A 56130-nucleotide genomic window follows, 5' to 3' on the forward strand; every position below is an offset into this window, starting at 1 on the left:
CTCCAGACCTCAGATCATAGGGTGAAGACGTCCACTTTTTCGAGCTTACCTCAGTTTTCCTCGCGCAAGAAGATGGACGTGGTGCTGCGCCTGTTGCGGGGTGACGATCTCGATATGGTCTCGCGGGAAGCCGGGATCACCGCCGCGACGGTGTCGGCGTGGCGGGACCAGTTCCTGGCGAGTGGCCAAGCCGGGTTGAAGAGTCGGGCCGGTGATGGCCGCGAAGACGAACTCGCTCGGTTGAAAGCCTTGGTTGGAGACTTGACGATGCGGCTGGAACTGTCGCGGGAAGCGGTTCAGCGGCTGCGGGGTGGCACCCCTTTGGCCACCGGGAGGTCGACGCGATGAGCCACACCCCGTCGCCTTCCACGCATCGTCCGTATGGTGTGGTCCGGGTCTGTCAGGAATGGGGCCTGAGTCGATCCTCGTTTTTGCCCAGCCGGGCCGTCGGGTGTCACTGCCCCGTGAGCCGACGAAACGGGGCCCGAAGACCGCGTACACGGATGAAGTGCTCACCGTGCATATTCGCCACGTGCTGGCCACCTCGCCATTTCTTGGGGAGGGGCATCGCAAAGTGTGGGCACGACTACGGGCGCAGGGGATTCGCACGTCCAAACCCCGCGTGCTCCGACTCATGCGGCAGGCCGACCTCTTGGCTCCCAGCCGGGTACCGCGCGTCGTGGGGCCGCGAGTTCACGATGGCACGATTATCACCGAGCGCCCAAATCAGATGTGGGGCACCGATGCAACCAGCACGGTGACGGTAGCGGACGGCGCCGTCACGGTCTTCATCGGGGTGGATCATTGTACGCTCGAAGGGATCGGCATCCATGCGGCGAAGCGGGCCACCCGCTTCGAGGCCTTAGAACCGATTCGCCAAGGGGTGCGCCAGCAGTTCGGGGCCGTCTCTGCCGGCATCGCGGCGGGTCTGCAGGTGCGACATGATCATGGCAGTCAATATATGAGTGACGACTTTCAGGCTGAACTCCGATTCCTGGGCATCACATCCAGTCCGGCGTTTGTCCGTGCCCCAGAAGGCAACGGCGTGGCAGAGCGGTTCATTCGGACGCTGAAAGAGCAACTCTTATGGGTGCACACGTTCCAGACGGTGGAGGAGCTCCGCCAGGCGCTCCTCAACTGGTTGCCGCTATATAATGAGCAGTGGTTGGTCGAGCGGCATGGGTTCCGCTCACCACGCCAGGTCCGTCGGGACCTGCTGGTTACCTCGGAGGCCGCGTGACAAGGTCGATCATCGAGGAGTGGGGGCATCTTGTGAAGTGGCCCTCAAAACACGACGCCCACAGTGGGCTCAGGATCGCCGATCACCGAACACTGAGACCCACAGGTCGGGGCGAATACGGCTATAACCGTGTCCAAGAAATCGAGAGCGGTACAAGTCCCCCGTTCAATACTGTCAATGTGGTGATGAGGTTCGCAGTAGAGGAACGTCGATGGCGTTTATCCGTTGCCAACAATTTCGAAAAGAATTTGAATGGGCGGCTGGACTTGCAAGAACAGGGAGATCACCGAAGGAGTTTATCCGTGCGCAATAGTACGATAAAACGATAAAGAGCGCACGGGTCAACCGAAGGTTGGTATGGTGGCGGTGACCCGGATTGAACGGGTGACCCGCGGCTTATGAGTCCGCTGCTCTACCAACTGAGCTACACCGCCACGTCAGAGCCGAACAGAGCCCCTGATGATAGCCGAAGTCGGTTGTTGGTGTCCACCGCTGGGATGACAGAATGTTTCATTCCGTCTGGATGCTGTGATCTCAAACCTGATATGGTCCCGTGTGAAGAGGAGACGAGAGATAGTATGTCGATTGGAAATGCCCGTGCTGTGGTTATCACTGGGGCGTCGACTGGTATCGGGGCGGCCTGTGCGTTCCATCTTGATCGATCAGGATTCACTGTTTATGCCGGGGTGCGGAAGCCGGAGGATGGAGCGAGACTGCAACAGTCTGGCTCCGATCGACTTATCCCGATCTTGCTTGATGTGACCGATCAGCCATCCATTCAGCGCGCTCTCACGATTGTTGCAGAGCAATGTGGGGCGAAGGGTTTGTATGGGCTTGTGAATAATGCCGGGATTGCAGTGCCGGCGCCGCTCGAAGCCATTCCGCTTCCTGATTTTCGGCGGCAACTTGACGTGAATGTGATTGGACAGCTCGCCGTCACGCAAGCGTTTCTTCCGCTGATCCGTCAGGCCCGTGGTCGCATTGTCAACATGGGCTCGATCGCAGGCCGTTCCACGATTCCGATGATGGGAGCCTATTCTGCCTCGAAGTTCGCCCTGGAGGCGATGACGGATGCCTTGAGACTGGAGGTGCAACCATGGGGCATCCACGTGTCGATTATCGAGCCTGGTGCGATCACAACCCCGATCTGGACAAAGTCTGCCGACGATGCCGCCGGGCGAGAAGCGAGTATGGAGGCGGAGCTGAAAAGACTCTATGAACCGACGGTGGCGGCAGTCCGAAAGGTGGTGGACGAGGCGGCGACGCGAGCGATTCCGGCGGACGTTGTCGCGAAGATAGTTGAGGAGGCCCTGACGGCTCCTGTACCCAAGACCCGCTACTTGGTCGGCACGGATGCAAAGATTCGTGCGTTCCTCGGGCAAATTCTTCCGGACCGGATCATGGACCGCCTTCTCACGGCCGTCCTCAAGCTCCCTCACTGACTCCCTGGCGTTGGTTTCGCGAGTCGAATCCCAAGATCTTGCTTTGAGATGTCGAATGAAAAGCGGAGCTGGAGCGCGAGATATTTTTGCACAAGTCCCGCTCGATCGAGGGGCTGATCTTGTTCGTGATAGACGGCGAATTCCATGTTGCGCCAGCGTACGGCGAGGCCGATGATCCAATCCAATTCGGTCGGGCTGGCCTGGTTTCCCGCATCTCGATCCGTAAACATATTCACGTCGCCATAGAGCACGAGCTTGTTCTTGTAGAGATCGAGGTCGGCATGGGCGACATACCGGAAGAGTGCTCGGCCGGTATTGTCGGGTCTGGCGAAATAATTCCTGTTATGAAAGAGCCAGCCGGCTCCGGCGTAGACCGTCAGATTTTGATTGGGGAACATCCGGCTCCAGCCTGACATATCCTGAACCGCCTGGAATTTGGCGGTGACCAGACCATCGGCATATTCTTGTGTGAGGCCTTTCCGATCGATCGGGATATCGCGTTCGTATTGGAGACGCCAATTGACGTGGCCGAGCACGCCGGTGAGGGCATAGGTCCCGTCCCATTCGCTGAGTTCGATCCAACCGTTTGTCCGGTCGGAGAAAAAATTCTGGTCCGTATAGAACGTCAGGTATTGCTTGTAGAGATCGGTCTCCAGGTGGAGCATATGGCGCATTCCCACCAAACCGGTATTGTCGGGCCTAGCGGTGAACGTACGATTCGACGCGAAGGCACTGGCGAGAAGATATCCGGCAAAGATCGACTCTTCGGCCTCTCGACCATTGGGATCATCCATGGAGGGGAGCGGACGTCCGTACTTTTCAAGGGCCAATGCCTGTGGGGGATTGAGCAAGAGGAGGAGGCTAAGTCCGAGGCTCATGCCGAGGGTTGTCGCTGTACGGAAAATGAGCGAGGTCATGGGCACCACGATGATACGGGATCAGTCGAAATCTTCCGCTACTGACAGGAATCAAAAATGTCTTCACAGTCGTTGGAGGCATCAAATGTTGGAGGGACAAAACGGTAGTGAACATCCACGACACGATCATCAATCAGGATGACGGTGGCCCAACAGCCATGGCGAATGGTTGCAAAGCTCCCTTTCCCAACCGGCCGAGACTCTTCCAGTATCGGGGCTTCTCGGTAGTATCGCAGAAAAGTTCGTTCACCGTCTGAGGTTTCCTTGTGGGGCGTCCCGGCACAGGCAAGGATCGATGACTTAGATTTTCCCACCATACGCTGTTGATTGGGGTATTCGCCAACATGGGCAGGGGTGCTGCAACCTGCCAGCCATATCTGCACGAAGCCCAGGAGCATCAATGCGAGAAGATTCTGCCGCATCATGGCAGCCATTGTTGTTGGGGGATAACAATGGAAAAGCAACCACGTTGAAGGTGCATTCGAAACAACGCACGAACGGTGTGAAAAGCCACTGAGTCGATCAACCGACCAGGTCTGGATTGAGGCGGGTCATCGGTTTCACTGAGATGGCCTTGATCTCGTTGTAGACAATGGTGCGGCCAACTTGGCGGAGGCGATTGAAGACACCTTCCACGATCACTTGATCCCCTTCATGCACTTCGAGCTGGCCAAGGCTGACGACCTTGAGGGTGCCGGCTTGATCTTGGAGGAGGAATCCGTAGGCTGGCTGTCCCTGGCGATTGGTTGCCAGCTGGACATTCATGACTTTGCCGGTGACGACGACGTCCTGATGATCGTATTGCTCCGGGTGCGCCAATAGTTCCGCAATCTCAATCAGACCGCTTGCGAGAGCCGTCGTTGTGCCTGGTGACCCAGGTGTAAGCACACACAACATGAAGAGGAAAAGAAACCCGGCCAGAGAGGTTACAAACGGTTGTCGACTAATGCCTTGTGTCTTCATGGCTGGGGGTAATTATACCGAACCGCCGGTGATTGGCAAGATCGAAAGTTCACCATTTGTCGGATGACCGGCCGCTCACATCCTCTCCGATAAAGTTATGGAGAATATGCCGTTGAAAGTCGGTGAGTTCCCCCTGACCGGACTCTGGTGCCGGAGTGGGAAGTTCGCCGGCCTTGGGTGTGGGCATCGATCGTTTCAGTAACTCCTCGTCCAACGCGGCGTTGCTGGTATCCAGATCCTTTTGAATTGAGACCAGCCGTTGGAGACCGAATAAGGTTCGGGTCGTTTCTGTATGAATCGCGTTGGAACTGGCGCCATACACGAGCGAATTCCAGAACTTGGTCTCCGTCGCTTCCGATATTCCCATCATCGCATAGAGTTCAAGTTTTTCAATCAGTGCGGATTCTGTACCTTCCAGTCCGTCGTACGTGGCAATCGACCGCTCAATCGGAGTCTGGGAGAGGGTACGCAGGGTGGCTTGCCACATCTCGGGTGACGGAACGGGCGATCCGCTTACCGAGGTGTCTGAACACCTGGCTTGAGTGGCCAGCAGATATTGGGAGAGGAATTTGACCTTGCGTGCGGCAAGAGTTCCGGCCGGAATACCCCAGATGTGGCCGATCTCGTGGTCTTGCAGTGTGGTCGAGTCGGAGGTCCGACGTTCGCGTTCTGCCAAGGCCAGGCGCTTTCTGAATCGTTCAGCAAAACGAAGCTGCATCTGCATTTCGACGACCAAACGATGCTTTTGGTACTCCTCAGCGCCAATTTCGTTCTTCTCCCACTGTTGTTCCAGGATCCGTAACGTCGTGGACGGGACTGCGGAACGAGCCTGTGCGCTGAGCGCCGCGATCGTTTCCGATGAGACGCCTCGATCGGTGAGGAGAACGGAGGCCCGGGCGGCGAATGCGGAGGCCGTCTTGATGAGATGTTCGAGGGCGACACATTGCAACCAGGTTCGCTCTCGTCGGAGTCTGGCTCGTCGGCGGTATTCGTTCCGGCGGTCGACCATGGCCATGATGGATTCCTGGGTCATGGTCGTGACGGGTTTCTTGCCGGAGACACAGCGAGGGTCCGGTCGATCTGCCACCATAAACAGGATTTCGTCCTGCGTGACATCGAGATATTGCAACAGCAGCAGTCGGAGGATAATCCGTCCCTGAATCGGCAGGTTGGCGATCGCCTCCTCAATGATATCAACCGTAAGGGGAGAAGATGCGAGTGTTGGTGTCATGGTGTTCCGGTTAGCTGATACAGAAAAAAGATGATGACCTTTTAGTGCGGTGTTCTGTTGTGGTCCGTTGATCCGGCAGCGATGTCGCTATGCCGTACCGGCTTTCTGTTGAGAAGCCTGCTCCAGCTGACGTGCGACATATTCCCGAACATCCTGGATCGTCCCGCTGATGAACATCTCACGTGGAATTTCCACCTGGACAAGGCGGGAAGGATCGATCCCCTTGTCCCGGGCATACTGCTCATCGATATACAGACTGACCGAGCCATCGGGAAAACGCAGAGCATAGAGGGAAGTCGTGTCAGCCATGGCCACTCACTTTCTTGAGCCTGCTGTCTGTACAGGTACCATAGGGTTCGTCGAACTGTCAAAACTACGGGCTGACGTCTATTCATGCTGGGTGAGCGGGGGTACTTTCCTTAGGGTAATGAGATCGTCGCTGAAAAACAAAGGGCCTTCGGTCGGGTGACCGAAGGCCCTCGTCCATACGGATATTCCTGGCACTTAGCCGCCGAGCGTATCGAGCGTTTCCTTAAGACTTCTGCGGACGCAGGTGAAGATCGGGGTATCCCGCAAGGTATATCGTGATCCTTCCGTCTCCCGTAGGGCCATCACCAAGTCAAGGAAATCTTCCGGCTTGTCGCTTTCAAACGCGACGACCCATTCCTGATCATCCAATCCAAACGAATAGGTGGTGTTCAGCTTCACTGAGGGAAAGCGATGACCCACTTCGATATGCTCGTCCATCATACCCTGGCGAGCCGCTTTGGTCAGAAGGAACCACTCACGTGTTTTGAGAAAGGGATACACAAAGATGTATTTGCTTTTCCCTGGCACGACCGTCAGCCGCTTCCCTTCCTGTCCCGCATGTGAATGGTTGTCGACATAGATGGATCGCTTGGTCATGGCCAAATACGAGTAGGGAGTCGAGAGATACTGCCCAAGGCCGGAGGCCAGCATCTTGGCGCTCATATCCTGAAACAGATCGAGATCGTAGCTGATGCGCCACAGCATAAAGTCACAATCCCCTCGGATCCCGACGGTGGAATAGGGGACGACCAACACTTTGCCGTTAAAATCTTCGACCGCACGCAAGAACTCCTGTTTGCCCTGAGTGCGCACATCCTCTGGGAGCCGTCGCCATGCCGGGTCCACTTTGTAGAACGCAAAATTGACGAACTGACGCCGAGGTGGTGTTGGCGTAGAAGGGGGGGTCTCCGGAGTCGACATTACAAAGCTCCTTTAGTAAATTGAGAGGCAGTACTCTTTGTAGTTTTCTTTCGTTTAGCATTTCCCCTTCCGTGTTGTCAACCGGAGGACCAGGCGTGAGGCATCGATTGACAAGGCCAAATCGTTCTGTGCCCCGCTGGCAGATGGGGGTTTTGGCTTCTGCGGTACTTGGACAGACTGTCACAGGCCTGCTGAGTTTCATCGGCCTTGCGGCTGCGATCGAGGTGAGTCCGACGCCGACCCCCATTCAACTCGCATTGGATCGGGGAAAACAAGCCGCGGCGCAGCAACGCTCGCCCGAAACCTTGTATGCTCGCTTCGGGAATGCCGATCCCGCACAGCCTGAAGGCTTTCTCCTGACGAAGCTCGGAGGGTTGTCGGTGTTGGCCGCTCATATGGCGTTACGAGGACTTGAACCGAGCACGGCCGATGTCGCCCACGTAATCGAGGCCTCCACCATGCTTGTCAGCGCGACGATCGTCGGAGAGCGTCCGGATTTTGCCGTGAACAGTTACATGGTTCTTGATCAAGAGGGGAGAACGATCAAGCCGTTCACGGTGCGAGCCGACAGCCAAGCCGAGCGCCGGGCAACGTGGCCTGAGTCGCAGAAATTTCTCGCCAAAATTGTAGCGACATTCCGCTACAATGATTTCGACTCAAACGCCAGGACGACGATCACGATCTTTCCGGCCGGTGGAGGAGAGGTCCGTGTCGTGGTTGATTTTGCTCACATTGAATAGGGACTCCTCACGGCCTATGCCCACGGTTACTTCATCCGCTCGTACGTGTATAGCCGAAACCATTGCCATTGGTTCGGAGTTGCTGGTCGGGGGGCGGGCCGATAGTAACTCATTATTCATCGCGGAGGCTCTTGCCGCGATCGGTGTGGAAGTCCGGTCTAAATCCATTGTTGGTGATGATGAGGGTGATATTGGGCATGCACTCATGATCGCCCGGCAACGGGCCGGCATTGTGATCATGACGGGAGGGCTTGGCCCTACGGTTGATGATTGTACTCGAGAGGCCGTTGCAGCGGTGACGGGCTCCCGTCTGGCTCGCCGCAAAGAAGCGTTTGAGGGCATGAAGGCGCGATTGGCGCAGTGGGGAAGAGTGCCGAATCGGGGGCAGTTGCGACAAGCGCTGATTCCCGCCAACGCCATGGTCTTGCCCAATCCGGTCGGGTCTGCACCAGGATTTGCCCTTCCCTGGAAGGGGACGTACATCGTGACACTGCCGGGTGTACCGAGTGAAATGCGGGCCATGATGCAGGAGACGGTCATCCCCTTGATCGTGGACCGACTGAAACAATCGAAGCACGCACGGCCTCACCCCATCAGCCGGGTGATCTTTCAGACCTGGGGATTGCCGGAGGCTGAAGTGGATACCAAATTACAGGGAGTGGTTTCCAAGCGGGAACCGATCGCATTGGGGCTGCTGGCTTCGCCAAATGGGGTACTCGTGTCGTTGACGACGAGCGCCCGGCGTTCGGTCAAGGCGCACGTGCTCACGTCGAAAATCGAAGAGGTGCGTCGGCGCTTGGCGGAGTGGATCTATGCTGTAGGACAGGACACGATGGAAGAGGTCGTCGGGCGATTATTGGTTGAACAGCACCGCACGATCGCGGTTGCCGAGTCCTGCACCGGCGGGTTGATCGGCCATCGGCTCACCATGGTGCCGGGATCCTCTGTCTATGTCGATCGGGGCGCGATTTGTTATAGCAACCAAGCCAAAACGGAGATGCTCGGGGTACCGGCAAACCTCATCGCCCAACATGGAGCCGTCAGTCGAGAAGTGGCGCAAGCCATGGCGACGGGGATGCGAGAACGGGCTGGGGTGTCGGTGGCTTTGTCGGTCACGGGCATTGCCGGACCAGGAGGAGCCACGGAGACCAAGCCGGTCGGCTTGGTCTATATCGGACTCGACGGAGGAGCGGGCGAGCCGCTCACGAAAGAATTCCGGTTCCATGGCGATCGTTCGGTCATTAAACAACGCGCTGCGCAAGCGGCACTGGATATGCTGCGTCGGTGGTTGATCCAGAGAGGGTAGCCCGCATTATTCATAAACGCTTCTGCTATAACAACATTCGTCGCTCGTCGTTCGTGAAGCGTCTCGGTCAAGGGTTTCAAGTTTGAGGTTTCATGTTTCAGGTTGTCCGGAAACGTGGAGCCTGAAACTTGGAACTTGAAACTCCCCGAGGCAATTTCACTACGAACCGTTATGAATAATGAGGGTAAGCATGATTCGCACTTTTCTCGCCGTCGAACTCAGTGAGGACCTTCGCAAGCAGATCGCATTGGTGCAACAAGATTTGCAAGTACGGCTCGGCGGCGAGTCGTCAAAATCAGTCCGGATCGCCTGGGTACAGCCATCGTCCATTCATCTCACCTTGAGGTTTCTCGGCGATACGGATGAACAGGTACTCGAGCCGATGCGAGAAGCCATGGCGACCATCCGGAGATCCCATCCGACCATTCAGGTTCCCATCGATCGGCTCCAGGCCTTCCCCAATCTTCGGCAGCCACGGGTGCTGTGGGGCGGCCCATCTGAGCCATGGCTGAAGGGTGATGTAGCCAAACAGTTGACGGCATTGCATCGGGAGATCGAATCCTGTTGCCGGTCTCTCGGTTTTGTGACGGAGGACAAACCCTTTACACCACACCTCACCGTGGCACGGATCAAGACCGGCGATCGAGAGGTCGGGCAGAGGCTCGTTCAAAGCGGTGCCTGTGATCGTGCACTCTCTGTCGGTGTCATCACCGTCGGGCCGCTGGTCTTGATGAAGAGCAAACTTCGTCCGACCGGACCGGTCTATACGAAGCTGTGGGAAGTAGCGTGAGGGAGCTGAACCTTCTGCTTGTCTGATTTGGAAGCCACAGGTGCACGTTAAGGCTCAAGGAGCGGAATCAGCGTCTGGTGGCCTTGTTGCTGAGCCAAGTCGACCGGGCGTTCTCCCGAGGTCATTCTGGCCTGCTTATCTGCACCATGTCGAAGGAGAAGGCTGACGATCTCCTGATCGCCTCGATAGGCTGCGACGTGCAAGAGTGTTGCGCCACCGATCTGCACTTGTTCATTCACCTGCGCACCTTTCTCTAAGAGCAACGCCACCATCTCTCGCTGTCCCTCTTGGACTGCAATGGAAAGCGGCGTGATGCCGTCCTGGCTTCTGGGATTCGCCGCTGCACCCCGTTCGAGCAGCAGCGCTACCACGGGTCTCCGTCCATACTTGGCGGCGAGGTGGAGCGGGGTGATCCCACGCGCATCGGCTGATTCTGTATTGATGCCTTGTCCAAGAAAGGTCTCCACTCGGAGCAGATTCCCATCCGCCGCGGCTCGGCGGAGTTGCTCTTCCGGTGATGTGGTGCAGCCACTGATCAACAGCAGTGCAAGAGACCAGAGGACTCGTTTCCAATTCAGTGTATCCGACGTCATTTCATTCGCTCTTGGTTTCTAGAGGTGCGATTACAGAGAGTTCCGAGCCTCTTCACACGGTTTCAGCGTATGGCAGCCGCATGCCGGGGATTGCAGTCGACGCATTCATGAATACTGTGGGCTACAGTTTCAGGATCGCATAGAGTGTGCGATGGCCTTGTTGACGAGCAAGATCGAGCGGGTGTTCACCCGATTGTGTCTTCGCACGTTTGTTTCCTCCATGCTTGAGCAGGAGCGTCACGAGCTCTCGATTGCCATGATAGGCACCCAGATGCAAGGGGGTTTTCCCGTCCGCGGTCTGCGCGTTGATCGCCGCGCCTTTTTTCAAGAGGAGGGCGGCCATCTCGCGATAGCCTGCTGCGGTTGCGATGTGGAGGGGGGTCGCGCCGTCAGGCGTGGATTGGTTGACCAAGGCGCCTTTTTCTAAAAGGAGTGTCGCGACGTCCCGGTGGTTGTTTTGCACGGCAAGGAAGAGCGGCGTCGCTCGGTTTCGTGCCTGTTGATTGATGGCGGCTTTCTTTTTCAGCAGCAGCGTCACCACCTCCCGATGGCCGTTTTGCGCGGCAACGTGGAGTGGGGTCACACCGTTCTGGACCGATTGATTCACAAGCGCACCACGTTCGAGCAAAAGTTCCACGATGGCGCGATGTCCGTTTTGTGCCGCGACTAACAGTGGTGTCGCCCCATCCGTCATGGCCTGGTTCACGGCGGCGCCTTGTTCGAGGAGCAGTGACACGGTTGGGAGATGGCCATTCTGGGCAGCGACGAACAGCGGCGTTGACCCGTCAGCCAAGCTCAGCTTCGCGTTGGTCCCATGTTGAAGCAGTAGCTCCACGACCGTGTGCTGGCCTCGTTGTGCCGCGATGAAGAGTGGCGTCACACCGTCTTCCGCAGCTTGATTTGCGTCGGCCTTATGGCGGAGCAAGAGGGCCACGATGTCTCGATAGCCGTTCTGCGCGGCGATGAAAAGCGGCGTCACACCTGTGGTGGTAGCAAGATTCGCGGTGGCTCCGTTATTGAGTAACAAGGCGGCCACCTCCGGATGGCCATTCTGTGCCGCAATGTAAAGCGGGGTGGCTCCGTCGCTGGTCACGTGATTGACCGGTGCGGCTTTGCGCAGCAAGTATGTCACCACGTCGCGATGCCCGTTCCAGGCGGCCGCATGCAGGGCGGTCGTCCCCTGCGCATTGGCCGCGCTGACATCTGCTCCGTCCTCGACGAGTTTCTTGATCTGGGGAAGCTGCCCATCCATGGCGGCTGTTAGTAGGGTTTCATCCACTGGTCGCATGGCCAGGAGCAGCGGCAGCAGGGCACAGAGGGTGCAGAGTGTGATCTGTCGCGAGGTCATGTCAGTCTCCAAATTGGTGAGAGTAGAGGAAGGGGATTATGAACTAACTGGATTGCTTCCTTCCAGTCCTCTCTGCCATCGCGGAGCGTCAGGCGAGTCGATGTACAAACCAGGCTCAATGGGACGGGCTGGATGTCAGGAGGCCAAGGGGGGATAGTCGCTGTAGCCGTCTGGTCCACCTCCATACAGGCGATCGTAGTTTACCGCATTGAGTGGAGCCTGTTGTGCAAAGTGCTCGACGAGGTCCGGATTGGCGATGTAGGGACGTCCGTAGACGATGGCGTCAGCGGCTCCTCGTGCAAGTGTCGATTCGCCACTCTCGCGGGTGTAACTCCCGTTGCTCATGAGGACGCCCTGGAACTGTCGTCGGGCGATTTCCAAGATGGCTTGTTCCGCAGGCAGCGCATGATTCTCGTGTCGGATTTCAAGGAAGGCGATCTTTCTCCGGCTCAATTCCTGCGCCACATAGGTCACGAGAGCTTCGGGTTGGCTGTCGACCATGTCATTAAACGGGACGAGCGGTGAAATTCGCACCGCGACACATTCTGCACCCCAGACACTGATCGCACTGTCGGTTATCTCCAATAGAAACCGAGCCCGGTTGGGTATTGAGCCGCCATAGGCATCCGTGCGTGCGTTGACGCCATCGCGGAGAAAGTTATCGATCAAATACCCGTGGGCACCATGGATCTGTATCCCGTCGAAGCCAGCCTGTTTGGCGTTCTGTGCAGCAAGTGTGAACATCGCCACATAGCGTGGGATCTCCTCGGTGCGGAGAGCGCGAGGGATTTCATAGGGCTGGTCACCCTGAGGGGTGTGGGTCGTCTCATTGCGGATGGCTTTGGCGCTGCTCGAAACCGGCTGCTCGCCCTCGTTCAACAACGAGTGCGCGGCACGCCCAGGATGCCAGATCTGCAGGAAGATCCGGCCGCCTTTGGCATGGACCGCCTCCGTCACCCGTTTCCAGCCGGCTACATGTGCAGGGCTGTATATGCCACCTTCACCCATGAAGGCACAAGCATGGGCATCGACCATCGTACATTCCGTCATGATGAGGCCGCTCGACGCACGTTGTGAGTAGTAGTCCACCATCATGTCGTTGGGGATGTGTGTCGCGCCGGCTCGTGCACGGGTGAGGGGAGCCATGACGATCCGGTTGGGTAAGAGGAGTTCTCCAACTTGGAGCGGGGTGAACAATGTCGGCATGGGTGGTCCTTTGCTTGATGGGTCAATCGTTCGCGGGAGAACTTATAAGTGAGCCAGCCGGAGAGTCAAGCTAATAGAGAGAACCGCGCGGACGAGTGGTGAGCGGGCGGTGCGGCTTTTCTGACCAGTGTCTGCTTCGATGTGCAGCGGTGGGTCACGTAGCGAGGCAAAGCTGAAGCGGTAGGTTACATGATGTGGGACGGTAGATGCTGCTGTTGAGACAGCATGGCCATAGTACTTTCAGGCGGAAATCAAAAAGAATCGTGCAGCGGCCGCTGGTCGGCCTAATAACCTGCCGTCATCAGAGCGAACACCACAATGGCGACAATGACGATTCCGATGGCGATCAGCATGAGCGGCGGATCTTTGCCAAACATTCCAGGCATGGGCTTCCTCTTGTAGGCGTATGACTCACCCTAATCCTTCTTGTTGTTGGGTGTCCAGCCGTAATCAGAAAAGACTCCCGGTCTCTTCATATGTATTCATTGCATCGTGACGACAGGGACGATCAGGGCGTCGCTACGGGCTTTCCTTTAGCGGGTAGTTGGAAATGGCTTTCTGCCGGGTCTGTTCTTTCTTGTTGGCCAAGTAGAGATGCCGGATATACCAGGTGTAGAGCAACACCAGCAGCACAAAGTTGGGAATGAGGACGGCAGGTGTCGTCCATTGCCACCCGTCGAATTTCCAGTTGGAGAAGGGCCACAGCACCGGGGTCGGGAAAAAGGCATACGTATGCAAGGGCACGTCGGCCAAGATGTGCAGTCCCCATGCTCCGAGTTCCCAGACCGGTCGTTTCAAGAAGAGCCACACGAAGACAAAGACGACGAGAAAGACGACGAAACTATGGGTGCAATTGTAGAGTTGATGGACATAGTGCGGAATCGTCGATTCCGGAGGAGTGCCGTGACTAAAGTCGGGCTTCAGCGAGAAGCCGAACGCGGCTGCGATGTACAGGACTCCGAATGAAAAAAGATCGGGCGCCATGCCGATGGCGAATGCCAGCCCGAAACTCCATCGGCTCTTGCGGCCAAACGTAATCGAACCCCAGAGGCCATGAGAGATGAAGTCCATCAAATCCTTTCACGGAAGCGTTACGGCGATATTCTATCTGGTCGAGTCTCTTCTGGTCCATTGGGGCCGTGGCTCGACGGATCTGGTTTCACGGTGCCGGAGGCAATATCAACGAGCGTATGTTCGGGGTGCAGTTGAAGTACAGGCCGGTCCCACCTGAGATGTAACACAATAGGGTCAGGCAGCTGTTCCTACGGGCTTGAATGTGACGCGGTTCAGGAATTGCCATCCGTGAGAGTGCTCACTTTGTGAGAAATGCGAGGTGCTCCCTATCAAGATGTATCGTTAGCGGGGGGCAGTCGCCTATTAGGCCTGATGGACCGGTTCGCGGAAGAAGTTGGCGGCTTTCAGGAATGTGCGCATGGAGGCGGGGAGCTGCGCGGCCGTGGCCAGGACGACGCCGAGGAGGTCTTTTGCCGCACGGCGATTGGCGGATTGGCGTTCGCGTCGACGATCAAAGGCCTCTGCTCCGCGGAGAATATACTCTTCCGTGAGATAGCCGGTTCGTAACGTCAAGAACGCGCTGCCCATTCCCTGCAACAGCGCATGGACGATCAGATGCATGCCGGGAATGGCCGACATGACCCCGCCGCCGACCGATGCACTTAACGGTGGGAACACATCCTCGAGTTGCATGTCCTCGACACGTTCGGCGATCAGAGCTGCGGCGAGGATTTGTCCGTACATCGTGATCAAAGCAGGAAACGACGGACGAAAGCCGTAATGGATGACGAGCGCACGTACCAGTTTGAGATTGGCATAGGCCAGCATCAGCGCATCAAGACTCCCGTTTTGGATGACGGCGGTGCTCAGGAACGCCAACCGCGCATGATTTTTTACGATCTGGCCTGAACAGGCACGTTTCTCGTCAAGTGCGGCTTTGACTTCCTGCTGCAACCCAACACCGGACCACATCGACTCCTGTAATCGCCTCGTGACTTCTGCGGATAGGCCGCCACTGAGGAGAAAGCGTTTGGCAACGGCTTTGTATTCCTTCTGGGTCACGCTGGCATCGGACACCAGCACGCGCTGAAGCGGGTGCGAGTGCGTTCCGATGACGGACAGCACGGGTTTGATAAGCAGACCATAGATGGCACAGAGGACCAGTGTATAGAACGAGTACTCCAGACTCCAATGGAGGCGGCTGAGGCGTTCTCCGATGTCCAGCACGTTCGAAAGGGCGATCAGGCTTAGGAAGAGCAGGATACCGAGTCCGAGGAACGCCCAGAACGAAGGTTTCCAGTGAGGAATGGGGGTAAGAGGCTGGTCTATTGGATGTGGCATGCAGGCAATTCCCTTGGTCTGCCTTGAGCAGTGGGACAGGCTGATGTAAGACCGTCCAGTGGAGCGTGCATGGACAAGGTCATCCTACCGAATAGAGGTATTCCATTCAAGGCCGAGAGGTGGTGCCACGGGATGGACTCAGGCCAGGTTCTTTTTTGATCAGAACCCCAAAGAGCTGTGGCTGTGGAGTTTCCCGGTGAGCGACTTCTCCTGACGCGGGAGAGAGGAAAGAGGGGTTACCGGATTCTGACTTTCTCAACCAGCTGGCGCAGGCGTTTCCGCTGGACCGGCCGCAGATTCAGGAATTCCACTCCGAAGACCTGCCCACGGACCCACCGAACGACAGCATGGTCAATGTGGATGCGCCAGCTATAGCTTGGCGAGAAGATCCACAGTTCGAGACTCATGTCGGTCCGGACAGTGGTTTCAGACTCGGCTGCACATCCTATTTTGGAAAGATCCAGGAGTGTCGCCTCCGCCTCTCCCACTTCATGATGTGAAAAGAAGAGACGGCAGTCCAATGGAATGCGAGGGGAGGTCCGTAACTCTCTTTTGTCGGTTTGGTCATCGCCGTGCATGAGCCGTCCCTGCAGCACATACCTCCGCATAAATGAATCACCTCAAGCGGTTTCCCGCTATTGATTTCGCCTTTCTTGCGCATCGGCGTGGGCTGGCCCATCACTCTCTTGTCGACGAGATCGGGCTAGGTTTCCCCTGCCTGCTTCGGTATAATCGCCCGACATATCCTGTTCACCCTGGGAGGAGATTCGAATGTCCGAAAAAGACGACAAGAAGCGCGCACTGGACTTGGCCCTGTCCCAGATCGAGAAGCAATATGGGAAGGGAGCCATTATGAAGCTGGGCGCCGAGGAGAAGGTCGATGTCCCGGCCATTTCCACCGGTTCGCTCGGTCTCGACATTGCCCTTGGGGTCGGCGGGCTTCCGCGCGGACGGGTGATTGAAATCTTCGGCCCGGAGGCGTCGGGAAAGACAACGATGACGCTGCATTGTATCGCCGAGGTGCAGAAGATTGGCGGAGTTGCCGCATTTATTGATGCCGAACACGCGTTGGACTTGACCTATGCCAAGAAGTTGGGAGTGCAGGCCGATGATCTCCTGGTGTCACAGCCCGATACAGGGGAGCAGGCACTGGAGATCGCCGAAACGTTGGTCAGAAGCGGGGCGATCGATCTGATCGTCATCGACTCGGTGGCGGCACTGACACCACGTGCCGAGATCGAGGGTGAGATGGGTGACGCCCATATGGGGCTTCAGGCACGGCTGATGTCGCAGGCCCTGAGAAAGCTTACGGGGGCGATCTCGAAATCGTTGACGACGGTCATCTTCATCAATCAAATTCGCATGAAGCTCGGTGTGATGTTCGGCAATCCCGAGACGACGACCGGCGGGAACGCGCTCAAGTTTTACTCCTCCGTCCGCTTGGATATTCGACGGGTTGAATCCATCAAGGAAGGGCAGGAGGTGATGGGGAGCCGGGTCCGCGTGAAGGTGGTCAAGAACAAAATGGCACCGCCGTTTCGTCAGGCGGAGTTCGACATCATGTTTGCCGAGGGGATTTCCAAAACCGGCGAGCTCGTGGATATGGGGGTCGACAAAAAGATCATTGATAAGTCCGGTGCCTGGTATTCCTATAACGGCGAACGAATCGGTCAGGGACGCGACGCGGCTCGAGAGTTTCTCAAGACCAATGTCGCCGCCGCTCGCGAGGTGGAACAAAAACTGCGGGAGGTGGCTGGCGTTCCCGCACGAGGTGAGAAGAAGGCCGAGACCAAAGCTGAGACTAAAGAGGACAAACCGGTTGCGCGAAGTGAGGAAAAGCGGGCGCATCGGTGACGGGCGAAAGGCGCCGGCTCGCCTTCGTGCTTCACCCACAAGCCAGGATGAGGGGTTCCGGCTCGCAGTTCGTTTTTTGGCGCAGCGAGATCGGACTGCTGCTCAAGTCGAACGGTTTCTCCTGTCACGAGGGGTGACCTCTCCCCACATTGAACAGGCCATTTGCAGCCTGACGGACCTCCGGTACCTTGACGACCTTGCCTATGCCCAGCGATGGGTGGAGAAGCGCCTGGCTACCAAGCCGATGGGCCAAGAACGGCTCAAGGCGGAATTACAGGCCAAGGGAATTTCGGATGGCTTAGCTGAGCGGGTTCTCACCGAAGTCTTTCAGCGGAACGGCGAGGAGGTCGTGGCGCGCCTGGCCTTACGGGCCATGTCCCACCAGGGGAAGCAATTGGCCTCAGGGCACATGGCGCGATTCCTCCATCAGCGGGGTTTCAGTGACGAGGTGATCGATCGTATGATGACAGAGTTCAAGAGAAGTGAGGATGTTGTCCATGAAGACGAATAGTGCAACCGAGCTGCGGCGGGCCTTTATCCGGTATTTTGAAGAGCACGGACATCAGGCGGTGCCGAGCGCCTCGCTTTTGCCGCAAGCCGATCCGACCTTGCTGTTTACCAATGCCGGGATGAATCAGTTCAAGCGGGTGTTCCTTGGGGAAGACACACGCGTCTATACGCGGGCGGTGTCGGTGCAGAAGTGTTTGCGTGCGGGGGGGAAGCATAACGATCTTGAGAATGTCGGGTATACCAGGCGCCATCACACCTTCTTTGAGATGTTGGGGAACTTCTCGTTCGGAGATTATTTCAAAGAAGACGCGATTGTGTTTGGGTGGGAGTTTCTGACGCACACAGTCGGACTCACCAAAGATCGGCTTTGGGTGACGATTTTTCGAGAAGACGATGCAGCGGATCGGCTGTGGAGAAAGATCGGCGTGCCAGCCTCCCGCATTGCGCGATGCGATGAGAAGGATAACTTCTGGCAGATGGCGGACACCGGTCCCTGCGGCCCCTGTTCCGAGATCCATTTCGATCAAGGCGCGGTTGTTCCAGGCGATGATCGGCCGAACGGCGAGGGCGACCGAGTCATTGAGATCTGGAATCTGGTCTTCATGCAGTACAACCGTGATGTGTCAGGCGCCCTCCATCCGCTCCCTAAGCCAAGTATCGATACCGGGATGGGGCTGGAACGGCTGGCCGCGGTGGCTCAGGGAGTCCATAGCAATTATGACAGCGATCTCTTTACCCCGTTGCTGACGGCGATTGCCGAACGGGCCGGCATGGAGTACGGCAAGAAAGACGTTTCAGATCGTTCCATGCGAGTGATCGCCGATCATTTGCGCGCCGTGACATTTTTGATGACCGATGGGGTGTTGCCGTCGAATGAGGGGCGTGGGTATGTGTTGCGAAGAATCCTGCGTCGGGCGGCCAGGCATGGCCGGCTGCTCGGGATCGTGGAACCGTTTCTCCATGAGTTGACCGCATCGGTGGTGAGCCAGATGGGCGGTGCCTATACGGAAATTACCCGTGCGGCCGACACGATTACCGAAGCCACCCGCGGGGAAGAGGAGCGGTTTATTGCGACGCTGGACCAGGGGTTGCCGATCTTGAATGAAATGATCGAGAAGACGCAAGCCGCAGGGCAATCGGTTTTGACTGGTGGGGATGTCTTCAAACTCTACGATACCTACGGGTTCCCGATGGATCTCATGGCCGAGGCCTGTCGCGAACAGGGCATGACCATCGATGAGCCGGGGTTTGATGCGGCGATAGAGGAACAGCGGACTCGCGCGCGGAAAACCGGCGGGTTTGAGCAAGATACGGCTCGTCCGGCCGTTGCGGAGTTAGCGCAGCGGATCGGTGCCACACAATTTATCGGCTATGATCGACTGGAAAGTGATGCACTGCTCCGCGCGATTCTCAAGGGCGAGCAGTTGGTGAAGGAAGCGAGGGAAGGGGACGAGGTTGAGGTGGCGCTTGATGCCACACCATTTTATCCCGAAGGCGGAGGGCAAGTCGGAGACCGGGGAACTTTGTCTGGGCCGGAAGGGTTGATGGACATCACGGAGACCACGAGGCCTGCGCCGATGCTGATCCTTCACAAAGGGACCGTTCGCCAAGGGCGCATCCGTGAAGGCGAGCGTCTGCATCTGACGGTGAATGCCTCCACGCGCCAGGATGCGGCGCGCAATCACACAGCGACACATCTGGTCCATGCAGCCCTTCGCGATCTGCTCGGCCCCCATGTGAAACAGTACGGGTCATTAGTCGGGCCGAATCGGCTTCGGTTTGATTTCGCCCATTTCCGGCCCTTGTCCTCTCGTGATATCGATGAGATTGAATCGACGGTGAACGAGGAAATCAGAAAGAACGAGGCGGTGTCTACCGAGGTGATGAGTATTCAGGATGCCGTGGCCAAAGGCGCATTGGCATTCTTCGGTGACAAGTATGGCGAGCAGGTTCGTGTGGTATCGGTTGAGTCCTTCAGTAAAGAGCTCTGTGGCGGGACGCATTGCCGGCAGACCGGTGAGATCGGACTCTTTCGGATTCTCTCCGAGACCGGCGTGGCGGCCGGTGTGCGACGACTTGAGGCCCAAACCGGGAGCGGCGCGTACAACCAGATCAAGACATTGGAGTCTGAGGTTCGACAGTTATCTGATCTTCTGAAAGTGGGGCAGTCGGAGATTGTCGTACGAACGAGGAAGCTGCTGACACAGCTCAAAGACAAGGAGCGTGAACTGGAAGACGTGAAGCTCAAGATGGCCGGGGGTGCAGCTGCTGCCTCTACGCTCAAGACCATTGCCGGTGTGTCGGTTCATGTGCAACGGACTGATGGATTGGACGGGACGGCGATGCGGACACTGGCCGACCAGTTGCGGGATAAGATGAAGAGCGGTGTGATCGCGCTTGGTGCGGAAGTCGAAGCCGGGAAAGTCTCATTGCTCGTGGTCGTGACCAAAGATCTGATCGGTCGCCTCAAGGCGGGTGAACTTATTAAGCCGATGGCGGTCGAGGTCGGCGGGACGGGCGGTGGCCGTCCGGAGATGGCTCAAGCGGGAGGAAAAGATGCCTCACGTCTTGATGCGGCGCTTGAAAAGGTTTTTAGCCTGGTCGAAACTGTGCTCCAGCGGTAAACTGTCATGGCAACCAGGATCCTAGCCCTCGATTACGGGACCAAGCGGATCGGAGTAGCGCTCAGCGATGAGCTTGGGTGGACGGCTCAACCGCTTGAAACGCTCGAACGGAGGACGCTGGATCGAGATTTCGCACATATTCAACAGCTGGTGAACGCGCACGATGTCCGAGAAGTTGTGATCGGACTTCCGTTACGACTCAATGGTGAAGAAGGACCGGCGGTTCAGGCCGTTCATCTGTTCGTCGACCGGCTCGGTGAGGTGTTGTCGGTTCCCATCGTCATGTGGGACGAGCGGATGACGACTCGATCGGCGGAAGAGCTCTTGATCGCCGCCGATGTCAGTCGAAAAAAGCGAAAGGGAGTCGTCGATCGTGTCGCCGCGGCAATTCTTTTGCAGAGCTATCTCGAAGCCAACACGGCTTCCACGAGCTCTGGCGAGGAACATCGCTCGGCACAAGAGACAGAGGAAGCGTGGGTAGAGTCGTCGTTGATCGACCAATCGCATGATGGTTCGTGGGATCCTCATCACCGCCGTCACTCTCGTCGTGCTCGTCGGGGTGGTCGGCTATCTAATGATCCGATGGGCTGAAGCGCCCGTCCTGTCCGAGGCCGATCATCCTCCTGAGAAGATTGTGGTCATCCCTGATGGGGCCACATTCAACCAAGCTGCGACCCTCCTTGAACGGGAGCAATTGATCAGGAGTCGACTGGCGTTTCTCCTGTTGGGGAAATTCCAGGAGGCGGACCGTAAGATTCATCCGGGAGAATATGCGCTCCATGCCGCGATGCCGCCGGCAGAGATTCTGTCGAGGTTCTTGGCCGGTCGCGTGGTCTTGCATCCCATCACAATTCCTGAAGGCTATGCAATGAGTCAGATTGCGGATGTCCTTGAGGAGCAGCACATCACCGCTCGCGAGGAGTTTCTCAGACTGGCATCGGACAAGTCATTTATGAAGACGTTGGGCATTGAGGCAGGCTCGGTAGAGGGCTACCTCTACCCCGACACCTACCGGTTTGCGAAGCCGACGGCGGCGAAAGACGTGATCAGGGCGATGGTGGAACAGTTCGATCATATCATGACGCAAGAGTTGAAAGTGCGAGCCAAAGAGATCAACCTCACGGTCCATCAAGTCTTGACTCTCGCTTCGGTGATTGAAAAAGAAACTGGGGCAGGCAATGAACGCCCACAGATTTCAGCTGTGTTTCACAATCGATTGAAGAAAAATATTCCGCTCCAGAGTGATCCGACGGTCATTTATGGACTGCCGAATTTCGACGGGAATCTGCATAAGAAGGACCTTTCCCATCCCAGTCCCTACAATACCTATCGGTGGGCGGGATTGCCGCCTGGTCCGATTGCCAGTCCTGGGGCGGACGCGATCCGTGCGGCCCTGTATCCTGTCCCATCCGCGTACCTGTATTTCGTATCTCGAAACGATGGGACCCATCAATTTTCCGCCACCTTGGTTGAACACAACAAGGCGGTGGAACGGTACCAAAAACGTCCGTTTCGAAAAGAACGGCATTCGCAGACATTCATGGTCCCGAAGAGCCATGCGATCCATCATGAAGAAGGAGTCTCGTAGCGTATGTCACGTTGGAATCTTCCTGCATTGATTGATCATACTGTCTTGAGGCCGGAGGCGACGAAGCACGATGTGCTTCGGCTGTGCGAAGAGGCGAAGGCCCATGGGTTTACCGTTATATTTGTCCCGCCTTGTTACGTCGATGAAGCAGCCGCGGCAATCGTGGGTACAAACATTCAGCTTGGGATCCCGATCGGATTTCCGCTGGGCGGGCATACGACAAGAACCAAAGTCGCTGAAGCAGTCGATGCAGTCTCTCGTGGAGCCCGGGTGTTGGATATGGTGCTGAACGTCAGCCGACTGAAATCCGGTGACCATGACGCTGTACGGACGGATATTGCTGAAGTAGTGAAGGCGACACCCGGGGTCGAGCACAAGGTCATTCTTGAAACCTGCTATCTGACTCAGGATGAAAAGCGAGCCGCTTGTCATCTTGCCGTGGAGGCTGGAGCAGAGTATGTGAAGACCTCGACGGGGTTCGGTGCTGCCGGAGCGACTGTGGCAGATGTGCGTTTACTGAAAGAGACGGTGGCGGGAATGGCCAAGGTCAAGGCCTCAGGCGGGATCCGGGATTGGAAGACGACGCTCGCGATGCTCGAGGCCGGCGCGGATCGGATCGGCACGAGTGCTGGCCTGACGATTCTTGAGCAATGGCGCGCATCGGGAGACCAGAGGTGATAGGGTTACCGCAAACTGGTACAACGGTCTCTCGTGGTGGATCGCACGGTCTGGCAGACTGCTGAAAAAGTCCTCCAGCGGCGTTCTCACATCACTCAGAGGTTCGACGTACCGAAGCGTACGCCTCGCCCCTTCGCTCGCTGAGGCTTTGCTGGACGGCCTTTTTGAGCAGTCTGAGCTGTAGAGTGCCACAGTTCTTTTTATCATCGTGCTACGGTGGGCGAAGCTGAAACCAAGTTTTTCAGCAAACTGCTTGTTGTCTAGACCCTCTTCTCCTACGTCCTCTTGGATCTTCTTAATGGTTCCATACGTCTCTATGTCGACTCACGGTGATTTGATAGAGTGAGTCGAGGATCACGCGCGTCATCTTCCTTGTACTGGGTTGGCATGGGATCGGAGCCCTGCCGGATGCGGTAGACTACGGCGATGCTGAGGCGAGCACCCTTGTTCATCTGGCTGCGATGGATTGTGCGGTCCAGTTGCCAGAATCTTCTTCCGCTATGTGCTCTTGGCTCGTTCCAGACGTCTCTATGTTGATTCTTGGTGAAATTGGTAGAGTCAGCCGATGATCAAGCGCGTCATCCTCCTCGTCATGGATGGATGTGGGGTCGGAGCCTTGCCGGATGCGGCAGACTACGGCGATGCTGAGGCGAACACCCTTGTCCATCTGGCTGAGTCCGTTGGGGGACTCAGTCTCCCCAACTTAGAAATGCTTGGACTGGGCCATATCGCTCAGATCAAGGGTGTGCGGGCCATGGGACAACCCAACGGATGCTTCGGGCGTCTGGCCTTCGCATCGGCGGGGAAAGATTCCGTGGTGGGATATTGGGAAATGAGCGGGGTGGTTCAGCATGAGGGCGCGGCTGTTTGCCGTTCCGGTGTGCCAACGTCGATCGTGGATTTGATCGAGCAAGTATTTGGAAGAAAGTCGATCGGCAGAGAGGTGGCGCTGATGGCGGCGATGCTCCGTCGATATGGCGTGGAGCATATGGCGACGGGAGCGCCCATACTCTGGGCCGACGGAGGCAATACCTGTTTCCTGGCCATGCATGAATCCATCATGGCCGTATCGGAATTCCAGCATCGCTGCCGCGAAGTGCGAAAAGCGGCAAAGGATGCGGGGATACTCCTTCGTGTCGTCGCGCAGCCGGTGAGTGGGGGGCATGATCAACTTCGTCCGTACGCTGGACGAAAGGACTGTGTGCATGAGCCGGCCGGTGTGACGATGTTTGATGTCTTGAGTCGATCGGGTCAGATTGCGATGGGGGTCGGGAAAGTCTATGATCTCTTCAGCGGTCGTGGATTTACAAAAGCCTTTCCGATTGCATCGGGGATTGCAGGTTTGGAAGAAGTGGTCGGCATGTTAAACAAAGTTCCGCGCGGGCTCCTGGCTGCCAGTGTGGACCAATGGTCAGAAGAGCCGACACAGATGGCCACGGCTCTGCAAGAGTTTGATCGTCGGTTGCCGGAGTTATTCGAAAAGTTACGCCCCGGCGATATGGTCATTGTGACAGGTGATCATGGCCGGGACGGTTCATTGCCCGGCAAGACGTTGACCCGCGAATATGTTCCCCTCTGCGTCACCGGTCCCAAACTGGCGCAAGGTGTCGATTTGGGAACCAGGGTGACGGCGGCGGACGTGGGGCAGACGATCGCCGATGCATTGGGTGCTGATCGGGTGCTTCATGGCGAAAGTTTTCTGAATGCGCTGAAGTCGGGGTAGTGCGGAGTGAGAAGTGAAAAGTGAATGGTAAGGGGCCAGCCGGGAAAGATCAGTCGGAGTCATTTGCATGTCGTATGAAGCGAAACTGAAAGAGCTGGGATTGACCCTGCCGGATTCTCCGAAACCGGTGGCGAATTATGTGCCGGTTGTTCGGGTCGGTGAGCTGTTATTTCTTTCTGGTGTGTTGCCGTCGCGCGATGGCCAGCTCATCATGACAGGTAAGCTAGGCCAGGGATTGACGATCGAGCAAGGGAAAGAGGCTTCGCGAGTCGCCGTCTTGAATGGCTTGAGTATTATTCGGCATGCAGCAGGATCGCTTGATCGAGTAAAACAGATTGTCAAAATGGTCGGCCATATCGCCTCGGCTCAAGGATTTACCGATCAACCGCAAGTGCTCAATGGTGCCTCTGATCTTCTCGTATCCCTGTTCGGTGATGCCGGCCGACATGCGCGTGTCGCCGTCGGGGCTGCTGAACTTCCCCGCCAGGCACCGGTGGAAATCGAATTGATCGTTCAGCTTCTCTCCTAGTCCGCCTTGACTCTTCAAAAAACCACTTGTTAAAGTCCTGCATGATGCACATCATGGCTTTGCCCTTCCCGTTTCTTGTCTGAAAGGTCACCCATGCAACGAATTGCCGCGTTTGCCGCATGCCTCGTGTTGTTGTTTTTGTCCTCAAATAATACGTATGCAGCGAGTAAGAGTAAGCCGATCGAGAGCAAGGTTGTCATTGAACTCTCGACCACCGTGGCAACTCCCGGCGCGACGGTTACGCTCAACGGAAAGGGGTTCGGCCCGTACAAGTCGACGGCGTTCAACAGAGTGATCATCAATGGCCTGTCGGCTCTGGTGCAACGATGGGAACCTGAGCTTATTGAGGTCAAAGTTCCGTTTAAGGCAACGAGTGGATTCATCGAGGTGATGATCGGGAAGAAGAAGGTGCTTGCCGGGCTGTTGACGATTGTCATGCCTCAGATCGAAGACATGACACCGACTGAAGCCGAGCGTGGGGCCACGATTCAGATTACGGGCCGGCATTTCGGTCTGTCCGCCGGCGCTCGCGATCCCAATACGATGTTCGGAGTGAACGACGTGATCGTCGGAGGGGTGGTCGTTCGACCGCGGCGCTGGAAGGATGACGCTATTGAGCTGGAGGTCCCTGCCAATGCGACGAGCGGCGAGGTCGTGGTTCGGTTGGCCTCATCGGATCCGCTTCCTGACGGATCCTGCTGTGCGCCTGTCGAGTACGTTAAAAGCAATGCCGTTCCATTGAAACTGATGCCGTCAATTCGAGTCGATCCGGTCAGTGGGCCCGTCGGGACGAAGGTGGTGCTCTTCGGCCAAGGATTTGGTCAGTCGAAAGAGCGGATGGATGACGGTGTGCTGATCGCCGGAAAACCTGCGACGATCGCCCAATGGAACGACGATGTGATCGTGGTCCATGTTCCCCTTGATGCCGAGTCTGGTCCGCTGGTGTTGCGACGGCAGGGGCAAGAACGGGTACTGACACAGTTTACGGTTCATGTTCCTCACATCACGACGCTGAGCCCTTCCAGCGCTCCGATCGGGACATTGCTCCGGATCAGCGGTGAACATTTTGGGTTCTATTCGGAAAGCGGGGCGACTCCGTACAACTTCATGGATTTCAATACGGGTCAGAATCGAGTGGAGATCGGCGGGGTCCCGGCCGTCATCTATCGATGGAACGACGATCGAATCGATGTGTGGGTGCCATTCAGTGCAAAGAGCGGGAAGGTGGTGATCTACCGGAGTGCCACCAGACCGAATCTGGGGGGGCTCTGCTGCGCTGAGCGAGGGGCGATGGCGATTGAGGCAGGAGACTTCACGCTGGTGACGCCCACGGTTGACGCGTATGACCCCAAGTCGGCTGGGTTGGATGCGACCGTGACCATTAAGGGAAGTGGATTTGGGACGTTCTTGAAGACCGCAGAACATGCCGATCTTCGATTAAATCAAAAAGCGTACAAACGGCGCTCTGACATTGAGATCAACGAGCCTGAGGCCGGTACGACAGTGTTGTCGAACGTCTCCCGCACGGAAGTTCTGTTCAATGGCGCTGCAGCTTTGGTGCAGTCATGGACGGATCAGGAGATCGTGGTCAAAGTTCCGCACCGGAACCTGTATGGGATTGGAAAGAAGGGCGACTTTTTCGATGATCTTGCCACAGGACCTCTGGTGGTCCGTCGAGGATCGTGGGATCTCTTGCCGGATGGCACCTGCTGCTCGCCAAAAAAATGGCTGACAGTAGAAGCGGGCCAGTTCACCATCGAGGCGAAGGGGCTTCCTGACGATGGGTATTGGACGAATAACAGACCTGATGCGAGCACCAGTCAATAATGCTGACTCCACTGCACGTTGTCTGCATCCACTCGCGTATCATCTCCTTGTTGTTCCTGGTGGTACTGGGGCTTCCACGACTGGCCGCAAGCAGTGAGACCGCTCTTTCCTTTACGATCCAGACGAGTCCGACGAAATCCACCTTGCTGAGTATTCACTTTCCTGCGCCTCAACAGGGCTGGGCGGTGGGATCTGGTGGGACGATCCTGAAGACCATTGATGGCGGGAAAAAGTGGAAGCGCGTGACCAGTGGAACAACTGCTTTGCTCACGAGCGTGTTTTTTGCCGACTCGTCGAACGGATGGGTGACCGGTGCTGGAGGATGGTTCAGCCGCACGATGAACGGGGGAGAGTCCTGGTCTCCGCAGTCTCTCGCGACACAGCAGCCGCTCTACGCTGTCTCCTTTCCATCTCCCAGTATCGGGTGGGTCGTTGGGGGAGGCGGAACCATCTTTCATACCACGGATGGAGGCCAGCATTGGAACGAGCAGGTCAGCGGCACGATGGCGGCCCTCTATGCCGTACAGTTTCTCGATGAACAGAAAGGGACCATTGTCGGCGCATTGGGAACGATCCTGTCGACATCTGATGGCGGCGTGACATGGACCGCACAAGGCACGCAGAGTGCAGTCACCTTGTTCGACGTTTCTTTCACTGATGCCTCAACTGGTTGGGCAGTCGGCAATGCAGGGGCGCTGTTTCAAACGACAGATGGGGGCGCCAAATGGGTGGATCAGACTCTGCCTTGTGGAAATACGTGCACGAAACTTACTGATTTGTTGAAGGTCCGGTTTACGAGCCGGCGCGAAGGCTGGATCGTGGGGGAACGAGGAACGTTGTATCGGACAACCGACGCCGGTCTCACCTGGAGCGAGGGAAAATCGATAGCCCCTGCGTCGTTATTTGGCCTCAGCTTTCCCGATGTTGCACAGGGGTGGGCGAGCGGGGAGAATGGAACCATCGTTCATCTGCAACTGAGTCGCTGAACGGCCTGCGGGGCATTGCGATTCTTGGAAACAGCAGAGAGCAGTGTAAATACACTGCTAGATCTCTTTGACAGACAGCACGTTCATAGTTGGCACTACAGAGACGGGGAAGCGCTCCTTGTTGGCTACGACCCCTTGGGTCTGCCGCGAGGACGAAGCGTCGATTCCATACCAAACCGCTTTGCCATCCGGTTCACCCAGGCGTCGTTGCCGAATGGACGTCCTCGCTGTACGCTCACTCGAAGGGTTTCCAGTTCTTCGCCGGTGTCAGGTCGATTGACCCGAGTGATCCAATTGCGCGGGGGAGGGACCGGCCAGTCACTCAACCAGGTCGTCAGTTTGGCATCTCCCTGGCTGCGTCGCCATAAACTACTCCATCGCCAGTTTTCCGCCTGTCTGACCAGCTTGGCCCGGAGCGCATTGCGTTCCACATAGCGTGCCACGGTCAAAAAGTGCTCATCTGTCTGAACGGGAAAGGACTTGAAGCGGCCTTGATAAACGGGGCCGGTGCCGGCGGTTTCATGTTGGACATGCCAGCGTTGTGTATGGGTCACGGTGATCCAGCGGAGAATTTCCGAGAGTTCTCCATCCTGGCGTGGCCAGAGGAGGAGGTGCCAGTGATTGGGCATGAGGCAATAGGCGGCAATGCGGATGCGGAACGTCGCATGGGCTTCGGCCAGGATGGCCTCAAAGGCGATGTAGTCCGACGGAGTCTCAAACAACGGCAGTCGACCCACCCGTCGGTTCAAGACATGATAGGTGAGGTTGCCGGCAGCAAGACGAGGACGACGCGGCATAAGGAATCTTGTATCCAACTCATCATGGGGTTGTCAAGAAAAGAGATCCGACCCCATAACAAAACCAGGAAAAGCACAAGCTGTTTCTAGCGTGCGGCAACGGTCTCAGATTCGTTGGCCGCAAGACTCTTTCGTCGATTCTTGGAAATGGTGCGGTCGATGATCGCGCCGCAATTGAGGCATTTCCAGGCATAGAACACGAGAAAGAAATCAGAGAATCGCTCCAGCAACATCGTTCCTTTGCACTTTGGACATTCCATCGAATCCTCCTGAGTTGATTGGGTCCACAGCTGTCGATGAAGCCAAGCAAGAAGCGGGCCTAATTGTCGAAGCGTGAGATGTCAGTGACTTGCTTATTACGTAGTTATATTATGCTGCCATCATTCAAAATAGTGACGGCATGTGGAGACCCGGCTTGTCAATCTTGTGACGGTGCTGCCGTAGCTTCTCGTTAGAAGGTGTCGTAATAATAGGGTCGGGTCGGGAGTCTTTGTATACGTGTTTCTGATTGGCAAGATTTATGTCTGCTCCACTACAGTCAGTCTCTATTGCAAGCACAACCGAGAAGCTTTTCCCAGCTTTGTTCCGTCTGGGGGCGATGTATCAAGGCTTGTCCCCTCATGCTTCGTGCAAACCGGTATTACGACTCAGCCTACGGGAAGGGTATCGTTGTGAGGGGGGGAGTGTTCGTTCAGTGGAGGACAGTTCGTGCATGAGTAAGACGCGTACACCACTCGCGTATAGGATCGCATCACCCTTCATGAAAGGGGGGTAGGTTGAGAGGGGATCTTATGTTACAGTCTAGTTCTAGGTTATGGCGGATCCGTTGAAATGCACGATCGCACTATTTCCACACGATGGTGCACGATCTGTGTGGGAGATGCGCCAGCTAAGCGATTCTGGCCAACGTCTGTCTTTGTAACCTCGTGATTTCGCTTGATGAACAAGAAGCCGTCGAGCCGGCCCCGCTACTTCTAAGACATGACTGGTGAATAAGAAACGTGCGAGATAGAGTGCCCCCATTCGGACATTAGGACAGGAGGGATCACGTTCATGAGATACTCACGATGGGTTCTACTGACTGTGCTGACAGGTGCAGTATTCGCAGAGTCCGGGTTTTGCGAATCGGGGGCGAGTAAGCCGGATGCCGGTAAATCACCGACAGATATTCCCATGTTGTCTACCACGGTACTGCAGGCTGAGAAGGTGATAAGTCAGGCGATGATGGACAAACTCTCCAATGCGGTCAGCAGTGAGTATGTGATCGGTGCCGAAGACGTATTGGACATTACCGTCTGGAGGAATCCGGACTTGTCGCGACAAGTGCAGGTACGTCCGGATGGGCGATTTTCCATGCCGATCATCCGTGACGTCGTAGCCGTGGGGAAAACGCCCACCAAACTGGCTGAAGAAATGACGAACCGACTCAAAGAATACGTCCAGAATCCGGTTGTGGCTGTGACCTTGAAGGAGGTTAATAGCTCCAATATCTTTTTGCTCGGCGAGGTGGCGAATCCCGGCAAGTATCCACTGAAGAGCAAAACGACGCTCTTGCAGGGCATTACCATCGCGGGAGGATTTAAGGAGACGGCGGCGAGAAATCAGATCGTCATTTTCCGGTTTACGGACGTTGCTCCGGGGCTGAAGCGATTCACGGCCAGTTATGACGATATCGTGCTCCGTAGCGGAATAGCCGATAACTTTGAATTGAAGCCCGGGGATACTCTGGTAGTCCCGAGTGAATCCATGGTGGTCTTCCCTGGGCGATAGGGTGAGGAAAGGTAGGGGAATGACCGGTAGCAACGATAGAGGTGGGATGAGCTGGTTCGGCACAAGACGTCATAGGTGAGTAAGTTCAACCTGACCATGCTGGTCAATGATGTGAAGACGGTAGTGCAAAAGATTTCAATAGAAAGTAAAGGTCAGGGAAAGAGGGATTTCCCCCAATTGGGGATACTGATCGGAATGGAGATCTTCTGTAGATTGTCGGTCCACAGGCTTTTCGTACGACTTCTAAATGGTCAGGAAGTTCTCACTAGCCTTGTTTAAACAAAGACTCCCGACCCTTTTAGACGACCCTTTTAGAAAGGCCTGATGTATCTCGGTTTCTTGTTCGTCTTGGTCGGATGGGCGCTGTATTTGGGGAGCGACCTAACTGTTCTCTTTCTTCCCGTCTTCATCCTCTACATCAATCGCTTCCAGACCGAATCGGAGGAACGACCGCTGACCGCTCTGTTTGGGAAGAAGTTCGCCCTCCCGTCTAGCAGGCTGCGGAAAAACTTATTTTGACCCGTGTCGCCGTCACGGATATTGGGCTGTGAGAGGACGTTGAATATTCATGCAGGATGCGCAAAAAGGCCGTCCAGCAAGGCCGCAGCGAGCGAAGAGGCGAATCGTACTCTGGGCCGTACGTTGAGCCTCTGAGCGATGCGAGAACGCCGGTGGCGGTCTTTTCCCGCATCCTGCTAGATCTTGACTGGCGGAGCAAGGCGTCGTCTCGCGCCGCCTTGGACGATCACAAACTCATAGAGCCGACATTCCAGAGCGCCATTGAAAAGGGGAATGCGCTTGGACGGCGTCAGCCCAATCAGCTTCGGCACTCGGGCATCACCGGTGAGCATGTAGGCGCGCCATCCAGCGAAGCGCTGCTTCAGCCAATCGCCCAGTTTGGGGTAGAACGATTCCAGTTCGTCCGGCCGGCTGAGGCGGACGCCATAGGGTGGGTTGATGACCATTATGCCCTGTGTGGAGGGTGCGTCGAGATCGAGAATGTCGCGTTGCTTCAACTGAATGTCGTTGGCCACCCCTGCGCCTTGAAACGTTCGCTGCGCAATCTTTACCATCGCGGGATCACGGTCAGAGGCATAGATGGCTGATGGGACGGCGGCGACTTGTTCGGCTCTGGCTGCTTCGCGTTGTCGGTCCCATCGTGCTGCGTCATGGACGAGCAGCCGTTCGAAGGCAAATCTCCGTGAAATACCTGGCGCGATCTGGCGAGCCATGATGGCGGCTTCGAGAGGAATGGTCCCGCTCCCACACATGGGATCGAGCAACACGTCCCGGGGCGTCCAGCCAGCAAGACGCAGGATGCCTGCTGCTAGATTTTCTTTGAGCGGCGCTTCCACGGGACCCATCCGATGGCCGCGTTTGAACAGTGGCTCTCCGGAGGTATCCAGGTAAAATGTGACGGTGTTCTGATCGAGAAAGGCATCGACCTTAATGTTGGGGCGTTCCGTATCGACGCTGGGTCGCTTGTGCCGTCCAGCGACAAACCTATCGCAGATTGCATCTTTGATGCGGAGGGTCAAAAAGTCCAGGCTGGGGAGGGGACAGCGCCGGGCGCTCACCTTCACCTTGATTGTCTGTTCTGGCGTGAACCATTCTGGCCAGGCGAGCGCAGAGGCGGCGTGATAGACATCCTGTTCCGTTTTGTAGGCACTGTGGCCGACTTCCCATAAAATTCGGCTGGCGATGTGCGACTTGAGATTAATCCAGTACATAGTCGACCAGGGTGCGCTAAAGCCGACACCGCCTTCGGTTTTGGTCGCCGACGGGGCGCCGAGGCTCTGCAGCTCTGCTTCAAGCACACCTTCTAGTCCACGTGGGCAGGGTGCAAAGAACCGCGTCAGTTGGGTGCCGTGCACGAACGCTATTCCAGCTCGGGCTGTGGTCATCGTTCAGCCGCTATCTCAGTCCTGATCGTGGAATGATCGCATGGATGTCGACGAGCTGTTCTGCGCGGTCGATTGCATAAAAGATCCGCCATTCCCCCACGGCATACTTGGAGAGTCCTGGAAGGTCGTCCGCAATCGCTTCATGGCGCAGATTGTCGACATTGGACGCCAACCATTTGGACTTGTCGAGCAGCCGTTGGGCCATGGGCCGGTCAATCGTGGCGAGATCTTGAGCAATGCCTGGTTTAAAGGCGAGGCGGTACCAGGGCATCGTATCCTACCACCGTAGGCCGAGCCGCTCCGCCACGTCTTCGCCGGAGAGGCGCTCACTGCTCGCGAGTGACTGCTTGAGTCGGGCTCGGAGTGAATCGCCGAGCTGGAGCCCGAGATCCGGATCGCCGATCAACTCGCGAAGCCGATCGTCCACGAGTCCCTGGACCAGTTCCTTTAACTGTTCCGTCGACAACGATGAGAGGTTCATAGCAGGAGAATACGGGTTAGGATCGTCGGAAAGCAATGGGTTGGTCTGCTCTCTCAGCTAAGTAATGAAGCTGTTCCAGTCGTTCGCATTGAGGCCAAAAAGCGCTTGCCATAATCCGTTCGCCCTGTCGAAGAGGAGCTTACAAACGTGTTGCTGGGACGCTACACAGAATCACAGGCCAACAATCTTTTAAGGCCCTGCCGGCCGATCGTGGTGTGGGCAAGTCTTTCATCACCCAATCAACTTTTCATCTCAGAGATCTCTCGGCGCTCAACATACAGGGACCGGGTTCTTCCAGACGGGCGCACATTGATCATCGGATCGAATGCAACCCATTCTGAGATTGATCGCTCAGGAGAGAGCTCGCAGGCTGTAAGTGACCTGATGTCTACCGTTCACCTAGGGGTTAGCCTTTTATGCCGGTTGTGTGGGCATCTGCTGGAATGGACACCGCGCATCCTAGACCGGACTCATGCCAAGGCTGAAGTGCGGGGCCGTCATAGCAATAGCCACCTTGCACGGGATCGCTTGCCAGGAGCAATGGAGTATCCAGATCCAACACTTCGAACCCTTTCATACCCAAGACCAAACCAAAAGAACAACCCATCGCGATTCGTGATTCGAGCATGCCTCCGACCATCAGCTTCAATCCTGCCTGAAGCGTGCAGGATGCGATTTCCACTGCTTCCAGGACGCCGGTTTTCATGATCTTGATGTTAATATAGTCCGCCGCACCTTGTGTAATAACCTTCCGCGCATCCTCGAGTGAGCGCACGGATTCATCAGCGGCGACGGGAATGCCGGTTTCTCGCCGAATAGCAACGAGACTGTCGAGATCGTCCCGTACGACTGGTTGCTCAAGCAGGACTAGTGTTCCGCCGAATCGCCGAACGCCATCGGCAAAGGCCAGGCACTCCGCCCGAGAAAACCCTTGATTCCCATCGCCGATGAATGAAATGCCGGGCAGCGCCCGGTGGAGGGCCTCGAGTCGACGGATATCTGCATCGACGTCTTTTCCGACTTTCATTTTGAACAGGCGAAAACCGCGTTGATACCAGCTGCGGGCAAGGGACAAGGTCTTGTCCTGGGTGGTGATTGGAATCGTGATATCGGTGATGCGGGAACGCACATCAGCACCACCCCAGAGTCGCCATAAAGGAATAGCCATGGTACGGCAGTATGCATCAAGCAAGGCGGTTTCGATGCCGCAGCGCGCAGCAGGCTGAGAAGGGGCTTGCTGTGCCAGGTGACGACTTGATTCTCGATAGTCACGAACCGTCCGGCCAATGAGTGAAGGGGTAAGGTGTCTGAGGGCTTGGAGGCAGGATGCACGATCTTCTCCCCCGACTTCAGGGAACGGTGCTGCTTCCCCATAGCCGCAGTGCCCATTTCTGAGAGTGACGCGGACGAAGACATTTTCTGCAACGTCTCGCGTTCCAGTTGCGACGACAAAGGGGTCCGTGGTGGGTATATCGATTGGCCAAAACGTCACCGCTTCGATGTCATCATTCTGCATCGGGGTCATGGGGCTGTCTCTAGGGCGCAATCACGTTGTGATCAAGGCGGGATTGTGGATGCCCCACCATGGGCCATCCTCAGCCTTGCTCTCGCCGTTATTGTAATGTGGAACGAATCGTGTCCTCCTACACCAGTTGCTCTGTTATCCTAGTCTGCCCAGGCGCGATTGGAGAATTCCGATGGTTGCGATGGCGGCAGTTTCCGCCCGAAGGATCTGTTGACCAAGGGTCATGGGTTCGATTCCTCGCCGCTCGGCGATCTCTCTTTCTTCCTTGCTCCAACCTCCCTCTGGTCCGATCAAGATGAGTACGGAGCTGCTCGTATTCTGGGGAAGTGGAATGGTCTGCAAACTCTTACCGTCGTGACGTTCGGCAAGCATGAGGATCGTGGAGGTTGTCTGGTCGCGTGAGAGCAGTGTTGTGAACGATTCAGGCCTGGTGATCGTCGGTATGCGCCACTGTTCTGATTGCTGGGCAGCTTCCAGGGCGATGCGTTGCCATCGGGTGAGTTGATGATCGAGGCGATCAGCTTTGAGTTGTACGACACTGTGTCGGCTTTCGATCGGTATGATCTCGTGTACGCCCAGTTCAGTGGCCTTTTGAATGACCCAGTCCATTTTCTCACCTTTGAGCAGTGACTGACCAAGAATCAGGTGAGGGGCAACGTGAAGAGGCTCCTGAATGGTGTCAAGAATCTGTCCGGTGATCGCGTATTTTGAGACATCGCTGATTTCTACGTGGTATCTGGTACCTTGGCCATTGTTGAGCCAGAGAGTTTCGCCGATGGCAACACGGAGGCTATCCTTGAGGTGAGCCAGGAGTTCGCCGGTCATTGAAATGGTGGGTAGGGTCACACACGCGGGAGAAACGAAGAATACAGGCATGGGGGCACTGGAGATTCAGGAAGGACGGGCTCGGTTACTCGAAAAACGTCTTCATTTTATCGAAGAAGCCGTCGCCATTGGCTTCCATGGACATCCCGCTCTCTTTGGCGTACTCCATCAGCAGTTCTTTTTGTCTCGCCGTCAGCTTGGTGGGAATTTGGATCTTCATCGTATAGATCTGGTCGCCGGTCGTCCCTCCCTTGAGACTGGGAATCCCCAATCCTTTGATGCGGAGGACTTTGTCATGTTGAGTGCCTGGCGGAACCTTGATGATGGTGTCCCCTTTGAGGGTCGGCACTTCGACCTTCCCGCCGAGTACCGCCGTGACCAGGTTGATTGGGACGTCACAGGCGATGTCGAGCCCTTTTCGCTGAAAGATCTGATGGGGTTTCACGGTAATGGCGACGTAGAGATCACCAGGGGGGCCACCATTGGGACCGTGCTCTCCTTCATTGGAAAGGCGTAACCGCATCCCGGTTTCGATGCCGGCTGGAATGTGGACGGCGATTGCACGCTCTTTGTATACCCGTTGACGTCCCTGGCAAGTCGCACAGGGTTCCGTGACGAGGTGTCCGGTGCCTTCACATTGTCCACAGGGGCGGCTGACGCTAAAAAACCCTTGCTGAAAGCGAATCTGCCCTGCGCCTTTGCAGCTGGCACAGGGCTTAATAGCTGCTGCGGACTTCGCTCCCGTGCCTTTACATTCGGTACAAAGTTCCCAACGCGGAATCTTGAGTTTGGCTTCTTTCCCGTAGACAGACTCTTCAAACGTGATTTCAAGATTGTACTGGAGGTCGTTGCCGCGCTCGGTTCGACCGCCCCCGCCGGCTCTGGCCTGACCGAAGAAATCCTCAAAAATATCGTTGAAGACGTCACCGAATCCGCCTCGACCGAAATCAAATCCGTCAAAGCCGGGGCCGCCCTGTTGGGATCCGGCATGGCCGAACATGTCGTAGCGTTTCCGCTTCTCTTGATCGCTCAGAGTTTCATAGGCTTCGTTGATTTCTTTGAACTTTTCTTCAGCGGTTTTCTTTTGCTGGTCGCCTGAATGAAGGTCGGGATGGTGCTGGCGGGCTAACTTGCGATAGGCTTTCTTCAGCTCGTCGTCCGAGACATTTCGATCGACACCGAGAGTTTCGTAGTAATCGCGTTTGGACACGGCAGCTATTATGAGTGAACGGTGGAGCGCCCGGGTTCTCGTTTGCGTCGAGAGCTCGGGCGCCTTGATGCGTTATTCTAGGCTATTTTTTGTCTTTGTCCACTTCTTCAAATTCTGCGTCGACGACTTTCTCATCAGGTTTTGTCTCGCTGGTACCGCCGGTTGCCGATGCACCTGGTTGTGGACCGGATGAAGCCGCCGCTTTCTTGTACATTTCTTCGGCCAATTTGTGCGACGCCGTCATGAGGGTTTGCGTCGCGGATTCGATGGCCTCGGCATCGGTGCCCTCTAAGGCTTTCTTAAGGGTTGCAATGGCGTCCTGGATCTTCGTTTTTTCATCGGCGGACACCTTGTCGCCGTATTCCGTGATATTTTTCTCGGTTTGATAGACCAGATTGTCGCCCTGGTTTTTGGCTTCCGCCAATTTGCGGCGTTTCTTGTCGTCCTCGGTATGCGACTGTGCGTCCCGAACGAGCTTTTCGACCTCATCTTTGCTCAGGCCGCTGGAGGCTGTGATCTTGATGGACTGCTCTTTCTGCGTCGCCAGATCCTTGGCGGACACGTGGACGATGCCGTTCGCATCGATATCAAAGGTGACTTCAATTTGAGGCATGCCGCGGGGCGCCGATGGAATACCGACCAAGTCGAATTGTCCCAGCAGCTTGTTGTCATTTGCCATTTCTCGTTCGCCTTGAAAGACGCGAATGGTCACGGCGGTTTGGTTGTCGGCCGCGGTCGAGAAGACTTGGCTCTTCTTGGTCGGAACGGTCGTGTTGCGCTCGATCAACTTGGTAAATACGCCGCCCAGCGTTTCGATGCCCAATGACAACGGCGTGACGTCGAGGAGCAGCACGTCCTTGACCTCGCCCTTGAGGACACCGCCTTGAATGCCGGCCCCAATGGCCACGACTTCATCAGGATTGACCCCGCGGTGCGGCTCTTTTCCGAAGAAATCCTTCACGACCTGAATCACCTTCGGCATACGGGTCATGCCGCCGACCAAGACGATTTCTTGGATGTCATTGGCCGTGACACCGGCATCGGATAAGGCTTTTCGGCAGGGCTCGATCGTCCGCTGAATGAGATCGTCGACCAGCTGCTCCAGTTTGGCCCGCGTCAGCTTGGTGACCATATGCTTGGGGCCGCTGGCGTCTGCGGTAATGAAGGGGAGATTGATTTCTGTTTCTTGAGACGACGAGAGTTCGATTTTGGCCCGTTCCGCCGCTTCCTTCAATCGCTGGAGGGCCATCCGGTCTTTCCGTAAGTCGATCCCCTGGTCTTTCCTGAACTCGTCGACCAGCCAATCCATCACGCGGAGATCGAAGTCGTCTCCACCGAGATAGGTGTCTCCGTTGGTCGACTTCACTTCGAAGACGCCTTCACCGATTTCCAGGACGGAGACGTCGAAGGTTCCGCCGCCCAAGTCGTACACGGCGATCCGCTCATCCTTCTTCTTGTCCAGGCCGTAGGCAAGGGACGCCGCGGTCGGTTCATTGATGATGCGCAGGACGGTCAGACCGGCGATTTGACCGGCATCTTTGGTGGCCTGGCGCTGACTGTCATCAAAATAGGCGGGAACAGTGATCACGGCCTCGGTGACTTTTTCACCGAGATAGTCTTCCGCCGTCTGCCGCATCTTCTGCAGAATCATGGCAGATACTTCCGGCGGGCTATAGCTCTTGCCGCGCAACTCCACATGGGCATCGCCATTGTCGGCCTCGACGACCTTGTACGGGAGTCGCTTCATGGCTTCTTGGACTTCGCGGCTCTTGAACTTTCGCCCCATCAGTCGCTTGACTGAGAAAATGGTGTTCTCCGGATTGGTAATGGCTTGACGTTTGGCGATTTGGCCGACCAGCCGTTCACTCTTATCGGTGATGGCAACGACGGAAGGAGTGGTTCGACTGCCTTCGGCGTTGGCGATCACGACAGGGTCGCCGCCGCTCATAATCGCCACACAAGAGTTGGTGGTCCCGAGATCGATACCGATAACTTTACCCATTGGTAGACTCCTTCCTTCTCGACAACGACGACACAGGGTCAGTGCGTTGTTGCATCCTATTCGCTTGCTTGAGGTGGGCCTGACGACACGCTGACCATGGCTGCCCGCAATACTCTGTCGTGCAATCGATACCCCTTCTGAAACTCATCTAAGACCCGATTGGCGGGCACCTCGGTGGATGGCCCGTACGAGACGGCTTGATGGGTGTGGGGATCGAATTCTTGCCCGGACGTCTCAATGGCTTGCACACCGAACTTGGCCAAGGCACCGGACAATTGCTTGAGTGTCAGTTCGACGCCCTGAGTGAGTGCTGAATCGCTTCCGTTCGTGTGAGCCGCCTTGATCGCTCGTTCCAAGTTATCGACGACCGGCAGGAGTTCTTTCAGCAGCTGTTCATTGCCGAACCGAATCTGTTCGCGCTGATCACGCTGCGTCAGCCGCTTGTAATTTTCAAATTCTGCTGCCAGCCGGAGGTATTTCTCATTGAGCGCGGTGCACTCCTCAACCTTGGCGGCCAGCTCGTCTTGCGCCGAAGAAGAGGCGGTCGCTGTCTCGGGAGGACCCTCCTCTAAGTTCTCAATTGTATTAGCGTTTGTTTTTTCTTGTGCGTGGTCTTCAGTCATATGGATACCTGTACAGCGGTGGAGATATCCATAAGAGGAAGGAAGTCAACGGGTCATCGGAAAATAAAATGAGACGGGCGATGGAATCCTTACGCTCAATGGGTGGGATAAGTCCCGGAGGCCCGGCGATACAGTAGTTCGAGTCCTTGGAGGGTCAAGAACGGTTCGATGTGCTGAATGGATCGCGCCTCTGCTGCGATGATCTGAGCCAATCCACCGGTCGCGATCACAAACGAGGCATGCCCCATCTCGGCTTCGATTCGTTGAATAAGAGTATCCACGAGACCGGCATACCCAAAAATGAGCCCCGACTGAATGCTGCTGGCGGTATCGGTGCCGATCACGGTTTTGGGGCGGGCAAGTTCTACCTTGCTGAGTTTGGCTGCTCGGCTAAACAGGGCTTCAGCTGAAATCCCCAAGCCCGGTGCAATCACCCCGCCGAGGTAGTCACCTGTTCCGCTGACGGCGCAGAAGGTCGTCGCAGTACCGAAATCAACGATGATGAGATCGCGACGGAACTTCTCGTACGCGGCAGCCGCATTGACAACGCGATCGCTTCCGATCTCTTTCGGGTTCAGATACTTCAGGGTGAGCCCGGTCTCAAGATCGGATGAGACGGTGATGGGGGTGCAGCCAAAGGACGTTGCAACCATCGATTCAAACGTCTCCGTGAGTGCAGGCACGACACTGGAAATGATGGCACCGGTGATATGGTCAGGGACTCGGCCGCTTCTGGCCATCAGACTGAGGCAGAGAACCCCGTACTCATCGGCCGTCTTCTTGGGGTCGGTTGCCAATCGCCAATGGCTCAGGAGCGTCGGCCCCTCAAAGACTCCTGCGACGACGTTGGTATTGCCGATATCGATCGCGAGCAGCATGGAATGCATTGTACTTCGGGCGGCCAGCTTTCGCTACTCTCTCAGATGAATCACATCGGCGGCGTGGACCTCGATGAGAGCGGGCGGTTGTGCGCGAAGGGAAGCAGAGAGGGGCCGTACTTGTAACGCGCCGTCGGCGGAGAGCGCTTCCGCCGTGCCAAGGATCTGCTGATCGTTGGCGAACAGGACCTTCACCTGACGGCCTACTGTGGCACAGCGAGCGAGGTAGGCTTGCCGCAGTCGGGTGGGTCCATGGGACTGCAGCTCGTCAAGGCACTGTTCCAGCTCCCACAAGAGTTGCGAGATGAGTCGATTCCGATCGATCGGTTGCGGGACGGCTTCGATCAACGAGGCGGCAATTGGACGTAAATCCTCAGGGAATGAATGAGGCGGGACGTTCACGTTCAGCCCGATTCCAATGATCACGATCGGGCCGTTGGTCGTTGTCATGGTGCTTTCGCAGAGAATCCCACCGACTTTACGGTCCTGAAGAAGCAGGTCATTGGGCCATTTCAGAGCGAGGGGCGCGGTAGTAATGTGCCGGGTCGCCTCGGCGACCGCCAGCGCTGTGACCAGCGGTATCCAGGATAACCATTGTGCAAGGGGGCCGGTCTGGCTTTTCCCGCGAACGATGATGGAGCAATAGATGTTGAATCCAGGCGGGGAAAACCAGGCGCGCCCATGTCGTCCGTAGCCGCCTGATTGCTGTTCGGCCGTCACCACTGTGCCGTGCGCGGCGCCCTGTTGCGCAAGCGAACTGGCTTCTCGATTGGTTGAAGGGAGATCCTGGTACAGATACAGGATCTGTCCCAGCGCCCTGGTGGCCAGGGTACTGCGAATCGCTTCGATGTTGAGCGGAGCAGAGGGCGCCATGGGTCAGCGATGCCGGCGTCGTGCACGTACAGTCGACGTCATGACGAGGCTGACCGTGGCAGCCGGAGCAGAATGGGTCAAGGCTCCGATGGAAATTCGATCAGCACCGGCCGCTGCCATGGCGCGGACATTGTTCAGCGTGATCCCCCCCGATACTTCCACCAGGGCCCGCTTGTGAATGAGCGCCACGGCGCGTCGGACCATGTCCGGCGTCATGTTGTCCAGTAAAATTACGTCGGGTTTTCTCGCCAACGCTTGCCGAACCTCGGAAAGGGACTCCACCTCGACAACGATCGGGAGTGTAGACGATCGACGGCGCTCTGCGAGTCGACAGGCCTCTTCCACCGGCCGTCGATGCCGTCGAAGAAGGGCGAGGTGGTTATCCTTGATCAGAATGCCGTCGCTCAGGGAGTACCGGTGATTGGTTCCGCCACCGAGCGCCACGGCCCATTTCTGAAGCCTGCGCCAGCCGGGAAGTGTTTTCCTGGTGTCCAGGATACTGACTGAGTACCCCCGCACGGCTCGACAGAATTGCTGTGTCGCGGTGGCAATCCCCGAGAGATGTTGAAGAAAGTTCAGGGCAACCCGTTCGGCTTGTAAGATGGACCGTCCGTCTCCTTCGATCTGAAGCAGCAGCTCTCCGTTCTTCGCTCGCTCACCGTCTCGCTTGGAGAGGGTGAGTCGTAGGGCAGGATCGACCATGAGAAAGGTCTGAACCGCTGCGGCCATTCCGGCAACGACCAAAGGCTGTTGAGCGATGATCGTGGCTCGAGCCGGTACCGGAGTCGCAAAGAGCGCAGCGGTGGTGGCGTCTCCCTGGGCAAGATCTTCATCGAGCCCCTGGCGCACGGCTCGTCGGATTTCTGCGGCAGGAAGGGTGACCATCGGTCAGGTTCCGAGCATCGTGCGGAGCTGCTGTTGGCTATCGGCCAGTAAGGCTCGATCACGTGAGAGGGTCTGCAGCCGATCGTGATGCTCGGCAATCACGTCGGGCGGTGCTTTCGAGGTGAACTCCGCGTTTTTCAGCTTTCCGTCGATGCGTTGCAACTCCTTGTCCGTTTCCGCGATTTGTTTGTCCAAACGCTCGATGGCTTTCTGGAGATCAACGTCTTCCGCGACGGGAATGCCTACCGAGAGGCCCTCTGTGATGAGTCGTAGCAATCTGGTCGTCGGCCAATCATGCGGCCGACCGATGTCGACGCGACCACGACTCAGATGGGTGATATGCGGTTGCAACTGGCTGAGCTGGTGTTGCCTGCTCGGGTCGTCGTGCCCGGCATGAAACGTGATCTGCTGCCCCGGCGGATAATTCAAGAGAACTCGGGCGGTCCTGGCAAGTCCCACGGTCTGTTCCAACAAGAAAAAGTTCTGTTCAGTCTCAGGCGAGCCCCATACCTGGTCGACAACCGGATAGGTCTGCACGACAATACTCTCACCCTGATGGGGGAGCGTTTGCCAAATCTCTTCCGTGAGGAACGGCATGAAGGGGTGGAGTAATCGCATGGTGGTTTCCAGCGTCTCCACGAGCGTGTGGCGTGTGCCGGCACCATCCGGGTGCTCGGGACTTTGGAGGACCGGCTTGATCAATTCCACATACCAGTCACAGTACTCGTGCCAGAAGAATTGATAGAGTGCCGTTGCGGCCCGGTCAAATCGGTAGGACTCCAACTCCGTCGTGACGACTCGGATCGTATGGGCAAGTCGGCTCAGAATCCATCGGTCGGGGAACGTTCGTTGCGCCGGCGGAAGGGCGACGCGTGGTCCGTCAAGATACATCAACGCAAATCGCGCGACATTCCAAATTTTATTGGCGAAATTGCGATACCCCTCAATCCGCTCTTCCGCCAATTTCACGTCACGGCCCGGCGAGGCCATCGAGGCCAACGTAAATCGGAGTGCGTCGGTACCGAACTCATTCATGACATGAAGTGGATCGATGACGTTTCCCTTCGACTTGCTCATTTTCTTGCCTTCGGCGTCGCGGACGAGTGCATGGATGTAGACGTCTTTAAAGGGGACCTCTCCCATGAATTTGAGTCCCATCATAATCATGCGCGCGACCCAGAAGAACAAGATGTCGAGACCGGTGACCAGCGTCGCTGTGGGGTAATAGGTCTTGAGTTCCTGTGTGTGATCGGGCCATCCCAAGGTTGAAAACGGCCAGAGTGCGGAAGAAAACCACGTATCAAGAACATCGGGGTCTCGATAGAGATCAGTCCCGCCGCACGACGGGCACGTCGCCGGTGTAGTCCTGGAGACGATGGGCGAGGCTCCCGACAAGACCGCTGTTCGGCTCTCAGTTCTGATTACCTGTTTGACGTTGCACGACAAACAATACCAGGCTGGAATTTGGTGGCCCCACCAGATTTGACGGGAGATGCACCAGTCCTTAATGTCACGCATCCAGCCGAGATAATTATTGGTCCAGCCCTCCGGAATGATGCGGATACACCCTTCTTCGACCGCTGTGATGGCCGGTTCAGCCAACGGTTTGATCTTGACGAACCACTGCGGAGACAGAGAGGGCTCGACCACAGTCTTGCACCGGTAACACTTTCCCACGGCCATTTTATGATCTTCGACCTTGATCAGATGTCCACGTTCTTTCAGCAGTGCCTCAACTTTAGGCCTGGCTTTTGAGACGGGCAGGCCCTGCAATTGGTCAATGACGGCGGGATCCACGCCGGCTGGGTGCATGCCGGCCGCATCGAGCAGCGCGTGATGGTCGAGGATCGCGAGTCGCGGGAGCGCATGCCGTTCTCCTGCCTCATAGTCGTTGAAGTCGTGCGCCGGGGTGATCTTGACGGCCCCGGTTCCGAATTCACGATCGACGAGGAGCCCATCTCCCACGATGGGGATCGTTCGATTCGTAAGGGGGAGGCGGACTTGTTTGCCGATGAGATGCTTGAACCGCTCATCATCCGGATGGACCGCGACGGCGGTATCGCCGAGCAGCGTTTCGGGTCTGGTTGTAGCGACGGTGAGACGAATGGTTGGATTCTCCGCCAGCGGGTAATCGATGGAATACAGCTTCCCCTTTGTGTCCTCGTGTTCGACTTCAATATCCGATAATGCGGTGAGGCAGCGGGGACACCAATTGATCAATCGCTCGCCGCGATAGATCAGGCCGTCTTCGTGGAGCCGGACGAATACTTCGAGTACAGCCTTGGATAATCCTTCGTCCATCGTAAACCGGAGGCGGTCCCAGTCGCAGGATTCACCGAGCTGCTTCTGTTGGTTGACGATGGTATTGCCCGACGTCGCTTTCCACTGCCAGACGCGCTCGATGAACTGCTCGCGTCCGAGCGTTTCTCTGGAAAGTCCCTCGGCCATCAGCTGTTTCTCGACGACGTTCTGTGTGGCGATCCCGGCATGGTCGGTTCCTGGGAGCCACAGTGTGTTCCGTCCCTGCATGCGGCGCCAGCGGATCAAGATGTCTTGCAGGGAATGGTTCAGGGCGTGACCGACATGGAGCGATCCCGTGACATTCGGCGGGGGGATGACAATGCAATAGGGCTGACCCGACTGCTCCGGCGAGGTGTGGAAATAGCGGCGCGTGAGCCATTCCTGCGACCATCGTCTTTCAACGGCATTCGGGTCGTAGGTTTTTTCGAGCTGAGATGCAGCCATAGGTGTTCAGTCCAAGTGTGCGGGCGGCATCTTAGCATGTCTGTGCGGCGGAGAACATGGTGTGAGTCTCAGCTTGTAGCCAGGGGTGGCATATGCTATACAGTCGCGCACCCAAGTGATCACCACTTTATTGTAGGGAGGACCATGGCACGAGGTCGTGAAAAGGATCGGAAGACGCGTAAGAAGCATCGGAAGAATGTCAAGCGGGTAAAAGCCTTGGCGAAGGCTCGACGAGGAAAGAAGGGGAAGAAAAGCTAGAGTTTTGCGGAGCGCGACGTTTCTTCTGTCTCGATCAGTCGTTTGATTTCCGCTTTGATCTGCTGTTCCGCGACATCAGGGACGATGCGCTGAACAGCCTGTTCAACGGCAAGGCCAACCGAGGCTTTGACCGCGGTTTCAACCACGAGAGGCGTTTGCTTCACCGCTTCCTGGTGAACCGCATCGGTCACCTGCTGATTGATCGTTCCTACCTGTTCCCGCACGACGGCGGGTAAGTCCTGATGAACGACGGATTGCATCTGTTCTCGAACCAACTGCGCGAGAGGCGCTGCGAGCGGAAGTTTGAAGAGATCCGATAGGGCTTGTCGAACGATCGGTTCGCTGGTCGCAAGTTCTTTCCTGATCAGCGCCGGCAAGGCTTCAGCGAGAAGCGGTTGAATAATCGTCGTGAGATATTCCTGAGACAGAATGCTTCCCAATTGGACCTGTAGCTCCTTCTGAACGAGCGGCCGTACCTGTGCTCCCCATTGTTCATTCAGGACTTTCGGTACTGACGCAGCCAGACTCTGCTCGCTCCGTGTGGTCATGGCCTGTATGAGTTGGTCAACGAGGCTCCTCAGGACATCATCGGTAGCCGATGGGGTGATCGGTGGAGTCAGTACGGTAGCGGCGGCGCTGACAGGCTGGTTCATAGGCTCCTCCAAACCGGTGAGAACGGACATAGGGGCAGTAGTGTCATCATCGGATTCGGCCCCGGTCGAGGTTGGTGGCCAGACGCGCCGTTTCAGGCCCGTGCTATTTCCGGAACTCATCTGTTTTTCTTGAAGCGCCTTGAGTACGGTAAGGAGCTCTTCTGTTTGGAACGGTTTCTTGAGGAACGCTTTGACACCCAATGTGCGGAGATGGTTCTCGTCGGGGTGATCAGCCGGATTGACCAAGGAGATGAGAGCGGTTTCGGCGAGCGCGTCCAGTTTGCTGATCTCCTTACAAAACCCGGAAAAGGTCATGTTGTCCAACTGGTAGTCGGCGATGATCAGGGACGGTGCATTTCGTCGAGCGGCTTCAAGCGCAGCTGGGCCATCTTGAAACCCACGAACCTCAAAGCCTTCCGGAGCGGAGATTTGTTCGACCAGTCGTCTGACGGCGGGGCTGCTATCTACCACAAAAATCGGCGATGCCATGGAATGCGCTCCATCGTTTTGGGGTTTCTTCGAAGCTAACAAGGGGGGTATGCTTTGTCAAGAAAACCAGTAAATAGATGAATGAGTTAATGATGTCGTTCGGCGTTTGATTCCATTGATGTCTTGGACGCATGGGAGTTATCTCGATGAGTTCTTCGATACGGGTCGTATTTTTTGATGCAGCCGATACCCTTTTTCATGTGCGTGGGTCGGTCGGTGAGATCTATCTCCGGCATGCGATCGAGTTCGGATTCTTACAAAAGCCGGATTCGTTGGTAGCGATCACGCAAGCGTTTAGCCGAGCGTTCCGCGAAGCTCCGCCACCGATATTTGCTACGGTGGACCCGGTACGGCTCAAGCAGAGTGAACGACTCTGGTGGTTCGATATCGTGCACAACGTCTTTTATCGTGTCGGCATGTTTGAGCGGTTCGACGAGTTTTTCGATCATGTGTTTCGAGTCTTTGAGGATCATGGATCCTGGCGGTTATTTCCTGAAACGGTCTCGACGTTGACTCGGCTGAAGGCCCAGGGATTGGAGTTGGGGATTATCTCCAATTTTGACTCCCGGCTCTTTGGTGTGTTGCGGGGACTCGGCATCGCGGAGGCCTTCGATACCATTACGATCTCAAGTGTGGCCCAAGCGGCGAAACCGGCCCCACAGATTTTTCAGAGTGCCTTAGAAAAGCATGCCGTGGATCCGGAAGAGGCGCTGCATGTCGGTGACAGTCTGCGAGAGGATGTGGAGGGTGGAAGGAAGGCCGGACTGCACGTCGCCTTGATAGACCGCGAGGGGAAAGAACAACAGGGCGATGTTCTACGTATCAAGAGTCTAGATGAGCTGTTCCCCCTGCTAGGTCGGATCGAGTAGGAGTGGGACCAGGTCTTTGGCACGACCTTGCAGCGAGACATCGACCAACGAGGACTGCGGTGTGGGATCCAGATTGATTTCAACGACGTATGCACCGGCTTCTTTTGCGACAGAGGCGAAACCGGCGGCTGGATAGACGACACCGGATGTGCCGATGACGAGCAGAAGGTCGCAGCTTTTCAGGACTGTGGAGCATTGCTGAAGGTCCGCAGCGAAGAGGGACTCTCCGAACCAGACGATATGCGGACGGAGCAGAGCCCCGCAATGAGGGCAAAACGGCAAGATGGAAATCGGGACGTCACGGTTTTCGCTCACCGCCTGGCAGCCGGTGCAACGGACTTTCCAGATATTGCCGTGAATCTCCGAGAGCTTCTGCGAACCGGCGTCTCGATGTAATCCATCGACGTTTTGTGTCGCCAGCCAGAAGGCCGGAGCGCGACGTTCCAATTCGACAATCGCCCGGTGGGCCGCATTCGGCTGTTTCGTCGCGATCAGCTCGCGCCGCCAGTTGTACCACTCCCACACAAGTTTCGGGTCGCGCGCAAATGCGTCCGGTGTGGCAAGATCTTCCGCCCGGTGCTGACGCCACAAACCATCCGCGCCGCGAAACGTCGGCACACCACTGTCGGCCGAAATCCCTGCACCAGTCAATACCGTGATGTTCCGGGCGGCGGCGAGACGTTGTCTCACAAGTCTCAGATCGGAACTAGGCGCCATACGCTGTCAGGTCTCCTCGGAGCGGCTGCGTCACCGCATGCCCGCATGCTATAGTACGTTCCGTTTTTTTCGCAACCAGAGGATGTAGGCATGAAACAGATCTTGATGGTCGGTGCTGGATCGGTCGGTGGATTTTTCGGGGCACGATTGGCCAAAACAAATCCGGACGTGTCGTTCTTATTGCGGCCCAAGACGCTAGCAGCTGTGAAACGGAACGGATTAACGATCCGCAGTGCCGACGGAACCTTTACGGTCAGGCCACAGGCCGCTGCAGATGTACGAGAGCTTCCTCGTCCGGATCTCATCATGCTTGCTGTGAAAGCCTATGATCTCGATGAAGTGTTGACGCAGATCGAGCCGGTGCTCACGGATCAGACGGTGATTCTCACGCTACAGAACGGGATTGATACGGAAGACCGGCTCTTGGCAAGACTCCAACGTGATTGTGTCGTCGGTGGTGTGGCCTACATCTATTCGAAAATTGCTGAGCCGGGCGTGATCGATCACTACAAGAAAGGCGCGGTCGCGATCGGTGAGTTCATGGGCTATGAGAGTGACCGTCTGCTCAAGATTCGAGATGTGTTTGCGTCGGCGAATATTCCCTGTCACCTATCCAAAGATATTCGACGGAGTAAATGGGAGAAGATGTGTTGGAACTGTGTCTTCAACCCGATTACCGTGCTCATCGATGACCATGTAGCCAGGGCACTGGACCATCCGGAAATGACGGGCGTGATCAGGCAGATCGTCGGTGAAGTTGCGGCAATCTCAGCGGCGATGAAGGTCCCGTTACCACTGGATATGCCGGAACGAGTCGTGAAAGCAACGCAGGAAATCCGCGATATTCATACGTCGATGTATGACGATTGGAAGGCGGGGCGACGAACCGAGATCGACTATCTGAACGGCTTCATCGTTCAGAAGGGGCGGGAGCTTGGGATTCCCACTCCAGTCAATGAAGCCCTGACGGCCATGATCAAGACCATGACGGAAAAAGAACCGGCCGGCGCCGGTCGAGTTCGGATCGAGGGGGCTGTCGTCCAACCGGTCTCCTTCGATCGTGCCGCCCTTGCGGCGCTGCCCGCAGAGCATCAGCTCGATGTGTCCACCGTCATGCCCGGCATACAGGGGCTGGGGATTCGGTTGAAGGGGCTTCTAGATGTTCCGGCACTGGCGATCGACGCGGATCATGTGGTCTTCGATGCATCGGACGGACGCTACTCGGCTTGTCTCACCTTGCAGCAGGCGCGAGAGCATGGCGTGCTTGTTTACGAACTGAATGGAGCTGCCTTACCCGATACAAAAGGCGGGCCCTTCCGGCTGGTCACTCCGGGATTGGGAGATCTGTGCGCCAATGTCAAAGGAGTTGCGCGGATTGAGATCACGAAGGGGCCCGGGAGAGACACGAGGCAAACGACGTGTCCGCCGACTTCATGACTCGGATGAGGGAAGATGGCGCGCATCGTGGCGCTTGGCGCCAGTAACCTCACCCGTGGATTCCAGACGATTGTCTCAACGGCTCGATCAGTATGGGGACCGGAGGTTGAAATACTTGCGGCGCATGGTCATGGGCGATCGTACGGAGCACCGAGCCGATTTCTTTTTCGCACGTTGCCCAGCATCCTCAAGTCTGGACTCTGGTCGGAGTTGGAGCAGCGTCCTCCGATGGTGACCAGGGCACTTGTCACTGATGTTGGGAATGATATTCTCTACGGCTTCTCGGTTGAGCGAACGTTGGGCTGGGCTGAAGAGGCGCTTCGTCGTCTGGCTCGTGTGACACAGGATATCGTGCTGACGGGATTGCCGCTTGCTGCGGTCTACCGGCTCTCACAGATCAAATTTCTTGCATTCCGTTCGATGCTCGTGCCGTCTTGTCGACTTACGCTCAGCCAAGTCATCGACCGAGCCGAAGGTGTGCACGAAGGGTTGGTGAAGTTGTCCTCGGTTTATGGGGCGAAGTTTTCCCAACTTGATCCTGTTTGGTATGGATTCGATCCCATCCATGTGCGGCCGTCATACTGGCGCACGGCTTGGCAGGAGATTCTGGGAGAACGGGTTCTAGAATCGCAGAGGACTCGAGCGATGCTGGAGTCGGCTCGGTTATACCTGATGCGTCCGGAACGTCGCTTGATCTTTGGGATCGAACAGGTGACACCGCAGTCTGGTGTCGTCCTTCGCTCCGGCGGACAGGTCTGGTTGTATTGATTTGGGATGCGGTCTCCACTCGAACGCTCGCTGTCGGGTGGTTGGGACTGGCTGCAGAGGGGAGGATGAATTGTCTGAGCCAACGTTTCACTATTCGATCTTCATCAAACGAGCCGTCACGGGCCTCATTCTCGGAGGTCTCGCCGGCGCAGTCCAAGTGTGGTTTGTTAAACGTGATCTCATATATCTCTGGGCCTCCATTGCGGCTGGTGTGGTGTATATGACCGCTTGGGTGACCTGTACAGATTGGCTGAAGCTTGCCGGAGGGAAGATTGCTCTTGGCGGGGTCTCAGGGTTGCTGGCAGCCATCGTGTGGTGGGCTATTGCTGTTCCGGCTGACGATACCTTCATCCAAGCTGCAGTGGCCGGCACCTGCTTTGGGGCAGCCTTCGCCTGGTCGGATCGGCGAGGGACCTGAATTTCTCTTTGATTCGCATCATCGGGGCAGGCGTGTTGATTACCGCCACTATTTCTCATAGCTGCAGGGAAGACTATGGGCTCCTCAGAATTGATTTGGTCGGTGTTGAGCCAAACTCGACTTGCCCGCAAGTTTCTCCTGGAGTATAGTGACCTTTATGTCCATGTTATGGATTGACAGAGGTGACTCTTCTTCATTGCCTAAGGAAAGAATCTCCGTGGTTCTCATCCTCTTTGTCTGTATCTGTGTCGTGTCACAAATGCTTGGAGCTCCAGTGACGCTGATTGATTTATTTACGTCGGACACACCGGCGGAATCACTCTCTGAAGACTTCTCTATTCCTCCAATCACACCGAAACCAGGAACACCCAGCCGGTTTAGCTTCCATGTAGCGTTCGAACCGTCGTTTCACATTTCAATCTTCTCAACATCGGTCTTTCACCCTCCCCAGGTCTAGTCTTCCATTTTTCATAGCATATCGAAGCTGTGGGTCTGCATCTCTGAGACCTTCACACGTGAGCATCAGCGCCTCACGCATTGCGTGTGGTGCGAGGATCGATGTGGGACTCTGATCTCAGGGGGGTCCGGCCATGATGTAAGGAGCTAGAAGAACCATGAAAAGGACAAGTGTTTTTACCGGTAGGGTCTTGTTGATGGTGTTGAGCGGATTTCTCAATGGACCGGGTGTGTGGGCCGTGTACGAGTTTGCTCCAAACGAGCGTACGGTCATCCAGCCTGAAAAGGCCGGAATAGCGGAGACGTTGCTCGATTTCAAAATTGAAGAAGCTGTCGGACACACTCAACCATCAGACTGTACGGCAGTCCAGAAGTTGGAGAATGATCGCAAAAAATTAGACCCGCAGTTGTCGGGTTCCGACGAGAGGGACCGTCTCAATTCGGCGGAAAATAATCCATGCAAAAATGCCGATTCGTCCTTGCTGATGAACCGGTGATGGTGCGTGTGAGAAAACATGGCTCTGCGTGTGATGACATCCAGAGCAATGATCTGAGTACTTAGCAAAGGGAGGCTTATCAATGACCTCTGTCGTGAATAGGTTGAGAAATAACCGAGATCTCATGCTCGCGCTGTTTCTTGCAAGCACATGGTTCTTCTTACAGGCAGAATCTGTGACCGATGGTGAGGGCAGTACAAACTCTGGCGTGTCTGTCGTCGTTCTCGCCATGCAGGATGACGCTGCTCCTGCACTGCAAGGTCTGCCGACTCCGAATAGCACCAAGAAGCACAATCGAACTGAGTCAATGGAAACGCCCAGCCTCTCGCTCAAGCAGGCATCCATCTTATTGCATAGAGCGGCCAATGCTATTGAAAAGGATGATGTCTTGACGGTGCAGCTTATTCGGCAGGTAATCGCTATTCTGAAGCACCACGTGATCCCATCGCTCCTTGATCGTCATTCAACTCTAGTCCCTATTACGTGGCTCTCAGGCTTGCCGGAGCAAGGAATCGATCATGAGGAGTCGGTGAGTCACGCCGGCCAATCGCTGTTTCGACATAAGTCTTCTGTCTCGAACGAGCGGGGAACATGAAGGTTCTGGAATGCTGACGAGATATGCCCGTGCCTGGAGAGGCAGAGCCGTAAACTATTGGGGTTCTGAATAGACTGAAGCGGAGGACATAATGAGTAGCAATGGTCACGCAACGCCATTAGAAAGTCTTTCTGACATACTTTGCACAGGGTGCGGACTTCCTGCAAATCCTGATTCTGATCATGTTGTGATGGAGGTCAGGAAGGGTTGGACTCCTAAAGACACTGTCTGCCTTGTTTGGCACCGTGGCTGTTACAATGAGTTTCTCGATCACGGTGAAGAATCATGACCAGGTTTATTCGGGAATGACGAAAAGGATGATCGGCTAGATTCGAAATGTTCTAAGTCTTTCTCATGGGAGAAGATGTCATGGTCTGGGACCCCAACGATCCATGGAGCAGGAATAAAGACCCGCTTGAGGAGGCTCTCAAGCAAGTCCGGTCGAAGATGAAGGAGCTCTTCACTGCTGAGCAGTTCGGAGGGTGGAAGAGCGGTCTACCTACCGGGGGACTGCTCAATGTGGTCATCACGGCCTTGCTGATTTTCTTCATTTGGCAATCGGTGTTTATCGTCGCCCCGGACGAGGAAGGGGTCGTCAAACGATTTGGGGTGCCGGTTCGCACCGTCGAGCCAGGGCCCCACTTCAAAATCCCCTTCGCTGAAACCGTTCTTCAGCCCAAGGTTGCCAAGCTGTTTCGTGTCGAGGTCGGCTTCCGTACCAGTCAGCAGGGCCGCCAGCAAATGGTGCCGCAAGAAGCCCTGATGTTGACCGGCGATATGAACATCCTGGCAATCGAGTTTATCGTGCAGTACAAGATCAAAGAAGCCGGAGAGTTTCTGTTCAACGTCGCGGATATCCATGAGACCATCGGCAAGGCGGCAGAAGCCTCCATGCGGGAAGTGGTCGGGAAGAGCAAGATCGACGAAGCCTTGACCACCGGCAAAGCGGTGATTCAGCAAGACACGATGACGCTGTTACAGACGATCCTGGATCAGTACCACTCCGGAGTGCAGATTGCCGCCGTGCAATTGCAAGACGTCGATCCGCCGGAAGCGGTCGCCGCCGCGTTCAAAGACGTGACCAACGCCAAGGAGGATCGGGAAAAGCTCATCAACCAGGCGCAAGGGTATCGCAACGACATCATCCCGAGGGCCAAGGGAGAAGCGGCGGAGCTCGTCAACCGCGCCAAGGGGTTTGCCCAGGCTCGCCTCAATCGCGCGCAGGGTGAGGCCAATCGCTTTCTGGCGACCCTCAAAGAGTACAACCAATCAAAGGATGTCATCAGCAAACGGATTTATATCGAAACGATGGAGGAAATCCTCCCCAATATGGAGAAGATCATCATCGATGGGAAAGGGGGCGAGCGCCTGCTCCCGTATCTCCCGTTGGATCGCCGCTCGAAGCTGACCGCAGCCAGTGGGGCAAAGGCCAGCTCGCAGCTGGAGAGTGAAGAATCCCGGCCAGAACCCTCGCCCACACTGAAATCGAGAGGAGCTCGGCCATGACCAAGCAGGGGTTGGTGCTGACCGTCGTGGCCGCGATTCTCGCGTTGTTTGTCCTCGGGGCTTCGCCGCTCTTCGTCGTGGACGTCATCCAGACCGCGATCGTGGTCCAGCTGGGGAAACCCGTTCGGAACATCACCGAACCGGGCCTCTACATGAAGGTCCCCTTCGTCCAAGAGGTCACCTACTTCGACAAGCGGCTGTTGGATTATGATTCGAACGCCCAGGACGTCATTACCTCGGACAAGAAGACCCTCTTGTTGGATAACTTTGCAAAATGGCGCATCGTCGACCCGCTCAAGGTGTATCAAAACTTCCAGAGCCAGCGCGGCGCGCTCCAACGCCTGCACGATATCATCTATTCCGAACTCCGCGTGGAATTAGGCCGGCATGAGCTCCTCGAGATCGTGTCGAGCACGAGAGCGGATATCATGCGGGTCGTCACCGAACGCGCAAAGGAAAAAGCCGCGGGGTACGGCATCGAGATTCAGGATGTGCGGATCAAGCGGGCCGACTTGCCGGAACAGAACGAGAAAGCTGTCTTTGCACGGATGCAGGCAGAACGGGAGCGCCAGGCGAAACAATATCGCGCGGAAGGCGCAGAAGAAGCGCAGAAGATTCGATCGGAAGCGGAGAAAGACCGAGAGATTATCCTCGCCCAAGCCTATAAAGAGTCGGAGGAGCTTCGGGGAGGCGGCGACGCGAAGGCGTTTCGCATCTACGCGGACGCCTACCGCCAGGACCTGAAGTTCTTCGAGTTCACCCGCTCAATGGAAGCCTACAAGAGCGCGTTCAAGGACGGCTCCACGCTGGTCATGAGCCCAGACTCTGAGTTCTTCCGGTACTTGAAGCAGCGTTAGCGTTCCGCAGCACGGTTCTATATTGTCTGATTTCACGGGAACGATTTCTATTCGGTTGCTCATCGAGGCAGCGTCAGAGTATATTGCGTCTGATGAGTCACATTGGGGAAAGTACGATTCGTTTGTTTCCTTCGTGCACAGGTGAGGTCATTCTGATCCTCCTCGTCTGTCTTTGCGTAGTCTTCCAAATGCTGGGGGTACCAGTCACCTTGCTTGATCTGCTGACGTCAGATGCGCCGGTTGAATCGCTCTCCGAGGACTTTTCGATTCCTCCGAGCATGCCAGAACCCGGTACTCCGAATCGGTCTCGGTTCACTGTGGAGGGTCAATCCTCGCGTCATTTTCCGTTCTTCATGACTTCAGTCTTTCATCCTCCCCAAGCGTAGATTTCGTTCATACCCTAATCAATTGTCGGTACGCGGTTTCCTGAAACGTTCACACGTGGCATCTACCAGTTTGATGTCTCGATAGGGCGTGAACGTTTCTGGGAGTTCGGAATATCCTGCCGATATCGGGTTTCGCAAAGCAGTGGAGGCGCATGCTTTTCAAAACGAAGTACTTTGAACTGGAGATTGGCAACTTTGTGTTTATCCGTGCGCCGTGGCTGGGTTCGGTATACATCGGCCCTGACTCTGGCTGTGGCTACCTCGTGAGGAGTCGCCCGAATGAGCTTGATGCCATGCGACGCGACTATATTGAGAGGACCCGAGAAGCGTTGCGAGTACGCCGCAATCCAACAAAATGGCGACAATAGCTCAACTCTACGGCTAGCGTACAGAGGAAGTCATGTGGAAAGAATTGTCCGGAAAAGTCACTCTGGCCGCGTTTGTCCTGGCAGTCGGAACGATGGCCATGCTCGACCGCGTGTCGGCGGAGCCGAATAAATTCGAGAAGGCAGCCTCAGCGAAAGTGTCGATCGTTGAGGCAATCATGACTGCGTCTGAGAAAGTATCAGGTGCCGTGGTCGAAGCCAAGTTAGAGCAGAAGCACGACCGGCTGATCTGGGAAGTCGAGGTTGTTACGCCGGAGAAACAGGTGATGGAGGTGCACATTGATGCCCAGATCGGGACCATCATTGATGTGGAAGAAGAAAAGGTGAAGTCGAGACGGATTCATCGGCGGCATTGAGGACATGGAGCATTGGTCCACGATCATCAGCCACCCCGTTTCATCGCCATTGAACCGTCATTTCCTGATGGAGCCGCAATGGGGAGAATGGATTACCGATTGACGAGTGGGAGAAAGATGGTTCGAGCTATTCCCTGTTGAGAAATCGACCAAGAGCAATGCGGTGGCTGAGCATCGTGCTCCAGGTCAGGCTGTTCAGCTTTGTCCGGGAGTTTACTGCCCGCACGGTGACGATCCTGACCTGGGGTGGCCAGCGCGGCGGAATATCCGTCGCGCTGGCCCTTTCCCTCCCACGAGTCCCTCTCGTAACAATCTTGTCGCCATCATCTATACCGTTGGGGTGTTTTCAATCTTGGTGCGGGGTTTGACCATCAATCGCTTATTGGGGGATTCACCAGATAGTTGATAGGCGAGGAGCAGACCTTTCATAGATTGCGATGGGTATTGGGAGTATCATTGGGTGAGCACTACTGGTCACGACAATGGTCACAGGCGCGTACGTGACAACATGTCGCTCGGATGTTAGATTGAGTTTATGAGCCTGATGAACCGAATGACATCATGCTTTCCATCCGGCGTCACAGCGGTGGTAGGTTTTGTCTTGTTACTCTGCATCTGTGTGGTCGTACAGATGCTGGGAATGCCGGCCACGCTCATAGACCTGTTGAATTCCGATGCGCTCGTGAAGGTGGAGCCTGTCTCGGAAGATCATACGACCGTATCTCCGTCACTTGAGTCGGAGCGACCGAGACTTCTGACGTTAGTCACTGAGTCTGATTCCGTGCTCCGGTTGCCAATCTTGGCTACCTCTGTATTCCATCCCCCTGCCAGTTAACCGCTTCTCTTTCACTCAACGCGACAACGTCGAGACATTCTGCGTGAAGCGCGGGTTTCATAGCCTTCATGCAGCGTTCAATCCGTCGTGTGGAAAATACGATCAGCGACCCTGAAGAACGACAGCTACTAACCGAATGTTGGTATGCCGTCAATCGTTCATTGAATGCGGGGAAATGCTTGTGCAGATACAGAGATGGATGGTGCCATGAAACGTTCAGTGTATCGATCTGTTTTTCTCATGGCCTTGTTTGTCTTGATCACTGGTGTGTCAGTTGGTTCTCCTGCCGTTGTCCTTCCACGCTCAGTTTTCGAGAGAGTGCAGGCAGATCACTTTCACGGTGTGCTGCTCGGAACAAACCACGTGGCCATGAGTTTCAGTCGAAATGGGCAAGGACATGTCCACGATTTCAATCACTCGAAGGAGATGGAATGGCAGATTGAAGAGGT

Annotated in this window: 55 protein-coding genes, 1 tRNA gene and 1 pseudogene (1 of these 57 only partly in view); 28 read left to right on the forward strand and 29 right to left on the reverse strand. The window is 56.2% G+C overall.

Annotated elements, in window-relative coordinates:
* Window positions 1-21 precede the first annotated feature (21 nt).
* Window positions 22-1240, forward strand: a pseudogene (locus tag ACMTNU_RS03995) (IS3 family transposase).
* Between the two features lie 358 nt (window positions 1241-1598).
* Here the strand turns inward: ACMTNU_RS03995 and ACMTNU_RS04000 are convergent.
* Window positions 1599-1674, reverse strand: a tRNA-Met gene (locus tag ACMTNU_RS04000).
* Window positions 1675-1818: 144 nt separating this feature from the next.
* On the opposite strand from ACMTNU_RS04000, the gene ACMTNU_RS04005 reads away from it, so the two are divergent.
* Entirely contained in the window at window positions 1819-2682 is an 864-nt protein-coding gene (locus tag ACMTNU_RS04005; protein WP_413933909.1) for an SDR family oxidoreductase, read from the forward strand.
* On the opposite strand, the gene ACMTNU_RS04010 is transcribed toward ACMTNU_RS04005, so the two are convergent.
* From ACMTNU_RS04010 to ACMTNU_RS04035, 6 genes are all read right to left on the reverse strand, one after another.
* The gene (locus tag ACMTNU_RS04010) at window positions 2676-3599 is read right to left on the reverse strand and encodes a hypothetical protein (RefSeq protein ID WP_413933910.1); all 924 of its coding nucleotides are present in this window, start codon (window positions 3597-3599) and stop codon (window positions 2676-2678) included. The two genes, ACMTNU_RS04005 and ACMTNU_RS04010, sit on opposite strands and share 7 nt — an antisense overlap.
* A gap of 38 nt (window positions 3600-3637) precedes the next feature.
* On the reverse strand, window positions 3638-4024 hold the full coding sequence (locus tag ACMTNU_RS04015; protein WP_413933911.1) for a hypothetical protein: 387 nt from the start codon (window positions 4022-4024) through the stop codon (window positions 3638-3640).
* A 97-nt stretch (window positions 4025-4121) separates the two neighbouring features.
* Window positions 4122-4562 (reverse strand): hypothetical protein, encoded by a 441-nt coding sequence (locus ACMTNU_RS04020; RefSeq protein WP_413933912.1) that lies wholly within the window; start codon window positions 4560-4562, stop codon window positions 4122-4124.
* 49 nt (window positions 4563-4611) lie between these two features.
* Window positions 4612-5793 carry a hypothetical protein gene (locus ACMTNU_RS04025; protein ID WP_413933913.1) on the reverse strand — a complete coding sequence of 394 codons (1182 nt, stop codon included), beginning with the start codon at window positions 5791-5793 and terminating at the stop codon, window positions 4612-4614.
* An 87-nt stretch (window positions 5794-5880) separates the two neighbouring features.
* Window positions 5881-6102 (reverse strand): hypothetical protein, encoded by a 222-nt coding sequence (locus ACMTNU_RS04030; RefSeq protein ID WP_413933914.1) that lies wholly within the window; start codon window positions 6100-6102, stop codon window positions 5881-5883.
* A 195-nt stretch (window positions 6103-6297) separates the two neighbouring features.
* The gene (locus ACMTNU_RS04035) at window positions 6298-7023 is read right to left on the reverse strand and encodes a chlorite dismutase family protein (protein WP_413933915.1); all 726 of its coding nucleotides are present in this window, start codon (window positions 7021-7023) and stop codon (window positions 6298-6300) included.
* A 95-nt stretch (window positions 7024-7118) separates the two neighbouring features.
* Here ACMTNU_RS04035 and ACMTNU_RS04040 point away from each other — a divergent pair, with 95 nt between their 5' ends.
* The 3 genes from ACMTNU_RS04040 to thpR all read left to right on the forward strand — a co-directional run bounded on the left by ACMTNU_RS04040 (window position 7119) and on the right by thpR (window position 9859).
* Window positions 7119-7763, forward strand: a complete 645-nt coding sequence (locus ACMTNU_RS04040; protein ID WP_413933916.1) for a hypothetical protein — start codon at window positions 7119-7121, stop codon at window positions 7761-7763.
* Window positions 7764-7779: 16 nt separating this feature from the next.
* Window positions 7780-9069, forward strand: a complete 1290-nt coding sequence (locus ACMTNU_RS04045) for a competence/damage-inducible protein A (protein WP_413933917.1) — start codon at window positions 7780-7782, stop codon at window positions 9067-9069.
* 190 nt (window positions 9070-9259) lie between these two features.
* A complete protein-coding gene (gene thpR, locus ACMTNU_RS04050; RefSeq protein WP_413933918.1) occupies window positions 9260-9859 on the forward strand; it encodes an RNA 2',3'-cyclic phosphodiesterase in 600 nt (199 codons plus the stop codon).
* Between the two features lie 47 nt (window positions 9860-9906).
* Here the strand turns inward: thpR and ACMTNU_RS04055 are convergent, their stop codons facing one another.
* The 6 genes from ACMTNU_RS04055 to ACMTNU_RS04080 all read right to left on the reverse strand — a co-directional run bounded on the left by ACMTNU_RS04055 (window position 9907) and on the right by ACMTNU_RS04080 (window position 15969).
* On the reverse strand, window positions 9907-10452 hold the full coding sequence (locus tag ACMTNU_RS04055) for an ankyrin repeat domain-containing protein (protein ID WP_413933919.1): 546 nt from the start codon (window positions 10450-10452) through the stop codon (window positions 9907-9909).
* A 121-nt stretch (window positions 10453-10573) separates the two neighbouring features.
* Window positions 10574-11800, reverse strand: coding sequence for an ankyrin repeat domain-containing protein (locus ACMTNU_RS04060; RefSeq protein ID WP_413933920.1), 1227 nt, complete (start codon window positions 11798-11800; stop codon window positions 10574-10576).
* A gap of 135 nt (window positions 11801-11935) precedes the next feature.
* A complete protein-coding gene (locus tag ACMTNU_RS04065; protein WP_413933921.1) occupies window positions 11936-13006 on the reverse strand; it encodes an alkene reductase in 1071 nt (356 codons plus the stop codon).
* A gap of 519 nt (window positions 13007-13525) precedes the next feature.
* Complete coding sequence (locus tag ACMTNU_RS04070) at window positions 13526-14077, reverse strand: hypothetical protein (RefSeq protein WP_413933922.1); 552 nt, start codon at window positions 14075-14077, stop codon at window positions 13526-13528.
* Window positions 14078-14383: 306 nt separating this feature from the next.
* Window positions 14384-15361, reverse strand: coding sequence for a DUF697 domain-containing protein (locus ACMTNU_RS04075; protein WP_413933923.1), 978 nt, complete (start codon window positions 15359-15361; stop codon window positions 14384-14386).
* 236 nt (window positions 15362-15597) lie between these two features.
* On the reverse strand, window positions 15598-15969 hold the full coding sequence (locus ACMTNU_RS04080) for a PilZ domain-containing protein (protein WP_413933924.1): 372 nt from the start codon (window positions 15967-15969) through the stop codon (window positions 15598-15600).
* Window positions 15970-16132: 163 nt separating this feature from the next.
* Here ACMTNU_RS04080 and recA point away from each other — a divergent pair, with 163 nt between their 5' ends.
* From recA to ACMTNU_RS04130, 10 genes are all read left to right on the forward strand, one after another.
* Window positions 16133-17215, forward strand: a complete 1083-nt coding sequence (gene recA, locus ACMTNU_RS04085; protein WP_413933925.1) for a recombinase RecA — start codon at window positions 16133-16135, stop codon at window positions 17213-17215.
* Complete coding sequence (locus tag ACMTNU_RS04090) at window positions 17190-17726, forward strand: regulatory protein RecX (protein ID WP_413934194.1); 537 nt, start codon at window positions 17190-17192, stop codon at window positions 17724-17726. Before recA ends, ACMTNU_RS04090 begins: the two co-directional genes overlap by 26 nt.
* On the forward strand, window positions 17713-20349 hold the full coding sequence (gene alaS / locus ACMTNU_RS04095) for an alanine--tRNA ligase (RefSeq protein WP_413933926.1): 2637 nt from the start codon (window positions 17713-17715) through the stop codon (window positions 20347-20349). Before ACMTNU_RS04090 ends, alaS begins: the two co-directional genes overlap by 14 nt.
* 6 nt (window positions 20350-20355) lie before the next feature.
* Entirely contained in the window at window positions 20356-20940 is a 585-nt protein-coding gene (ruvX, locus tag ACMTNU_RS04100) for a Holliday junction resolvase RuvX (RefSeq protein WP_413933927.1), read from the forward strand.
* Window positions 20855-21937 (forward strand): endolytic transglycosylase MltG, encoded by a 1083-nt coding sequence (gene mltG / locus ACMTNU_RS04105; protein WP_413933928.1) that lies wholly within the window; start codon window positions 20855-20857, stop codon window positions 21935-21937. The genes ruvX and mltG overlap by 86 nt, the downstream gene beginning before the upstream one ends.
* A 3-nt stretch (window positions 21938-21940) precedes the next feature.
* On the forward strand, window positions 21941-22615 hold the full coding sequence (gene deoC / locus ACMTNU_RS04110; RefSeq protein ID WP_413933929.1) for a deoxyribose-phosphate aldolase: 675 nt from the start codon (window positions 21941-21943) through the stop codon (window positions 22613-22615).
* Window positions 22616-23180: 565 nt separating this feature from the next.
* A complete protein-coding gene (locus tag ACMTNU_RS04115) occupies window positions 23181-24338 on the forward strand; it encodes a phosphopentomutase (RefSeq protein ID WP_413933930.1) in 1158 nt (385 codons plus the stop codon).
* Window positions 24339-24405: 67 nt separating this feature from the next.
* Window positions 24406-24867, forward strand: a complete 462-nt coding sequence (locus ACMTNU_RS04120; RefSeq protein WP_413933931.1) for a RidA family protein — start codon at window positions 24406-24408, stop codon at window positions 24865-24867.
* Window positions 24868-24960: 93 nt separating this feature from the next.
* Complete coding sequence (locus ACMTNU_RS04125) at window positions 24961-26694, forward strand: IPT/TIG domain-containing protein (RefSeq protein ID WP_413933932.1); 1734 nt, start codon at window positions 24961-24963, stop codon at window positions 26692-26694.
* The gene (locus ACMTNU_RS04130; protein ID WP_413933933.1) at window positions 26694-27680 is read left to right on the forward strand and encodes a WD40/YVTN/BNR-like repeat-containing protein; all 987 of its coding nucleotides are present in this window, start codon (window positions 26694-26696) and stop codon (window positions 27678-27680) included. Before ACMTNU_RS04125 ends, ACMTNU_RS04130 begins: the two co-directional genes overlap by 1 nt.
* Before the next feature lie 125 nt (window positions 27681-27805).
* On the opposite strand, the gene ACMTNU_RS04135 is transcribed toward ACMTNU_RS04130, so the two are convergent.
* Window positions 27806-28477, reverse strand: a complete 672-nt coding sequence (locus ACMTNU_RS04135; RefSeq protein WP_413933934.1) for a transposase — start codon at window positions 28475-28477, stop codon at window positions 27806-27808.
* A gap of 86 nt (window positions 28478-28563) precedes the next feature.
* Window positions 28564-28737 carry a hypothetical protein gene (locus tag ACMTNU_RS04140; protein ID WP_413933935.1) on the reverse strand — a complete coding sequence of 58 codons (174 nt, stop codon included), beginning with the start codon at window positions 28735-28737 and terminating at the stop codon, window positions 28564-28566.
* 793 nt (window positions 28738-29530) lie between these two features.
* On the opposite strand from ACMTNU_RS04140, the gene ACMTNU_RS04145 reads away from it, so the two are divergent.
* Complete coding sequence (locus ACMTNU_RS04145) at window positions 29531-30247, forward strand: polysaccharide biosynthesis/export family protein (protein ID WP_413933936.1); 717 nt, start codon at window positions 29531-29533, stop codon at window positions 30245-30247.
* 324 nt (window positions 30248-30571) lie between these two features.
* Window positions 30572-30766: an isoprenylcysteine carboxylmethyltransferase family protein gene (locus ACMTNU_RS04150; protein WP_413933937.1), complete on the forward strand. Its 195-nt coding sequence runs from the start codon at window positions 30572-30574 to the stop codon at window positions 30764-30766.
* A gap of 176 nt (window positions 30767-30942) precedes the next feature.
* On the opposite strand, the gene ACMTNU_RS04155 is transcribed toward ACMTNU_RS04150, so the two are convergent.
* From ACMTNU_RS04155 to ACMTNU_RS04215, 13 genes are all read right to left on the reverse strand, one after another.
* A complete protein-coding gene (locus ACMTNU_RS04155; protein WP_413933938.1) occupies window positions 30943-32151 on the reverse strand; it encodes a THUMP domain-containing class I SAM-dependent RNA methyltransferase in 1209 nt (402 codons plus the stop codon).
* A 10-nt stretch (window positions 32152-32161) separates the two neighbouring features.
* Window positions 32162-32422 carry a type II toxin-antitoxin system RelE family toxin gene (locus ACMTNU_RS04160; protein WP_413933939.1) on the reverse strand — a complete coding sequence of 87 codons (261 nt, stop codon included), beginning with the start codon at window positions 32420-32422 and terminating at the stop codon, window positions 32162-32164.
* A gap of 6 nt (window positions 32423-32428) precedes the next feature.
* Window positions 32429-32632, reverse strand: a complete 204-nt coding sequence (locus ACMTNU_RS04165) for a hypothetical protein (protein ID WP_413933940.1) — start codon at window positions 32630-32632, stop codon at window positions 32429-32431.
* Window positions 32633-33038: 406 nt separating this feature from the next.
* A complete protein-coding gene (locus tag ACMTNU_RS04170) occupies window positions 33039-34157 on the reverse strand; it encodes a dipeptide epimerase (protein WP_413933941.1) in 1119 nt (372 codons plus the stop codon).
* 135 nt (window positions 34158-34292) lie between these two features.
* A complete protein-coding gene (locus ACMTNU_RS04175; protein WP_413933942.1) occupies window positions 34293-35033 on the reverse strand; it encodes a 16S rRNA (uracil(1498)-N(3))-methyltransferase in 741 nt (246 codons plus the stop codon).
* A gap of 34 nt (window positions 35034-35067) precedes the next feature.
* Window positions 35068-36192, reverse strand: coding sequence for a molecular chaperone DnaJ (dnaJ, locus tag ACMTNU_RS04180; RefSeq protein ID WP_413933943.1), 1125 nt, complete (start codon window positions 36190-36192; stop codon window positions 35068-35070).
* 82 nt (window positions 36193-36274) lie between these two features.
* Window positions 36275-38194 (reverse strand): molecular chaperone DnaK, encoded by a 1920-nt coding sequence (gene dnaK / locus ACMTNU_RS04185; protein WP_413933944.1) that lies wholly within the window; start codon window positions 38192-38194, stop codon window positions 36275-36277.
* A 56-nt stretch (window positions 38195-38250) separates the two neighbouring features.
* Window positions 38251-38817 carry a nucleotide exchange factor GrpE gene (grpE, locus tag ACMTNU_RS04190; RefSeq protein ID WP_413933945.1) on the reverse strand — a complete coding sequence of 189 codons (567 nt, stop codon included), beginning with the start codon at window positions 38815-38817 and terminating at the stop codon, window positions 38251-38253.
* 95 nt (window positions 38818-38912) lie between these two features.
* Window positions 38913-39695 (reverse strand): type III pantothenate kinase, encoded by a 783-nt coding sequence (locus ACMTNU_RS04195; RefSeq protein ID WP_413933946.1) that lies wholly within the window; start codon window positions 39693-39695, stop codon window positions 38913-38915.
* 33 nt (window positions 39696-39728) lie between these two features.
* Window positions 39729-40568: a biotin--[acetyl-CoA-carboxylase] ligase gene (locus tag ACMTNU_RS04200; RefSeq protein ID WP_413933947.1), complete on the reverse strand. Its 840-nt coding sequence runs from the start codon at window positions 40566-40568 to the stop codon at window positions 39729-39731.
* Between the two features lie 3 nt (window positions 40569-40571).
* A complete protein-coding gene (gene nadC, locus ACMTNU_RS04205; protein WP_413933948.1) occupies window positions 40572-41453 on the reverse strand; it encodes a carboxylating nicotinate-nucleotide diphosphorylase in 882 nt (293 codons plus the stop codon).
* Window positions 41454-41456: 3 nt separating this feature from the next.
* Window positions 41457-44198 carry a valine--tRNA ligase gene (locus tag ACMTNU_RS04210; protein ID WP_413933949.1) on the reverse strand — a complete coding sequence of 914 codons (2742 nt, stop codon included), beginning with the start codon at window positions 44196-44198 and terminating at the stop codon, window positions 41457-41459.
* Window positions 44199-44452: 254 nt separating this feature from the next.
* Window positions 44453-45598, reverse strand: coding sequence for a two-component system response regulator (locus ACMTNU_RS04215; protein WP_413933950.1), 1146 nt, complete (start codon window positions 45596-45598; stop codon window positions 44453-44455).
* Window positions 45599-45744: 146 nt separating this feature from the next.
* Between ACMTNU_RS04215 and ACMTNU_RS04220 the strand changes: the two genes are divergently transcribed.
* Window positions 45745-46467 carry an HAD-IA family hydrolase gene (locus ACMTNU_RS04220; RefSeq protein ID WP_413933951.1) on the forward strand — a complete coding sequence of 241 codons (723 nt, stop codon included), beginning with the start codon at window positions 45745-45747 and terminating at the stop codon, window positions 46465-46467.
* Here the strand turns inward: ACMTNU_RS04220 and ACMTNU_RS04225 are convergent.
* Window positions 46450-47184, reverse strand: coding sequence for an SIR2 family NAD-dependent protein deacylase (locus ACMTNU_RS04225; protein WP_413933952.1), 735 nt, complete (start codon window positions 47182-47184; stop codon window positions 46450-46452). The two genes, ACMTNU_RS04220 and ACMTNU_RS04225, sit on opposite strands and share 18 nt — an antisense overlap.
* A gap of 90 nt (window positions 47185-47274) precedes the next feature.
* On the opposite strand from ACMTNU_RS04225, the gene ACMTNU_RS04230 reads away from it, so the two are divergent.
* From ACMTNU_RS04230 to ACMTNU_RS04275, 10 genes are all read left to right on the forward strand, one after another.
* Entirely contained in the window at window positions 47275-48621 is a 1347-nt protein-coding gene (locus ACMTNU_RS04230) for a 2-dehydropantoate 2-reductase (protein WP_413933953.1), read from the forward strand.
* A gap of 15 nt (window positions 48622-48636) precedes the next feature.
* Window positions 48637-49389 carry a hypothetical protein gene (locus tag ACMTNU_RS04235; RefSeq protein WP_413933954.1) on the forward strand — a complete coding sequence of 251 codons (753 nt, stop codon included), beginning with the start codon at window positions 48637-48639 and terminating at the stop codon, window positions 49387-49389.
* 70 nt (window positions 49390-49459) lie between these two features.
* Complete coding sequence (locus ACMTNU_RS04240; protein ID WP_413933955.1) at window positions 49460-49807, forward strand: hypothetical protein; 348 nt, start codon at window positions 49460-49462, stop codon at window positions 49805-49807.
* A gap of 614 nt (window positions 49808-50421) precedes the next feature.
* Entirely contained in the window at window positions 50422-50760 is a 339-nt protein-coding gene (locus tag ACMTNU_RS04245) for a hypothetical protein (protein ID WP_413933956.1), read from the forward strand.
* An 82-nt stretch (window positions 50761-50842) separates the two neighbouring features.
* Window positions 50843-51355 carry a hypothetical protein gene (locus tag ACMTNU_RS04250; protein ID WP_413933957.1) on the forward strand — a complete coding sequence of 171 codons (513 nt, stop codon included), beginning with the start codon at window positions 50843-50845 and terminating at the stop codon, window positions 51353-51355.
* A gap of 369 nt (window positions 51356-51724) precedes the next feature.
* Window positions 51725-52861, forward strand: a complete 1137-nt coding sequence (gene hflK / locus ACMTNU_RS04255; protein WP_413933958.1) for an FtsH protease activity modulator HflK — start codon at window positions 51725-51727, stop codon at window positions 52859-52861.
* On the forward strand, window positions 52858-53718 hold the full coding sequence (gene hflC / locus ACMTNU_RS04260; protein WP_413933959.1) for a protease modulator HflC: 861 nt from the start codon (window positions 52858-52860) through the stop codon (window positions 53716-53718). The genes hflK and hflC overlap by 4 nt, the downstream gene beginning before the upstream one ends.
* A gap of 786 nt (window positions 53719-54504) precedes the next feature.
* Window positions 54505-54846, forward strand: coding sequence for a PepSY domain-containing protein (locus ACMTNU_RS04265; protein ID WP_413933960.1), 342 nt, complete (start codon window positions 54505-54507; stop codon window positions 54844-54846).
* Window positions 54847-55390: 544 nt separating this feature from the next.
* Complete coding sequence (locus ACMTNU_RS04270) at window positions 55391-55681, forward strand: hypothetical protein (RefSeq protein WP_413933961.1); 291 nt, start codon at window positions 55391-55393, stop codon at window positions 55679-55681.
* Window positions 55682-55888: 207 nt separating this feature from the next.
* Window positions 55889-56130: the beginning of a hypothetical protein gene (locus ACMTNU_RS04275; RefSeq protein ID WP_413933962.1), read on the forward strand. Its footprint extends 370 nt past the window's final position; 242 of the gene's 612 nt are visible here — the first part of the coding sequence; the start codon lies at window positions 55889-55891; its stop codon lies off the right edge, out of view.

It is taken from the genome of Nitrospira sp. BLG_1, from assembly GCF_047338595.1.
GTDB lineage: Bacteria > Nitrospirota > Nitrospiria > Nitrospirales > Nitrospiraceae > Nitrospira_D.

Excerpts from the sequence above, each read along its gene's own strand:
- ACMTNU_RS04175 (WP_413933942.1), bottom strand. The coding sequence starts at position 35,033 with ATGCCTGTATTCTTCGTTTCTCCCGCGTGTGTGACCCTACCCACCATT.
- ACMTNU_RS04045 (WP_413933917.1), top strand. The coding sequence starts at position 7,780 with ATGCCCACGGTTACTTCATCCGCTCGTACGTGTATAGCCGAAACCATT.
- ACMTNU_RS04155 (WP_413933938.1), bottom strand. The coding sequence starts at position 32,151 with ATGACCACAGCCCGAGCTGGAATAGCGTTCGTGCACGGCACCCAACTG.
- ACMTNU_RS04025 (WP_413933913.1), bottom strand. The coding sequence starts at position 5,793 with ATGACACCAACACTCGCATCTTCTCCCCTTACGGTTGATATCATTGAG.
- ACMTNU_RS04195 (WP_413933946.1), bottom strand. The coding sequence starts at position 39,695 with ATGCTGCTCGCGATCGATATCGGCAATACCAACGTCGTCGCAGGAGTC.
- ACMTNU_RS04005 (WP_413933909.1), top strand. The coding sequence starts at position 1,819 with ATGTCGATTGGAAATGCCCGTGCTGTGGTTATCACTGGGGCGTCGACT.
- ACMTNU_RS04200 (WP_413933947.1), bottom strand. The coding sequence starts at position 40,568 with ATGGCGCCCTCTGCTCCGCTCAACATCGAAGCGATTCGCAGTACCCTG.
- ACMTNU_RS04030 (WP_413933914.1), bottom strand. The coding sequence starts at position 6,102 with ATGGCTGACACGACTTCCCTCTATGCTCTGCGTTTTCCCGATGGCTCG.
- ACMTNU_RS04150 (WP_413933937.1), top strand. The coding sequence starts at position 30,572 with ATGTATCTCGGTTTCTTGTTCGTCTTGGTCGGATGGGCGCTGTATTTG.
- ACMTNU_RS04245 (WP_413933956.1), top strand. The coding sequence starts at position 50,422 with ATGAAAAGGACAAGTGTTTTTACCGGTAGGGTCTTGTTGATGGTGTTG.
- ACMTNU_RS04080 (WP_413933924.1), bottom strand. The coding sequence starts at position 15,969 with ATGCGGAGGTATGTGCTGCAGGGACGGCTCATGCACGGCGATGACCAA.
- ACMTNU_RS04065 (WP_413933921.1), bottom strand. The coding sequence starts at position 13,006 with ATGCCGACATTGTTCACCCCGCTCCAAGTTGGAGAACTCCTCTTACCC.
- alaS (WP_413933926.1), top strand. The coding sequence starts at position 17,713 with ATGAAGACGAATAGTGCAACCGAGCTGCGGCGGGCCTTTATCCGGTAT.
- ACMTNU_RS04010 (WP_413933910.1), bottom strand. The coding sequence starts at position 3,599 with ATGACCTCGCTCATTTTCCGTACAGCGACAACCCTCGGCATGAGCCTC.
- hflK (WP_413933958.1), top strand. The coding sequence starts at position 51,725 with ATGGTCTGGGACCCCAACGATCCATGGAGCAGGAATAAAGACCCGCTT.
- ACMTNU_RS04215 (WP_413933950.1), bottom strand. The coding sequence starts at position 45,598 with ATGGCATCGCCGATTTTTGTGGTAGATAGCAGCCCCGCCGTCAGACGA.
- ACMTNU_RS04170 (WP_413933941.1), bottom strand. The coding sequence starts at position 34,157 with ATGACCCCGATGCAGAATGATGACATCGAAGCGGTGACGTTTTGGCCA.
- ACMTNU_RS04145 (WP_413933936.1), top strand. The coding sequence starts at position 29,531 with ATGAGATACTCACGATGGGTTCTACTGACTGTGCTGACAGGTGCAGTA.
- ACMTNU_RS04070 (WP_413933922.1), bottom strand. The coding sequence starts at position 14,077 with ATGGACTTCATCTCTCATGGCCTCTGGGGTTCGATTACGTTTGGCCGC.
- ACMTNU_RS04160 (WP_413933939.1), bottom strand. The coding sequence starts at position 32,422 with ATGCCCTGGTACCGCCTCGCCTTTAAACCAGGCATTGCTCAAGATCTC.
- ACMTNU_RS04265 (WP_413933960.1), top strand. The coding sequence starts at position 54,505 with ATGTGGAAAGAATTGTCCGGAAAAGTCACTCTGGCCGCGTTTGTCCTG.
- ACMTNU_RS04225 (WP_413933952.1), bottom strand. The coding sequence starts at position 47,184 with ATGGCGCCTAGTTCCGATCTGAGACTTGTGAGACAACGTCTCGCCGCC.
- ACMTNU_RS04140 (WP_413933935.1), bottom strand. The coding sequence starts at position 28,737 with ATGGAATGTCCAAAGTGCAAAGGAACGATGTTGCTGGAGCGATTCTCT.
- ACMTNU_RS04130 (WP_413933933.1), top strand. The coding sequence starts at position 26,694 with ATGCTGACTCCACTGCACGTTGTCTGCATCCACTCGCGTATCATCTCC.
- ACMTNU_RS04120 (WP_413933931.1), top strand. The coding sequence starts at position 24,406 with ATGTCGTATGAAGCGAAACTGAAAGAGCTGGGATTGACCCTGCCGGAT.
- ACMTNU_RS04165 (WP_413933940.1), bottom strand. The coding sequence starts at position 32,632 with ATGAACCTCTCATCGTTGTCGACGGAACAGTTAAAGGAACTGGTCCAG.
- ACMTNU_RS04125 (WP_413933932.1), top strand. The coding sequence starts at position 24,961 with ATGCAACGAATTGCCGCGTTTGCCGCATGCCTCGTGTTGTTGTTTTTG.
- grpE (WP_413933945.1), bottom strand. The coding sequence starts at position 38,817 with ATGACTGAAGACCACGCACAAGAAAAAACAAACGCTAATACAATTGAG.
- ACMTNU_RS04230 (WP_413933953.1), top strand. The coding sequence starts at position 47,275 with ATGAAACAGATCTTGATGGTCGGTGCTGGATCGGTCGGTGGATTTTTC.
- ACMTNU_RS04210 (WP_413933949.1), bottom strand. The coding sequence starts at position 44,198 with ATGGCTGCATCTCAGCTCGAAAAAACCTACGACCCGAATGCCGTTGAA.
- ACMTNU_RS04060 (WP_413933920.1), bottom strand. The coding sequence starts at position 11,800 with ATGACCTCGCGACAGATCACACTCTGCACCCTCTGTGCCCTGCTGCCG.
- ACMTNU_RS04035 (WP_413933915.1), bottom strand. The coding sequence starts at position 7,023 with ATGTCGACTCCGGAGACCCCCCCTTCTACGCCAACACCACCTCGGCGT.
- ACMTNU_RS04115 (WP_413933930.1), top strand. The coding sequence starts at position 23,181 with ATGATCAAGCGCGTCATCCTCCTCGTCATGGATGGATGTGGGGTCGGA.
- ACMTNU_RS04015 (WP_413933911.1), bottom strand. The coding sequence starts at position 4,024 with ATGATGCGGCAGAATCTTCTCGCATTGATGCTCCTGGGCTTCGTGCAG.
- hflC (WP_413933959.1), top strand. The coding sequence starts at position 52,858 with ATGACCAAGCAGGGGTTGGTGCTGACCGTCGTGGCCGCGATTCTCGCG.
- recA (WP_413933925.1), top strand. The coding sequence starts at position 16,133 with ATGTCCGAAAAAGACGACAAGAAGCGCGCACTGGACTTGGCCCTGTCC.
- ruvX (WP_413933927.1), top strand. The coding sequence starts at position 20,356 with ATGGCAACCAGGATCCTAGCCCTCGATTACGGGACCAAGCGGATCGGA.
- ACMTNU_RS04235 (WP_413933954.1), top strand. The coding sequence starts at position 48,637 with ATGGCGCGCATCGTGGCGCTTGGCGCCAGTAACCTCACCCGTGGATTC.
- ACMTNU_RS04250 (WP_413933957.1), top strand. The coding sequence starts at position 50,843 with ATGACCTCTGTCGTGAATAGGTTGAGAAATAACCGAGATCTCATGCTC.
- dnaK (WP_413933944.1), bottom strand. The coding sequence starts at position 38,194 with ATGGGTAAAGTTATCGGTATCGATCTCGGGACCACCAACTCTTGTGTG.
- ACMTNU_RS04075 (WP_413933923.1), bottom strand. The coding sequence starts at position 15,361 with ATGCCACATCCAATAGACCAGCCTCTTACCCCCATTCCTCACTGGAAA.
- ACMTNU_RS04020 (WP_413933912.1), bottom strand. The coding sequence starts at position 4,562 with ATGAAGACACAAGGCATTAGTCGACAACCGTTTGTAACCTCTCTGGCC.
- ACMTNU_RS04270 (WP_413933961.1), top strand. The coding sequence starts at position 55,391 with ATGAACCGAATGACATCATGCTTTCCATCCGGCGTCACAGCGGTGGTA.
- ACMTNU_RS04220 (WP_413933951.1), top strand. The coding sequence starts at position 45,745 with ATGAGTTCTTCGATACGGGTCGTATTTTTTGATGCAGCCGATACCCTT.
- ACMTNU_RS04135 (WP_413933934.1), bottom strand. The coding sequence starts at position 28,477 with ATGCCGCGTCGTCCTCGTCTTGCTGCCGGCAACCTCACCTATCATGTC.
- ACMTNU_RS04055 (WP_413933919.1), bottom strand. The coding sequence starts at position 10,452 with ATGACGTCGGATACACTGAATTGGAAACGAGTCCTCTGGTCTCTTGCA.
- nadC (WP_413933948.1), bottom strand. The coding sequence starts at position 41,453 with ATGGTCACCCTTCCTGCCGCAGAAATCCGACGAGCCGTGCGCCAGGGG.
- thpR (WP_413933918.1), top strand. The coding sequence starts at position 9,260 with ATGATTCGCACTTTTCTCGCCGTCGAACTCAGTGAGGACCTTCGCAAG.
- deoC (WP_413933929.1), top strand. The coding sequence starts at position 21,941 with ATGTCACGTTGGAATCTTCCTGCATTGATTGATCATACTGTCTTGAGG.
- mltG (WP_413933928.1), top strand. The coding sequence starts at position 20,855 with ATGATGGTTCGTGGGATCCTCATCACCGCCGTCACTCTCGTCGTGCTC.